The 55,548-nt window shown below is 71.3% G+C and carries 56 protein-coding genes, 1 pseudogene and 1 other annotated feature (1 of these 58 only partly in view); of the genes and pseudogenes, 18 read left to right on the top strand and 39 right to left on the bottom strand.

Annotated elements, in window-relative coordinates; all coding sequences use genetic code 11:
- The 5 genes from CLV63_RS29685 to CLV63_RS29660 form a co-directional block, all read right to left on the bottom strand.
- A protein-coding gene (locus tag CLV63_RS29685; protein WP_083934888.1) for a DUF2637 domain-containing protein crosses the window boundary here: on the bottom strand, window positions 1–727 show its 5' portion. Its footprint begins 47 nt before the window's first position; 727 of the gene's 774 nt are visible here — the first part of the coding sequence; its start codon is at window positions 725–727; its stop codon lies beyond the left edge, outside the window.
- A 690-nt stretch (window positions 728–1,417) separates the two neighbouring features.
- A complete protein-coding gene (locus tag CLV63_RS29675) occupies window positions 1,418–4,285 on the bottom strand; it encodes a toll/interleukin-1 receptor domain-containing protein (RefSeq protein WP_170134374.1) in 2,868 nt (955 codons plus the stop codon).
- Window positions 4,286–4,301: 16 nt separating this feature from the next.
- Window positions 4,302–5,189, bottom strand: a complete 888-nt coding sequence (locus CLV63_RS29670; RefSeq protein WP_170134373.1) for a DUF4231 domain-containing protein — start codon at window positions 5,187–5,189, stop codon at window positions 4,302–4,304.
- A gap of 774 nt (window positions 5,190–5,963) precedes the next feature.
- Window positions 5,964–6,413, bottom strand: coding sequence for an IS3 family transposase (locus CLV63_RS29665; RefSeq protein ID WP_170134372.1), 450 nt, complete (start codon window positions 6,411–6,413; stop codon window positions 5,964–5,966).
- An 87-nt stretch (window positions 6,414–6,500) separates the two neighbouring features.
- A complete protein-coding gene (locus CLV63_RS29660) occupies window positions 6,501–7,289 on the bottom strand; it encodes an SDR family NAD(P)-dependent oxidoreductase (RefSeq protein ID WP_106586552.1) in 789 nt (262 codons plus the stop codon).
- A 137-nt stretch (window positions 7,290–7,426) separates the two neighbouring features.
- On the opposite strand from CLV63_RS29660, the gene CLV63_RS29655 reads away from it, so the two are divergent.
- On the top strand, window positions 7,427–7,996 hold the full coding sequence (locus CLV63_RS29655; protein ID WP_106586551.1) for a TetR/AcrR family transcriptional regulator: 570 nt from the start codon (window positions 7,427–7,429) through the stop codon (window positions 7,994–7,996).
- Between the two features lie 92 nt (window positions 7,997–8,088).
- On the opposite strand, the gene CLV63_RS29650 is transcribed toward CLV63_RS29655, so the two are convergent.
- Window positions 8,089–8,445 carry an arsenate reductase ArsC gene (locus tag CLV63_RS29650; protein ID WP_245929188.1) on the bottom strand — a complete coding sequence of 119 codons (357 nt, stop codon included), beginning with the start codon at window positions 8,443–8,445 and terminating at the stop codon, window positions 8,089–8,091.
- Between the two features lie 387 nt (window positions 8,446–8,832).
- Here CLV63_RS29650 and arsB point away from each other — a divergent pair, with 387 nt between their 5' ends.
- Window positions 8,833–9,915 (top strand): ACR3 family arsenite efflux transporter, encoded by a 1,083-nt coding sequence (arsB, locus tag CLV63_RS29645; protein ID WP_106586550.1) that lies wholly within the window; start codon window positions 8,833–8,835, stop codon window positions 9,913–9,915.
- Between the two features lie 145 nt (window positions 9,916–10,060).
- Here arsB and CLV63_RS29640 read toward each other — a convergent pair whose 3' ends face one another.
- From CLV63_RS29640 to CLV63_RS29615, 6 genes are all read right to left on the bottom strand, one after another.
- Window positions 10,061–11,431, bottom strand: a complete 1,371-nt coding sequence (locus CLV63_RS29640) for a flavin monoamine oxidase family protein (RefSeq protein ID WP_245929182.1) — start codon at window positions 11,429–11,431, stop codon at window positions 10,061–10,063.
- A 180-nt stretch (window positions 11,432–11,611) separates the two neighbouring features.
- A complete protein-coding gene (locus CLV63_RS29635; RefSeq protein WP_106586549.1) occupies window positions 11,612–11,806 on the bottom strand; it encodes a ferredoxin in 195 nt (64 codons plus the stop codon).
- Window positions 11,807–11,816: 10 nt separating this feature from the next.
- Window positions 11,817–13,043: a cytochrome P450 gene (locus CLV63_RS29630; protein ID WP_106586548.1), complete on the bottom strand. Its 1,227-nt coding sequence runs from the start codon at window positions 13,041–13,043 to the stop codon at window positions 11,817–11,819.
- Between the two features lie 109 nt (window positions 13,044–13,152).
- Window positions 13,153–14,049: an RNA polymerase sigma-70 factor gene (locus CLV63_RS29625; protein WP_106586547.1), complete on the bottom strand. Its 897-nt coding sequence runs from the start codon at window positions 14,047–14,049 to the stop codon at window positions 13,153–13,155.
- A gap of 209 nt (window positions 14,050–14,258) precedes the next feature.
- A complete protein-coding gene (locus tag CLV63_RS29620) occupies window positions 14,259–15,137 on the bottom strand; it encodes an SDR family NAD(P)-dependent oxidoreductase (RefSeq protein ID WP_106586546.1) in 879 nt (292 codons plus the stop codon).
- 266 nt (window positions 15,138–15,403) lie between these two features.
- Window positions 15,404–16,084, bottom strand: a complete 681-nt coding sequence (locus CLV63_RS29615; protein ID WP_106586545.1) for a TetR/AcrR family transcriptional regulator C-terminal domain-containing protein — start codon at window positions 16,082–16,084, stop codon at window positions 15,404–15,406.
- A 56-nt stretch (window positions 16,085–16,140) separates the two neighbouring features.
- On the opposite strand from CLV63_RS29615, the gene CLV63_RS29610 reads away from it, so the two are divergent.
- Window positions 16,141–17,682, top strand: a complete 1,542-nt coding sequence (locus CLV63_RS29610) for an FAD-dependent monooxygenase (RefSeq protein ID WP_245929181.1) — start codon at window positions 16,141–16,143, stop codon at window positions 17,680–17,682.
- A 79-nt stretch (window positions 17,683–17,761) separates the two neighbouring features.
- Here the strand turns inward: CLV63_RS29610 and CLV63_RS29605 are convergent, their stop codons facing one another.
- The 6 genes from CLV63_RS29605 to CLV63_RS29580 form a co-directional block, all read right to left on the bottom strand.
- Window positions 17,762–18,652: an alpha/beta hydrolase gene (locus CLV63_RS29605; RefSeq protein WP_146165700.1), complete on the bottom strand. Its 891-nt coding sequence runs from the start codon at window positions 18,650–18,652 to the stop codon at window positions 17,762–17,764.
- A gap of 54 nt (window positions 18,653–18,706) precedes the next feature.
- A complete protein-coding gene (locus tag CLV63_RS29600) occupies window positions 18,707–19,423 on the bottom strand; it encodes a glycosyltransferase (RefSeq protein WP_106586542.1) in 717 nt (238 codons plus the stop codon).
- Window positions 19,420–20,022, bottom strand: coding sequence for a class I SAM-dependent methyltransferase (locus CLV63_RS29595; protein ID WP_106586541.1), 603 nt, complete (start codon window positions 20,020–20,022; stop codon window positions 19,420–19,422). Before CLV63_RS29595 ends, CLV63_RS29600 begins: the two co-directional genes overlap by 4 nt.
- Entirely contained in the window at window positions 20,019–20,777 is a 759-nt protein-coding gene (locus CLV63_RS29590; RefSeq protein ID WP_106586540.1) for a PIG-L deacetylase family protein, read from the bottom strand. Before CLV63_RS29590 ends, CLV63_RS29595 begins: the two co-directional genes overlap by 4 nt.
- Window positions 20,761–21,822 carry an acyl-CoA dehydrogenase gene (locus CLV63_RS29585; RefSeq protein WP_342751445.1) on the bottom strand — a complete coding sequence of 354 codons (1,062 nt, stop codon included), beginning with the start codon at window positions 21,820–21,822 and terminating at the stop codon, window positions 20,761–20,763. Before CLV63_RS29585 ends, CLV63_RS29590 begins: the two co-directional genes overlap by 17 nt.
- Window positions 21,823–22,537: 715 nt before the next feature.
- Window positions 22,538–23,473 (bottom strand): AraC family transcriptional regulator, encoded by a 936-nt coding sequence (locus CLV63_RS29580; protein ID WP_106586539.1) that lies wholly within the window; start codon window positions 23,471–23,473, stop codon window positions 22,538–22,540.
- A gap of 74 nt (window positions 23,474–23,547) precedes the next feature.
- On the opposite strand from CLV63_RS29580, the gene CLV63_RS29575 reads away from it, so the two are divergent.
- On the top strand, window positions 23,548–24,339 hold the full coding sequence (locus CLV63_RS29575; protein ID WP_211301540.1) for an NAD(P)H-binding protein: 792 nt from the start codon (window positions 23,548–23,550) through the stop codon (window positions 24,337–24,339).
- 186 nt (window positions 24,340–24,525) lie between these two features.
- On the opposite strand, the gene CLV63_RS29570 is transcribed toward CLV63_RS29575, so the two are convergent.
- A complete protein-coding gene (locus CLV63_RS29570) occupies window positions 24,526–25,137 on the bottom strand; it encodes a TetR/AcrR family transcriptional regulator (protein ID WP_106586538.1) in 612 nt (203 codons plus the stop codon).
- 61 nt (window positions 25,138–25,198) lie between these two features.
- On the opposite strand from CLV63_RS29570, the gene CLV63_RS29565 reads away from it, so the two are divergent.
- On the top strand, window positions 25,199–26,044 hold the full coding sequence (locus CLV63_RS29565) for an alpha/beta fold hydrolase (protein ID WP_106586537.1): 846 nt from the start codon (window positions 25,199–25,201) through the stop codon (window positions 26,042–26,044).
- A gap of 43 nt (window positions 26,045–26,087) precedes the next feature.
- Here CLV63_RS29565 and CLV63_RS29560 read toward each other — a convergent pair whose 3' ends face one another.
- From CLV63_RS29560 to CLV63_RS34185, 10 genes are all read right to left on the bottom strand, one after another.
- Window positions 26,088–27,344, bottom strand: a complete 1,257-nt coding sequence (locus tag CLV63_RS29560; RefSeq protein WP_106586536.1) for a DUF4440 domain-containing protein — start codon at window positions 27,342–27,344, stop codon at window positions 26,088–26,090.
- A gap of 23 nt (window positions 27,345–27,367) precedes the next feature.
- Window positions 27,368–27,895, bottom strand: coding sequence for a dihydrofolate reductase family protein (locus CLV63_RS29555; protein WP_211301539.1), 528 nt, complete (start codon window positions 27,893–27,895; stop codon window positions 27,368–27,370).
- 310 nt (window positions 27,896–28,205) lie between these two features.
- Complete coding sequence (locus tag CLV63_RS29550) at window positions 28,206–28,784, bottom strand: TetR/AcrR family transcriptional regulator (RefSeq protein WP_170134371.1); 579 nt, start codon at window positions 28,782–28,784, stop codon at window positions 28,206–28,208.
- Window positions 28,781–29,215, bottom strand: a complete 435-nt coding sequence (locus tag CLV63_RS29545) for an SRPBCC family protein (RefSeq protein ID WP_106586534.1) — start codon at window positions 29,213–29,215, stop codon at window positions 28,781–28,783. Before CLV63_RS29545 ends, CLV63_RS29550 begins: the two co-directional genes overlap by 4 nt.
- A 116-nt stretch (window positions 29,216–29,331) precedes the next feature.
- Window positions 29,332–29,979 carry a VOC family protein gene (locus CLV63_RS29540; protein WP_106586533.1) on the bottom strand — a complete coding sequence of 216 codons (648 nt, stop codon included), beginning with the start codon at window positions 29,977–29,979 and terminating at the stop codon, window positions 29,332–29,334.
- A 45-nt stretch (window positions 29,980–30,024) separates the two neighbouring features.
- The gene (locus CLV63_RS29535; RefSeq protein ID WP_106586532.1) at window positions 30,025–31,674 is read right to left on the bottom strand and encodes a glycoside hydrolase family 13 protein; all 1,650 of its coding nucleotides are present in this window, start codon (window positions 31,672–31,674) and stop codon (window positions 30,025–30,027) included.
- A 161-nt stretch (window positions 31,675–31,835) separates the two neighbouring features.
- The gene (locus CLV63_RS29530) at window positions 31,836–32,375 is read right to left on the bottom strand and encodes a DUF2165 domain-containing protein (RefSeq protein ID WP_106586531.1); all 540 of its coding nucleotides are present in this window, start codon (window positions 32,373–32,375) and stop codon (window positions 31,836–31,838) included.
- Window positions 32,376–32,657: 282 nt separating this feature from the next.
- On the bottom strand, window positions 32,658–33,074 hold the full coding sequence (locus CLV63_RS29525; protein WP_106586530.1) for a DUF6069 family protein: 417 nt from the start codon (window positions 33,072–33,074) through the stop codon (window positions 32,658–32,660).
- Window positions 33,071–33,691 carry a TetR/AcrR family transcriptional regulator gene (locus tag CLV63_RS29520; protein WP_106586563.1) on the bottom strand — a complete coding sequence of 207 codons (621 nt, stop codon included), beginning with the start codon at window positions 33,689–33,691 and terminating at the stop codon, window positions 33,071–33,073. Before CLV63_RS29520 ends, CLV63_RS29525 begins: the two co-directional genes overlap by 4 nt.
- Before the next feature lie 25 nt (window positions 33,692–33,716).
- Window positions 33,717–33,911: a hypothetical protein gene (locus CLV63_RS34185; RefSeq protein ID WP_211301538.1), complete on the bottom strand. Its 195-nt coding sequence runs from the start codon at window positions 33,909–33,911 to the stop codon at window positions 33,717–33,719.
- 115 nt (window positions 33,912–34,026) lie between these two features.
- Between CLV63_RS34185 and CLV63_RS29510 the strand changes: the two genes are divergently transcribed.
- Window positions 34,027–34,482, top strand: a complete 456-nt coding sequence (locus CLV63_RS29510; protein ID WP_211301537.1) for a flavodoxin — start codon at window positions 34,027–34,029, stop codon at window positions 34,480–34,482.
- 153 nt (window positions 34,483–34,635) lie between these two features.
- Here the strand turns inward: CLV63_RS29510 and CLV63_RS29505 are convergent, their stop codons facing one another.
- The 4 genes from CLV63_RS29505 to CLV63_RS29490 form a co-directional block, all read right to left on the bottom strand.
- On the bottom strand, window positions 34,636–35,907 hold the full coding sequence (locus CLV63_RS29505) for a serine hydrolase domain-containing protein (RefSeq protein WP_106586528.1): 1,272 nt from the start codon (window positions 35,905–35,907) through the stop codon (window positions 34,636–34,638).
- A gap of 162 nt (window positions 35,908–36,069) precedes the next feature.
- Window positions 36,070–36,396 (bottom strand): DUF1048 domain-containing protein, encoded by a 327-nt coding sequence (locus CLV63_RS29500; protein ID WP_106586527.1) that lies wholly within the window; start codon window positions 36,394–36,396, stop codon window positions 36,070–36,072.
- Between the two features lies 1 nt (window position 36,397).
- Window positions 36,398–36,754, bottom strand: a complete 357-nt coding sequence (locus CLV63_RS29495; RefSeq protein WP_106586526.1) for a DUF1048 domain-containing protein — start codon at window positions 36,752–36,754, stop codon at window positions 36,398–36,400.
- Window positions 36,751–37,077, bottom strand: a complete 327-nt coding sequence (locus CLV63_RS29490) for a PadR family transcriptional regulator (protein ID WP_106586562.1) — start codon at window positions 37,075–37,077, stop codon at window positions 36,751–36,753. The genes CLV63_RS29495 and CLV63_RS29490 overlap by 4 nt, the downstream gene beginning before the upstream one ends.
- 172 nt (window positions 37,078–37,249) lie before the next feature.
- Here CLV63_RS29490 and CLV63_RS29485 point away from each other — a divergent pair, with 172 nt between their 5' ends.
- Both CLV63_RS29485 and CLV63_RS29480 read left to right on the top strand, forming a co-directional pair.
- Window positions 37,250–40,231 (top strand): AfsR/SARP family transcriptional regulator, encoded by a 2,982-nt coding sequence (locus CLV63_RS29485; protein ID WP_170134370.1) that lies wholly within the window; start codon window positions 37,250–37,252, stop codon window positions 40,229–40,231.
- A gap of 221 nt (window positions 40,232–40,452) precedes the next feature.
- Window positions 40,453–41,070 carry a hypothetical protein gene (locus CLV63_RS29480; RefSeq protein WP_211301536.1) on the top strand — a complete coding sequence of 206 codons (618 nt, stop codon included), beginning with the start codon at window positions 40,453–40,455 and terminating at the stop codon, window positions 41,068–41,070.
- Between the two features lie 154 nt (window positions 41,071–41,224).
- Here the strand turns inward: CLV63_RS29480 and CLV63_RS29470 are convergent, their stop codons facing one another.
- Both CLV63_RS29470 and tnpA read right to left on the bottom strand, forming a co-directional pair.
- On the bottom strand, window positions 41,225–42,313 hold the full coding sequence (locus CLV63_RS29470; protein ID WP_106586523.1) for a tetratricopeptide repeat protein: 1,089 nt from the start codon (window positions 42,311–42,313) through the stop codon (window positions 41,225–41,227).
- Between the two features lie 172 nt (window positions 42,314–42,485).
- Complete coding sequence (tnpA, locus tag CLV63_RS29465; protein ID WP_106586522.1) at window positions 42,486–42,914, bottom strand: IS200/IS605 family transposase; 429 nt, start codon at window positions 42,912–42,914, stop codon at window positions 42,486–42,488.
- A 23-nt stretch (window positions 42,915–42,937) separates the two neighbouring features.
- On the opposite strand from tnpA, the gene CLV63_RS29460 reads away from it, so the two are divergent.
- The 3 genes from CLV63_RS29460 to CLV63_RS29450 all read left to right on the top strand — a co-directional run bounded on the left by CLV63_RS29460 (window position 42,938) and on the right by CLV63_RS29450 (window position 45,304).
- Window positions 42,938–44,179 carry an RNA-guided endonuclease InsQ/TnpB family protein gene (locus CLV63_RS29460; protein WP_245929180.1) on the top strand — a complete coding sequence of 414 codons (1,242 nt, stop codon included), beginning with the start codon at window positions 42,938–42,940 and terminating at the stop codon, window positions 44,177–44,179.
- A gap of 229 nt (window positions 44,180–44,408) precedes the next feature.
- The gene (locus CLV63_RS29455; protein ID WP_106586521.1) at window positions 44,409–44,783 is read left to right on the top strand and encodes a hypothetical protein; all 375 of its coding nucleotides are present in this window, start codon (window positions 44,409–44,411) and stop codon (window positions 44,781–44,783) included.
- A 161-nt stretch (window positions 44,784–44,944) separates the two neighbouring features.
- Entirely contained in the window at window positions 44,945–45,304 is a 360-nt protein-coding gene (locus CLV63_RS29450) for an MmcQ/YjbR family DNA-binding protein (RefSeq protein ID WP_106586520.1), read from the top strand.
- Between the two features lie 36 nt (window positions 45,305–45,340).
- Here the strand turns inward: CLV63_RS29450 and CLV63_RS29445 are convergent, their stop codons facing one another.
- The gene (locus CLV63_RS29445) at window positions 45,341–46,807 is read right to left on the bottom strand and encodes an MFS transporter (protein WP_106586519.1); all 1,467 of its coding nucleotides are present in this window, start codon (window positions 46,805–46,807) and stop codon (window positions 45,341–45,343) included.
- Between the two features lie 115 nt (window positions 46,808–46,922).
- On the bottom strand, window positions 46,923–48,056 hold the full coding sequence (locus tag CLV63_RS29440; RefSeq protein ID WP_106586518.1) for an FAD-dependent monooxygenase: 1,134 nt from the start codon (window positions 48,054–48,056) through the stop codon (window positions 46,923–46,925).
- Between the two features lie 212 nt (window positions 48,057–48,268).
- Between CLV63_RS29440 and CLV63_RS29435 the strand changes: the two genes are divergently transcribed.
- From CLV63_RS29435 to CLV63_RS29425, 4 genes are all read left to right on the top strand, one after another.
- The gene (locus CLV63_RS29435; protein WP_245929179.1) at window positions 48,269–48,886 is read left to right on the top strand and encodes a TetR/AcrR family transcriptional regulator; all 618 of its coding nucleotides are present in this window, start codon (window positions 48,269–48,271) and stop codon (window positions 48,884–48,886) included.
- A gap of 181 nt (window positions 48,887–49,067) precedes the next feature.
- The gene (locus CLV63_RS33845) at window positions 49,068–49,208 is read left to right on the top strand and encodes a hypothetical protein (RefSeq protein ID WP_170134369.1); all 141 of its coding nucleotides are present in this window, start codon (window positions 49,068–49,070) and stop codon (window positions 49,206–49,208) included.
- 360 nt (window positions 49,209–49,568) lie between these two features.
- Window positions 49,569–49,808, top strand: coding sequence for a hypothetical protein (locus tag CLV63_RS29430; protein ID WP_106586516.1), 240 nt, complete (start codon window positions 49,569–49,571; stop codon window positions 49,806–49,808).
- Window positions 49,809–50,761: 953 nt separating this feature from the next.
- The gene (locus CLV63_RS29425; protein ID WP_245929178.1) at window positions 50,762–51,664 is read left to right on the top strand and encodes a CPBP family intramembrane glutamic endopeptidase; all 903 of its coding nucleotides are present in this window, start codon (window positions 50,762–50,764) and stop codon (window positions 51,662–51,664) included.
- Between the two features lie 25 nt (window positions 51,665–51,689).
- Here CLV63_RS29425 and CLV63_RS29420 read toward each other — a convergent pair whose 3' ends face one another.
- Window positions 51,690–52,301 (bottom strand): CGNR zinc finger domain-containing protein, encoded by a 612-nt coding sequence (locus CLV63_RS29420; protein ID WP_106586514.1) that lies wholly within the window; start codon window positions 52,299–52,301, stop codon window positions 51,690–51,692.
- Between the two features lie 55 nt (window positions 52,302–52,356).
- Between CLV63_RS29420 and CLV63_RS29415 the strand changes: the two genes are divergently transcribed.
- Together CLV63_RS29415 and CLV63_RS29410 are read left to right on the top strand one after the other, a co-directional pair.
- Complete coding sequence (locus CLV63_RS29415) at window positions 52,357–53,646, top strand: MFS transporter (RefSeq protein ID WP_106586513.1); 1,290 nt, start codon at window positions 52,357–52,359, stop codon at window positions 53,644–53,646.
- Window positions 53,647–53,966: 320 nt separating this feature from the next.
- On the top strand, window positions 53,967–54,389 hold the full coding sequence (locus tag CLV63_RS29410; RefSeq protein ID WP_245929176.1) for a YybH family protein: 423 nt from the start codon (window positions 53,967–53,969) through the stop codon (window positions 54,387–54,389).
- A gap of 107 nt (window positions 54,390–54,496) precedes the next feature.
- On the opposite strand, the pseudogene CLV63_RS29405 reads toward CLV63_RS29410, so the two are convergent.
- Window positions 54,497–54,952, bottom strand: a pseudogene (locus CLV63_RS29405) (transposase); the annotation flags it as partial.
- Between the two features lie 194 nt (window positions 54,953–55,146).
- Here CLV63_RS29405 and CLV63_RS29400 point away from each other — a divergent pair.
- Window positions 55,147–55,548: transposase (locus tag CLV63_RS29400; protein ID WP_170134368.1), on the top strand; the 402-nt coding region annotated here is incomplete at its 3' end.
- Window positions 55,425–55,536 (top strand) — a sequence feature (AL1L pseudoknot). It overlaps the preceding gene by 112 nt.

Raw genomic sequence — 55,548 nt, 5'->3', positions numbered from 1 at the left:
GCTCGGATTCGCCTCTTCGGTCTCCGAGGCTCAGCAGAGCGTCATCGAACCGCCCCTGGCGTCCCCACTGGCTGACCAGCCTCCCCCACCTCGGCCTTCGACCGAAAGCGGACGCGATCTGCTCGCCCGTGGGCAACGAGCCGTGCTCGCCCTGATGTTCCAGAGCCCACTGCCAGGCACGCACCTGGAGTTCAGCGGGCATAGCGCGAGTCGATGAAGTTCCGTTCGCTGCGTCCGTGTGCTGCTCGCGGACGACGTACAGCCCCGGATCGTCCGCCTGTTCGCCCTCGGGGAGAGGAGCCGGATGTTCGTGTGTACGCTCTGCGTCAGCAGTGCGTACGCTCCTGGCCGCCGTGCGGAACTCGCGCATGAGCAGTTCGTACGCACCGATCAGCGCGAAGCTCGGCCATGCGTGGATGATCCGCGACCACATCGTGGGGTCGGCCACGGCAACGTTCGCCGCCAACGACGCGGCCGACCCGATGATCAGCAGGGTCCAGGGCAGGAGACCGCCCTTGCGGCCGTGGCGGGCATCGCTCAGCAGCGTCATGGACGCGCCGACGATCATGCCGTCCACCGACAGCGGGAACAGAGCGGCACGCCACTCCGGCTCGCCGTGGCGCAAGGCGAGTTCGTACATGTGCGAGTACGACACCACCGCCGCGATACCCGCGAGCATCAGCACGGCGGCGATGGTGATCCACCGCGACCAACGGGGCTCCGTCATCACCGCTCACCGCCCTGTCCGTTGACACGGACACCCCGCCCGTACTCGGGCAGTTCAACGGTCTGCTCGATGACCAGCCGCGCGTTCCCATCTGCCGTGTGCCCCGCAGGGGGCACCTTCCCGGGATCAGCAGAAGTCCCATCCCGACCAGCGGTGACGCATTCGCGGCCGCTGGTTTTTCATGCCATCCCACGCCGACGAAGACCACGTTCCACGACCTTCTGTGGACGGGCTGTGGACGCGGGTCGTCCAGGAACTCCATAGCCCATCTCTCCGCGCGTCTTGCCGAACATCCGCCGCCCGCAGGCGTGGCGGCGGACATAGGAGCGCCGCGTGAAAGCAACCTGCGTCAACGGATTCCCGACCCGCCGGTGCCGACGGCGACCGCGGTGCACGGCGCCCACCCGGCCGACAGGGTCTGGACTCACCTGGACGGCACCGCGCAATGTCGCTCGGCCGATCTCGCCGAAGCGGGATCAATGCAACTGTTCCTGCCCAGATGGGAAGACGTCGGAAGTGGTTAGCGGATGCCTGACCGGGGTACTAGCCATCCCAATCGTCCTCGTCCTCGTCCTCGGGATAGCAGTATTCACGGCTGGACTCGACGGCTCCTGGGCCATTCCATTGCAGGAGAAAGGTCTAGGTACTGTCACAGCCTCGGGCGGACTTGGGGCCCAAAAGTACCTTGGGTCAGCGCGCGGGGCAGCCGTGACCGCCGCCTCCGTCTGGCAGGTAGGTGGACTGCTCTGCCTTGGAGAGGTCGCGGCCCACAGCGCGGCAGATTTTACTGATGGCCTGCTTCGGCGTGGGCAGTGCGAGCCGCCACAGGGAGATGCTGCCCGCGTCGGTGCCCACGGCGAGTGTGCGGTCGTCGGGGCTGATGGCGAGGGAGGCCGGGGTCCCAGACGGCGGGTTCAGGGTCGCGCGGGTGCGGCCGGTGGCAATGTCCCACAGGCGCACCGTGCCGTCAGCGCTGCCGGTGATCAGAGTGCGGCCGTCCTCTGTGAACGCGGCGGCGGTAACCCGGCTCGTGTGCCCGGTGAGAGCGGCCTGCTTCCTGCCTTCGGAGACGTCCAGGAGGTGCACGGTGCCGTCGGTACTGGAGTTGTGAACATAGTGACCGCCGGTCCCTATGCTGGTGGCAAGGGTACCGCCATCATTGGAGAAGGCCACCGGATCACCGTGGCCCTTCGGAAGGGTCTTGCGCTTCGCTCCCGTCCCCGTGTCCCAGAGACCAATGCCGTCGTCTTCGCTGACTGCGATCGTCCCGCCGTCGGGGGCGAACAGGAGCGCATGGACCAATTCGGTCTTAGGGGCGAAGAGCGACCTGCCGGAGCCCGTGTCCCACATGCGCCACCGATCGGATGCGGAGTCCGTGGTGGCCAACATGCGCCCGTCCTGGCTGAGAGCGACTTCCCCGCTGCCCAGGATGTCGGCGGACAACTGCCCGAACGGCTTACCGGAGCCGACGTGCAGGATCCGCACCCTCGAACGGCCGCCCACCGCCAAGGGGCGACCGGCCTGGTCGAACGCCGCGATATAGGCCAGCTCGCCGGGGAACAGGGTCCGCTGGGGCTTCCCCGACTCGACATTCCACAGGCGACTCCCGAACGCGTCACTGACGGTGAGCAGTCTCCTGCCGTCGGCGCTGTACACCATTGCACCCACGTTCCCGGCGGAACTGCTGAGCGCGGTTCGGGGACGCATGCTGCCCAGGTCATAGACGCGCACGTTCCTTAAGGTGTTGACGATCAGCGTGTCGTCGTCCCCGGCGAAGGCCGCAACCGACCCCGCCGCCTGCTCCTGGTCCGCCAGGTTTCCCAGAACCCTGCCGGTCGCCGTGTCGTAGACCACCACCGTCCCGTCGTCGTTGGCGGCCGCGAGGGCGCCGCCGTCCGGGCTGAAGGACAGCGACCGGATCCGGGTGGTCATGCGGCCGGCGATGGTTCTGACGGGTTCGCCTTCAAGTGTGTTCCAGATCTGGACGGCACCGTCGGACCGACCCACGGCCAGGGTCTTGCTGTCAGGGCTGAACTGCATGGCGGTGGCCGGCGGTGCGCCTTTGCCGCTGAGACGCTCACGGTCGCGGCCCTTGGGCAGCGTCCATAGGCCGAGTTCGCCGTTCTCATGACTCATGGCCACGCTGCGGTGGTCGCGGCTGATGGCCGTTGCCGCGCTCAGCCGAGGAAATCCCGCGAAACGGGACCGTACGTCGCCCGTTGCAACGTCCCAAACGGTCACCTCGCCGTTGAAGCCCCCTCCGACGAGTGTGCCGCCGTCGTCGGAGAACTCCAGGCGCTCGACACCCTCCTTGGGCGCGCTCATACTGCGAATCAGGTTCCCGGTGGCTACGTCCCATAGGTTCACACCCGGGTCGGAGTCGTCGGTTTCGTACCCCGTTGCCAGGATGCGGTCCTCGCGGTCGAAGGCCATCGCCCGCGCAATAGAGTACGGCCCTGTCTTGGCCGTACTCAATGTGTGGCCGGTGTCGGTGAGCTGCAAACTGACCCCACCGTCGGTAGCGATGGCCGCGATACGGCCGTCACCACTGACGATCATCGGAAGCGGATTTGCCGCTCGGCCGGAATTCGCGTACAGATAGGTCGCTCCGGGCAGGCGGCGTTCGAGGGGCAGGGCCGCCGACCTGTACAGGCTCTCGACGGCCTCCGGTGTCCTGCTGGTCTGGTACGCGTTGACCGCCAACAGAGAGGCGAGGTCGGGTGAGGTGTTGGTCAGCGACGCCGACTGGGCCGCAAGCTGCCGCGAGAGGGAACCCTCCGCCTCGGCTACCGCGACCCCTCTCTGCCAAACGGCTACCGCTGTGGCGATCATCATCAGCACGGTCAGCACCGAGAGCACACCCACCGTCAAGGAGAGGGCCCTACGCCGCCCTCGCTCGTCCTCGCGATAGAGCCGGTCCTTGTCCTGGCCGAATAACGGGGCCGCCAGCGAGCTGATCGCGCTGGCGAACCTGCGATTGCGCAGTGTGAGATCCGAGGACTCCGCCACCCAATCCAGGTCCACCCACTTGGGTTCGTTCGCGAAGTAGCCGCTCATCGACCGGGGGAGGGCCGTGGTGTGCTCCCAGTCGAAGTCGTGTCCTGCCTCGTCCCAGCGGATATCGCCCCGCATCAGGGCGATGAGGAAGGAGTCCGGATCCCGGTTCGCACACCAATGGTCGACCTCGCGCTGGACGTTCTCCGACTCCGCCGCCTCCGGCGACGCCATCAGGATGAAGTAGCCCGAGCCGCGCAGCGCGTCCTCGATGCTCTGCCATACGTCCTCGCCGGCCCCAAGGCTGGTCTCGTCCAGGAAGACCCGCAGTCGCTGACGCCGTCGGAACCAGGGCAGTGTCAGCCGGTGCAGGCCGTGCTGCACCGCACGGCCGCGCCGCAGCGGCGCGTACTTCTCGTCCTCGTCGTCCAGGGCATGGCTGTAGGAGATGAAGGCGTCGTAGCGGTACGTGTGGGGGTTTTTCGCTATTGGTGTGGAGCCCGGATCGGTACCCGAGGGCACCTCGTCTTCCGATGTCTCCCCCGCCGGCTCGCCGTCAGCCATAAGCCCCCCCGACATCTCAGGACGCCCCATGTGAGGCCCGCCAAAGGGTGTGCTCCCGCGAGACGGCCTCCTCGGCATCGGACACGAACATCGCCCATTCCTCCTCCCTGGTCTGTTGCCCCATCCGGGCGCGGATCGCGGCCAGCTCGTGGCTGGCGACCGCATACGCGGTGGCGAGGCTCTGGTGCTGTTTGGCCTGCATCCACGCTGCCCCCGCTGCCGCCAGCGCAGCGGCGAACCCCAGCAGGTCCACGTCGACCATCCCGGCCGCGCGCAGAATCCCGGCGGTCAGCCCGGCGAGTTCCACAGCAGCCAGGCACACCGACCAGAGTGTCGAGCGCCGGGCGTTCCACCGCGACTTGACGGCGTACCAGGATCGCTGGTCATCGATGCGCTCGCGCAAGTACAACTCGCGGCGCTCCGCAAGGGGGAGTTCGCGGACCTGGCGCATCGCAGCGCTGACCTGATCGGGCGCGCCTTGGGCGGGGACCAGCCATATCGGCTCCACGTCGTGCTCGATCTCGGTGAACCGCTGAAGAAGCAGCTCTGTAGCGCGGTCGGAGTCCATGTCCTTGATGGCCAGCGGCGCTCCGCCGACCATGTAGCGCCACGTGAGCGTCTTCGCCGACTCGGCGACGGCCCGACCGGCATACCACATGCGGTCCGGGCGTTCCTTGAGCCGGTAGATCTCGCTGATCAAGGCCGCCGCAAAGGCGACGGCCGCCAGGCTGGCGACCAGGTTCGCACGTTCCCCTTGGAGGCTGAGCATCCCGAACCCGGCAGCGGCGACAAGGGAGCCGAGTTGGATCCGGGTCACCCACAGGTATCTTCGCTGTCCCTTGAGGGAATTGGAATCAGCGGCGCGCATCAGTGCCGGAAAGTCGTCGTATTGGATCTCCGCCAAGGATGCTCCCTTGCTCGACGTGGCATTCATGTAAGCACGCCGATCCGCCCCGTGTTCGGCGTTTCAGTGGGTTTCATGCCGGGGGCCGACTCTGGGACGAGGCGACGGGAGAGGGCCGAGACAGGCCGTGTGCTGGCCGTTTCGCTGGATGCACACGCTGTTTCGGCGGAGGCCCGTGGGCTGAGTGGCCGATCCTGGCCTAAATCCGCGCGCCAGCCATGCCCGTGACCCCTGAAGAACTGGACCGATCGGTGAGACGGTTCCCGTGACAAACCGGTGAGACGCGCGAGGCGGTGCAGATCACAGCATGCTTCTATGTCAAATAGAATGAGAAGCTACACGGATAGCCCACGACAGCGGCGATGGTGCACGGTAAAATGTTCGGTGGCCGCTTCGAAATTCCTTTCTTGGTCGCTAGGGATGTGAACGGCCCGAGGGTCGGCCGGGATTAGCCTGGTCGACCTTCCTTGTATGCGTCTGCCGCCGATGGCGAACAAGAACCCTTAGATCAGATTTGGTTACGTCAAGCATCTGAAGTGTCAGCGTTCGCGCTCCTACTGACCCATTTGGCAGGTAAATTTCAGCCTCGCTCTGAGTTGATGACCTTGCCAGTCACCATGGCTCGGGCCCTGAAGCATACGTATTGGCACATCGTGCTGGCTGACGAGACCCAAAGTTGAAATCCGAACTCCTCGTGAATGTCGATGGTGCTCACCTGCAAAAGCTCACGGTCCTGTTCGAGGAGCCCACCATGCACCTCCAACTCGATCCCGGCTACGAGCCTGAGCGATCGGGCAAGAAACCCGCCTCAACGCCAGATCCAAACCCCATCAAGCCGGTGCGCCGGTGTGTGCCGGTGAGTCCTTCGCGGCGCATCAGGCGGGTGATGCTGTTGCGCCCGGCGCGCAGGCCGTCGAGTGCGCGCAGGTCGGCCTGGATGCGGGGGGCGCCGTAGGTGCCTCGGGAACGCGCGTGGTGGGCGCGGATCCGGGCCGCCAGGTCGGTGTCGGCGCGCTCGCGGGGGCCGGGGCCGTCGTGTGCGCGGCGGGTGTGCTTGTAGTAGCCCTGCCGCGACACACCGAGCAGCAGGGCGAGGCGGGAGACGGGGTGGTGTGCCTTCTCTTCGTCGAGCAGCTCAGGAGCCGCCTGCCGCGGCGGCGCCCCTTGCAGAGCGCGGAACCGACCCCGCTCGGCGGATCCATCGATCTGTACGGCTACGGTCACGCGGCCGTGGCCCAAGGCCGAGACCGCGCTCGCCGAGGCGATCGATGATGGTCGTGCGTACCGCAGCGCTTCAGGTGGCGGCGTCACTCAGGCGGGCACCTTGAGAGCCCCGGCGTGCACCGCCCAGTTGGAGCCGACGGCGCTCGGCATGGTCGGCGAAGACAGCAGCACTATCGCCCGAGCGATCTCCGAGGGGTCGATCAGCCTGCCGGTGACCAGACCGGCCTGCTGGGGAAAGGTCTCCAGGACGGAGTCCTCATCGACGCCCAGAACCGCCGCCAGGTGGGTCACGGCACCACCTGGGCCCACCAACAGATCGGTCCGGGTCGCCGAGGGTGTGACCACGTTGATCCGTACACCCATGGGTGCAACGTTCTCGGCGAGCCCCCGGGAGAACGCATTGAGAGCCGCTTTGGCGCTCGAATAGGGCAAGGGCGCCATATGCGGCCGGAGGGCGGACTCGGAGCTGACATTGATCACAGCGCCGTGCGCCTCGATGAGAGCCGGCAGTGCAGCGCGAGTCGCGCGGACGGTGGCGTGCAGGTTCAATGCGAAGATCTCGTTCCAGTCCTCCTCTGCCTTGAAGGGGTCGGCACGCGCCTCTTCGGAGACGGAGCCCCCGCCCGCGTTGTTGACGAGGATGTCCAGGCGGGGATCGGTATCGAGGGCGGTCTCGATCATGCGTTGGGGAGCGTCTGGACGGGAAAGGTCGGCGGGAATGAAGTCGGCGCCGGTTGATTCGAGATCCGGGGAGCTGCGGCGTGACACGGCCGTGACGGACACGCCCTCGGCGACGAGTGCCTTGACCGTGGCAAGGCCGATGCCTCTGCTCGCGCCCGTCACCAGTGCACGCTTGCCGGAGAGTTGCATGTCCATATGTGTTTCTCCTGTCGGTCAGATGATGAGGGGCGCTGATCGGGGACTCCCCTCGCGCGAACCTAAGTGGTGAGGTTACTCCACTTAAGAAACCGTAACATGCGGAGAGATCTCTCCGGTTCTTGGGAGGAGGAACGATGAACCAGTCAAAGCCGCCGTCCCGGCCACTGCGAGCCGATGCCGAGCGGAACAGGAAGCTGATCCTGGAGGCCGCCTATGAGGCGTTCGGGGACGAAGGGGTCGACGTCTCCCTGGCCGAGATCGCCCGGCGGGCGGGCGTTGGCTTCGCGACGGTGCAACGCCGATTCCCCACAAAGGACGCCCTCGTCACGGAAGTCGTGCGAACCCGACTCGCGCACATCGGTCCGGATCCCGCACAGGCGAGCGCCCTCGACGCCTGGCAGGAACTCACCGCGCCGATTCGGGACTGCTGCGAGTACCAAGTGAAAGACCCCGGTCTAGCCGGTTCCATCGCGCAGATCCTGTCCGCCGCATCCGAGCCGTCGGTCTGCGAACCGATTCTCGACGCTCTCGATCCGTTGGTGGTTCGCGCACAGGCCGACGGTGCCCTGCGAGATGACGTCTCTGTCGATGATGTGCTGCTGATCCTCAAGGCGAATGCCGGGGTCATCGCCAATTCCCCGGGGAAGGAGGCGGAAGCGTCGCGACGATTCGTCGAACTGGCGCTGCGTAGCCTGCGACCGTGAGGTTGCCGCTCCACATCAACGAAGGCCGTGTTTCACGGACTTCGTCCCAGGCCTCGATGGCGCAGACGATCGCCCGAACCTGTTCCAGGGGCTCAGCGGGCCGGGGTGACTCCGAATTCGGCGATGAGGGCCTCGATGCGGCGGCGGATCTCGTCGCGGATGGGGCGCACGGCCTCGACCCCCTGCCCGGCGGGGTCGTCGAGGTCCCAGTCGAGGTAGCGCTTGCCGGGGAAGAACGGGCAGGCGTCGCCGCAGCCCATGGTGATCACGACATCGCTCGCCTCGACCGCCTCGGCCGTGAGGATCTTGGGCTGCGCACCGGTGATGTCGATACCGACCTCGCGCATCGCCTCCACCGCGGCCGGATTGACCGACCCGGCAGGCGCCGACCCGGCCGAGCGCACCTCCACCGCATCCGCCGCCAGGTGGCTCAACCATCCGGCGGCCATCTGGGAGCGTCCGGCGTTGTGCACGCAGACGAAGAGCACACTGGGTTTGTCCGACACGGTGGATGACCTCTTCTTCTCATCGTGGTGGGGGCGGCGCCGTTCGCAGCGGCCGGACGTCCACACGGTGCCGATCGAGAGGGGTATACCCGGTCCGGTCGACGGGATCTCCTCGACCACACCCATGAATTCGGACGAACCCATATGTGCAGCTTGGGTGATGGACGACGCCCTTCGGCGTGAACGACGGCCCTGCTCCCGATGAACGGGCCCGGAGTCCGGAGCGGCGCCCTACACGCACTCCCCTCTTTCATCAGCTATCGTTGATATCAGCTTATATCAATGCGATGCTCGCAGGCCCCGTACGCCCGCGTGGTGAAAGGACAGTGGATGGCGCAGGAAGCCCCCGCGGACACGCAGGCACCCAGAGGTGCCCCGCGGCTGTCGACGCTGGACCGGTTCCTGCCGGTGTGGATCGGCCTGGCGATGGTCGCCGGGCTCGGCCTCGGCCGGCTCGTCCCCGGCCTCCAGGGCGTCCTCGACGCCGTCCAGCTGGACGGCGTCTCGCTGCCGATCGCGCTGGGCCTGCTGCTGATGATGTACCCGGTCCTGGCCAAGGTGCGCTACGACCGCCTCGACACCGTCACCCGCGACTCCCGCCTGCTGATCTCCTCGCTGGTGCTGAACTGGCTGGTGGGCCCGGCGGTGATGTTCGCCCTGGCCTGGATCTTCCTGGCCGACCTGCCGGAGTACCGGACGGGACTGATCATCGTGGGTCTGGCCCGCTGCATCGCGATGGTCATCATCTGGAACGACCTGGCCTGCGGCGACCGCGAGGCCGCCGCCGTCCTGGTCGCGCTCAACTCGGTGTTCCAGGTCCTCGCGTTCGGGCTCCTGGGCTGGTTCTACCTGGAGCTGCTGCCCGGATGGCTGGGCCTGCCCCAAGACGGAATCGACATCTCGGCCTGGGAGATCGCCAAGAGCGTGCTGATCTTCCTGGGCGTCCCGCTGCTGGCCGGCTACCTCACCCGCACCTTCGGGGAGAAGGCCAAGGGCCGCACCTGGTACGAGGAGCGGTTCCTGCCCCGGATCGGTCCGGTCGCGCTGTACGGGCTGCTGTTCACCATCGTGATCCTGTTCGCCCTCCAGGGCGACGCAATCGCCTCCCGGCCGCTCGACGTCGCCCGCATCGCACTCCCGCTGCTGGTGTACTTCGCGGTGATCTGGGGCGTGTCCATGCTGCTCGGGCGTGCCATCCGGCTGTCCTACGAGCGCTCCACCACGTTGGCCTTCACCGCTGCCGGCAACAACTTCGAACTGGCCATCGCGGTTGCCATCGGCGTGTTCGGGGTGGCCTCGGGCCAGGCCCTGGCGGGCGTGGTCGGCCCGCTCATCGAGGTCCCGGTCCTGGTCGGCCTGGTGTACGTGTCGCTGTGGGCGCGCCGCTTCTTCCCCGCACGTCTCGGGCGATAGGCACCGAGGCACCTGCCGGGTGGCGGGGTCGGCGGCGCGCCGGAACTCCGGGCCGAGGCGACCGGACACGGGAACAGAGGCCGATACGCCCTTGCGGCGCAGGGCACTGCCCTCGCCGCCCGGGTAGCGGCCCTCGCTCGTCGGGTCAGGGCTTTCCTGTCCGTGCGCCGCGCGCCTCCAGCACCTCTGCTGCGGCGCGCGATCCGCTGGCCACCGCGCCGCCCAGGGTTCCGTTCGCGGGGAAGGACGCGGTCTCGGTCGCCGCCCAGTGGATCCGCCCCACCGGGCGGCGCAGCAGCGGCCCGTACTCGGTCAGGAAACCGGGCGGGGTCGGGGACTGGTAGGCCCTGCTGTACGGATCGGGGCCGACGGGCGCCTGGAGGAACGCCACCGGCTCGGCCGCGAGCGGACCGAACGTCTGCCTGAGGTTGTCGAGCAGGTGGCCGCGGTGGCGGGCGGGGTCGTCGATGACGCTCTGGTCGGCCCCCATCGGGTCGGCGTCGCCGAAGGTGTGGGTGTGGGCGACCAGCCGGCCGAACGAGGCGTCGGCGGGGCTGTCGTCGAAGGTCCAGGCGGGGATGCCGTCGTCGAAGACGGCCTCGCCGGACAGGCCGAAGTTGCGCCAGAACGGACGCCAGTACACGATGTCGCTCCGGACGACCTCAGCCTGCGGCCACTGCTGCTGCATCCGCTTCCGGCTCGGCGGCAGGTCGGGGGCGAACGCGATGCGCTGAACATCGGCGGGGGTGAGCGCCACGACGACGCGGTCGGCCGTGAGCGACCCCCAGGGGCCCGAGAGGCGCGCTCCCCCGGCCTCCTGCTCGATCCGGGCCACGTCGTGGCCGGTGCGCACGGCCGCGCCACCGGCGACCAGCCGGCCGACCAGCGCGGCGGGGTCCAGGTGGAACGGCGTCCGGTAGTCGTCGGGCTCCGGGCCGATGTGGGCGAGGAGCCACAGCATGCTGATGCGGTCGGCGGGCAGGCCCGCGTCGAAGGTCAGCTGCTCTTCGACGAGGTCGAGGACGTCGTCGTCGGCGGAGTGGGCGCGCAGCCAGGTGCGCACGGTCTGTGCGTCGAACTCCTCGGCGTTGGCGGAGCGCCACGGCTCGACCGGGTCCAGGCCGCAGGCCAGCCGGACGAGCCGGCCCAGCACCCATTCGTTGCGCATCCGGGTCCACCACGAGGCGCCGAGCGGGACGTTCACCTCGCTCAAGGCGATCTCCCCGTCCGTGTCGACGCGGAGGGCGTCGAGCGCCCGGTCGGCCTCGACGGCCTCCGCGGGGACGTCGAGTTCCGCGGCGAGGTCGAGCACGGCGCGGTCGGTGCGCCGGACGAACATCCTCCCGGGGGAGGCGCCGTTCGCTCCCGGCATGCGCGGCAGGGCGGCCCGGCCCCCTGCGGCAGGGGAGCCCTCCAGGACGAGGACCGACTCGACGCCCCTCGAACGCAGGCATCGCGCCGCTGCCAGCCCGGACAGGCCGGCCCCCACGATCGCGACCTCCACGTGCTCCATCATCACCCTCTCCATCGATCGGCACTTGGCGGTTACAACGCACAAATGTGCGCAGAGGTGCCGCCCGCGATGATCGGGCGAGATCAGGAGCCGGCGGTGCCGACGCGGACGGCACCGTTCGAGGTCCGCCCCTCGAACGGTGCCGTTTCCGCCGACGGCCGCGCCGCGACGGCCCTGGTGCGCCTACTCCCGGGAGACGGACAGCGCTCGGGACGGGCACAGGGTGACGGCGTAGCGTGCCTGGGCGGCGCTCTCGTCGCCGGGGTCTGCGGTCAGCAGGACCACGATGCCGTCGTCGTCGTGGTCGAACACGGCCGGCGCGGTGAGGACGCACTGGCCGGCGCCGATGCAGCGCCCGGTGTCGGCCTTGATCCGCATGATGTCCTCCTCACCAGGTGACCGGGAGTTCGTCGGCGCCGTAGACGACGGCGTCCGTCTTGAACGGCAGCTCCCCGACCGGGACGGCGAGCCGCAGTGTGGGGATGCGGCGGAACAGCGTGTCGAACACGATCTCCAGTTCCATCCGGGCGAGGTTCTGGCCGAGGCACTGGTGCGGGCCGAATCCGAAGGCGAGGTGGTGTCGGGCCTTGCGCTCGACGTCCAGGTCGGCCGGATTCGTGAAGACGGAGGGGTCCCAGTTGGCCGACAGGCCGGAGACGACGACGCCTTCACCGGCCTTGATGTCCACCCCGCTGATCCGCGCGTCCTCGGTGGCCACCCGGGTGGTGACCGCGTCGGCGACGGCGAAGTAGCGCAGCAGCTCCTCCACCGCCATGGGCGTCTTGCCCGGGTCGGCCGTGATCAGGGCCAGCTGCTCCGGGCGGTCGAGCAGCCCGATCACGCCGAGCGAGATCATGTTCGCCGTGGTCTCGTGTCCGGCGGACAGCAGCAGGAGGGCCAAGCTCACCAGGCCCTCGTGGTCGACGGCGCCCTCGCTGCGCTGCCGGGCGATCTGCCGGCCGAACAGGTCGTCGCCGGGTTCGGACTCCTTGCGGGTGATCAGGTCGTCGATGAAGGAGCGGAGGTCGGCCAGCGCCCGCTGGCGGTCCTGCGCCGACGAGCTCCGGCGCACCGCGACGGCGGTGCGGTCCTGGAAGAAGCCGTGGTCGGTGTATGGCGCGCCGAGCAGTTCGCAGATCACCAGTGAGGGCACCGGCAGGGACAGCGCTTGCACGAGGTCGACCGGCCGGTGCTCGGTGGCGAGCATGTCGTCGATGAACCGGTCGACGATGTCCTGGATCCGCGGGCGCAGGGCGGCCAGCCGTCTCACGGTGAACTCGCCGATCACCGGGCGCCGGGCCGCGGCGTGTTCCGCGCCGTCCATGCCGACCATCAAGGGCGGTTGGCTGCGGAACTGCCGCAGGGTCGCCGCGTTGAGGTTGAAGAGGGGGAAGCCGTCGTTGCGCCGATCGGAGGAGAAGCGCCGGTCGGCGAGGACGGCACGGCCTTCCCGGTGCGCGGACACCCACCACGCCTGGGTGCCGCCCGGCAGGGTGATCCTGGTGATCGGCGCCTGCTCGCGCAGCCGCTCGTACTCGGCGGGCGGGGCGAAGGGGCAGCCCCGCTCGACCGGCAGTTCCAGGTCGGCGGATGCGCCGACAGCGTTCTTCGTCATGGGTGACCTCCCGGTCGCCGGGCCTGGTCGGGCCCGTTCAGGACTCCTCGGGGTACGGCCGGCCGCGGTTCCCGGCCGGCCGCCGCCATGCCGTGTCCGCCGCCGGTGTTCAGCGCAGGGTGAGCGGGGTCTCGGATTCCACGCGGGACAGCTTCGCCGGATTGCAGACGTAGTAGATGCCGGTGATGCGCGCGTCCTCGACCCGGACGGTGAGGATGCCGTCGACCTTGCCGTCCAGGCGTACGACGAGCGCCGGGCCGCCATTTGCAGCGGTGGGGACCGCGGTGATCGCGGCTTCGCTCCGGCCGAGGCCGTGGACGAGCATGCGGACCAGCCGGTCGGCGCCGGTGACCGGCCGCAGCGCGGCCTGCTTGAAGCCGCCGCCGTCGGCGATGAGGACGACCTCCGGGGCGAGCACGTCGAGCAGGCCCTGGAGGTCCCCGGTTTCGAGCGCGCGCCGCAGCGATTCGAGTGCCGCACGGGCCTGGCCCGGGGGGACCACTTCTCGGGGACGGCGGGCATCGACGTGCCGGCGGGCGCGGTGCGCGATCTGCCGGACGGCGGCGGGGCTCTTACCGACGGCGGCGGCGATCTCGTCGTAGCCGACGTCGAAGACCTCGCGCAGCACGAAGACGGCGCGCTCGGTCGGCGCCAGCGTTTCGAGGACGAGCATCAGCGCCATCGACACGCTCTCGGCGAGTTCGGTGTGCTCGGCGACGTCCGGCGCGGTGAGCAGCGGCTCGGGCAGCCAGGAGCCGACGTACGCCTCCTTGCGGCGCTTCATTGTGCGCAGCCGGTTGAGCGACTGCCGGGTCGTGATGCGTACGAGGTAGGCGCGCTGGTCGCGCACCTGCTCCATGTCGACGGCGACCCACCGCAGCCAGGTCTCCTGGAGGACGTCCTCGGCGTCGGCCGCGGACCCGAGCATCTCGTAGGCGACGGTGAAGAGCAGGTTGCGGTGGGCGACGAAGGTCTCGGTCGCCGCTTCGACGGTGTGGTCGCTCATTCCTCGTTCCTCACTCCTTCGCGTCCGGGTCCGGTCGCCGGCGGTGGTCGCGCGCCTGCCCCGGCGGCGTCCGGAATCCTGCTGTCCCGAATGCTGTCCGACCGGCGCCGGCCGTACAGCGCGCCCGTACGCGACCGCGAACCGGGAGCGCCCGTTCGGTGCCGGGCGCCGGCGTCCGGCCGGGGCGTGGCCGAGCAGGACCAGGCGCCTCAGGTCTCGACGGGTTCCGGCCGGGACGCGTCGGCCTCGCGGCCGGGCGCGCCGCTCGCCTCCGCAGAGAGGTCCTGCCAATCGGCCCAGGTCTGGAGCCGGTCCGCGTAGGCCTGCCGGACCAATTGGTGGCCCATGGCGCCGAAGAACACCCGCAGGGGCGGGGCGTCGGAGTCGACGATCTTGAGGAGTGCCAGGGCCGCGGCTGCCGGGTCACCGGCCGCCTGCGTCTTCGCGAACCCGGCGATACGTCGGCGCAGGCCGTCGTAGGCCGGATCGAGCTCGGCCATGTGCCCGTTGGCGAGCGGATCCGGGTTCCTGCCGGACCGGGTGGCGAAGCCGCCGGGCTCGACCACGGTCACCTTGACCCCGAATCCGGCGACCTCCTGGGCGAGGGTCTCGTTCAGGGCCTCCAGCGCCCACTTGGACGCCTGGTACGCGCCGCCGAGCGGCATGGCGACGACCCCGGCGACCGAGGACATCTGGATGATGTGCCCTGCGCCCTGCTCGCGCAGGCCGGGCAGCGCGGCCTGGACGACCCACACCGCGCCGAAGACGTTGGTCTCCAGCTGGTCGCGGAGCTCCTGCTCGGTCAGCTCCTCGATCGCGCCGATCTGGGCGTAGCCGGCGTTGTTCACGACGACGTCGATCCGACCGAAGTGCTCCTCGGCCCGCCGCACACTCGCGAAGACGGCGGTCTTGTCGGTCACGTCCAGGGCGAGCGGGAGCACCGCGTCGCCGTACGCGACGGCCAACGCGTCGAGGCTCTCAGTGCTCCGGGCGGTCGCGGCCACCTTGTCGCCGCGGGCCAGTGCGGCCTCGACGAAACTGCGGCCCAGACCGCGGGACGAACCGGTGACGAACCAGACCTTGCTCATGGTGTCCTTCCGATCTCTCCAGGGTGGATTCCCTATCGCCGTTGCCGGCTGCACAGGAGACACCGCGGGACCGATCACCGTGACACCATGTGACCCAGGTCACCTAACGGGCCGGGCTGGGCGCACCCCTGGAGTCCTCCGCCCCCCTCCGGCCCCTTGGACCGACTCGCGCGCACAAGGGCACGGCGGCCACGACGCGCATCGCCCGGTTCCGGCTGTCAGCCCCGTGGCGGCCGCGCCACCGCCCGCCCGTACGTGACCGGCCCTTAGGGCGCATCCACGGGCGGCTCTCCCCCCGCCCCGTCTCGGGGGGAGGAGCCGGCCGTGTGCTCGATCCCGGCGATGATCAGCCGCAGCCCGCTCTCGAACCGGGTGTCGAAATCGGTGAACATCACCCGCCCCGCGGCTTTGGCCAGTGGCAGGTCGGCGTCCTTGAAGCGGGCGTCCCGCCGTTCGGGGTCGTAGCGCTCGTCGCGCCGACCGGGCCGGGGGTGGACCGCCTGCTCCTCGATCGCGAAGCCCACTGTGTAGCTGTAGACCGCGTGGAAGCCCTGCATGGCATCGGAGAGCGCCAGCCCCGCCTCGGTCAGCCGGCGGAGGTTCGCCTCCTGCGACGCGTAGATGGAGCCGTCGGTCAGGTGGGTGCCGCTGAACACCTTGGCGCCGTCGCGGTGGGCCAGCATCATCCGGCGAAGGCCGCGCGCCGACCCGGTCAGGGTCTCCTGCCAGGACGCCACCGCCGAAGGCTCCTCCGCGGCGAGCAGGTCGCGGAGCATGGTCGTGGCCATCTCGTCCAGCAGCTCGGCCTTGCTCTTGAAGTGCCAGTACAGCGCGGGGGCCTGCACATCGAGTTCGCGGGCGATGCCGCGCAGCGTCAGTCCGTCCAAGCCATGCGCGTCCAGCTGCCGCAAGGCGGTGCGCACCACGCGCTCCCGGTCCAGGCGCATCCCCACCTCCGACTTGACAGCTTAACAGCATTAATCGCACACTTAACAACGTTAAATTGAACGATGTTAAGGAAGTGTTCGGCATGATCCTCGTCGTCGGAGCCGGGCCGACCGGCCTGACCCTCGCCATCGAACTCGCGCGCCGCGCCATCGACGTCCGCATCATCGACAGTGGGGGCCGCCGCGGCTCCCGCGGCAAAGGGCTCCAGCCGCGCACACTGGAGGTCTTCAACGACCTCGGTGTCATCGACGACGTGCTCGCCTCGGGCGCGCCCTACCCGCCGATGCGCGTCTACTCCGGCGACGGCACGGTGGCCTGGGAGGGGCACCTCGCCAGGCGCCACGAACCCGGCCCGGACGTCCCCTACCCGAACGTGTGGCTGGTGCCGCAGTGGCGCACCGAGGAGATCCTGCGCTCCCGCCTCGCCCGCCTGGGCGTGCACGTGGAGTCGGGAACCGAGTTACTGGGCTTCACGGCCGACCCCCACGGCGTGACCGCCCGCCTCAGCACCGGCGAGGCGCGGGCCGACTACATGGTGGGCTGCGACGGCGGGCACAGCCTGGTCCGCCGCGAACTCGGCATCGCGTTCGCCGGAGAGACGCACGAGAGCGAACGCATGCTGCTGGCCGACGTCCGCGCCGAAGGGCTCGACCGCGCCCACTGGCACGCCTGGGGCGACGGTCCGGACGACATGCTCGCCCTGTGCCCGCTCCCCGGAACCGACCGGTTCCAACTCGTCGCGGCACTGTCCCCCGGGGCCGGAAACCCGCGGCCCGCACTCCCGACCCTCCAGGACCTCGCCGGCCGACGCGCCACCGGAGTCCGGCTGCTCGACGCGGGCTGGATCTCCCTGTACCGGGTCAACATCCGGATGGCCCACCGCTTCCGCGTCGGCAGGGTCCTGCTGGCAGGGGACGCCGCACACGTGCACTCGCCCGCCGGCGGCCAAGGACTCAACACCGGGGTCCAGGACGCCTACAACCTCGGCTGGAAGCTCGCCGCGGCCGACCGCCACCCCCGCCTGGTCGATACCTACGAGGCCGAACGCCTGCCGGTTGCCGCACACGTCCTCGGCCTCAGCACCGCCTACCTGCGCCGGAGCGGTGGCGCCCGGCCGATCGCCCAACGGGCCTCCGATACCCGCCAGCTCGACCTGACCTACCTCGGCGGTCCCCTGGCCCCGGACGACAGCGCCGACCCGGGCGCGCCCGAGGGACCCGGAGGCGCGGCCGGTCAGGACGGGGAACACGCTCCCCCCGCCGACGGCGCCGCCGCGCCCCTGCGCCCGGGCGACCGCGCACCCGACGCGCCGGTGGTCGTCGCCGGGAACGGGGTGCGCCTGTTCGACGTGTTCCGGGGCCCCCACTTCACCCTCCTCGCCTTCGGACCCGACGCCGCCCGCGCCGCCGCGGACATCGACCGCCGTTACGGACCGGAGCTGCGCACCGCCGCGCTGGACGAGGACGGGCAGGCCCGACGGGCGTACGGGGTCAGCGGCGACCGGCTCGTCCTCGTGCGCCCCGACGGCCACATCGCCGCCACCGCCCCGTCCGGAACCCCCGCTCCCATCACGCGCTTCCTCGAAGCGGCCGCCTGACCCCGGACCTCGTCGACGGAGCGGCGGTGGCGGCCGCCGCCATGGCGGGGCGGCGCGCGACGAAGCCGCGCGCCAGTGGTCATTCGAGGCGGGCGATGATGTGCGCCCGGGCCCTGCGCCCCTCCGGGAGGGGGTACAGGGGGTAGACGTGGATCTGGCCCGCGGCCTCATGGAACTCCACCGGCACCCCGGCCTCCTCGGCGCGGTCGCGGAAGCGGTGGGCGTCGGGGTTGAGGATGTCGCGGGTGCCGATGAAGACGGTGGCGGGCGGGAGACCGGCCAGGTCGCCGTTGATCGGGCTGGCCAGCGGGTCGGCGGGGTCGAGTCCGCCCGCCCACAGCCGCCCGGCCAGGCGCAGCCCGGCCCGCGACAACTCCGGGTCGAGCGGCTCCACGGCGGGTATGTCCGGGTGGTCCATGGTGACGTCGAGCCACGGCGAGATCAGGACCAGCCGGGCCGGCCGGTACCCGCTCTCGTCGCGCAGGCGCTGCGCGACCGCGACCGCGAGCCCGCCGCCCGCCGAGTCGCCCATGAGGACGGTCGACCCGGCGTCGCGGTCCACCGACTCGCGCACCAGCGCCGCGACCTCCGGCACCACCCGCGCCGCGGTCCCCTCGGGCACCAGCGGGTAGACGGGCACCGCCACGCGGGCCCGCAGCGTGTGCACGAGCGTCTCGGCGAGCCGCCAGTGCATGCCTGACACCTGGTCGATGTAGGCGCCCCCGTGCAGGAACACCACGTTCACCGCGGGCGGCCCCGAGCGCGGCCGCACCTCGTAGCACGGCCACCCGTGTCGGAAGTCGATGCGGACCGCGCAGGTGCGGTCCAGCCGGCGCGGGGGCCCGTGCGGGTCGGGGCGGACCCGGGCCCGCTCGACCTTGCGGCGTACGACCACCGGGTCGCGGTACTCGATCCTGCGGCCGACCACGCTCGCCGCCGCCCGCCATGCCCGGCTCCGGATGCTCGTCACCCTGTCCTCCCGTCCGCGCGGCCTGTCCGCGAGGCGCCGCCGCCCCGTCACGGCTCACTGCCCCGAATCGGGGCCGCTCCACTTCCCCGCCAATCGGGTGAGCAGGTCGCCGAAGCCGCCGCGGGCCCGCGAGTCGGGCCGTGCCGAGGTGCGCACCGAAAGGTCGGACGGGCGGCGGATGCGATGCCCGCCGGCGTGCAGGGCCGCGACCAGGCTGTGGTCCTCGGAGCACGCGAGGCTGCGGAACCCGCCGGACGCCAGGTAGGCCGACGCCCGCACGCCGAGGTTGGCGCCGTGGACGTGCGGATGCTCGCCCGGCCCGGACCGGTAGTGCCGCGCGAACACCGCTGCCAGGCCCGGCGGGCGCTGCGACCAGTCCGCCACGGTGACCGTGCCCGCCACCGCGTCCCATCCCGCGTCGGCCCAGCGCACCTGCTCGGGCAGCCACCGGAGCGGGACGATGCTGTCGGCGTCGGTCGTGGCCAGCCACGCCTCCGCGGCCGGGCAGCCGCCCAGCAGTGCGAGTGCGCGGCGCATCCCCTCGGCGCGCGCCGGTCCGACGCTGCGGTGGCCGACCTCCACCACGTGGGCGCCCATGGCGCGGGCGATGGCGGCGGTGGCGTCGCCGCACGCGTCGGCGACCACCACGATGCGCCGGCGGTCCGGCGCGATGCGGCAGGCCGCAAGGGAGGCGGCCACGGCGCCGAGGCAGGACGGGAGGAGTTCGGCCTCGTTGTGAGCGGGGATCACCACGGCGGCCGCGCGGATCACACGAGCCCTTCGCGCTCGGCGACCGAGACCGCGCCGCCGACCGTGTGGACGTCGAGGAGGAAGTCCGCCTCGCTGTGCCGGACCGTACGCGCCAGCCCGGGGCAGGCGTCCAGCGCGGCATGGACACTCGCGCCGGAGCGGGCGTGCCCGCCGACCGGGTGCTGCCAGTGCACCGCGATCAGCGTCCCGGCGGCGCGCAACGAGGCGACCGACTTGGCGAGGACCGCCGCCAGGTCGGCGTCGTCGAAGTAGTACAGCAGTTCCGAGAGCACGATCAGGTCGAAGTCGCCCTCGGGCCATTGCCGCGGGATCCGCGCCTGCTCCACCCGCACGTGGGCGAGGTCGGCCAGGTCGCGTTCCGCCTGGGCCGCCACGGTCGGGACCCCCTCCCACGCCAGCAGGGAGTCGCAGCGTCCGGCCAGTGCCCGGGTCAGCGCGCCGATCGAGCACCCGGGCTCGAAGGCGCGGCCGTAGCGCTCGCGCGGCAGCGAGGCCGTTGTGAGGTCCCGTTTCCGGTGCTCGTACCAGCGCGTGGTGAAGCCCCACGGGTCGGCGGACGCCGCGTACATCGCGTCGAAGTAGGCGTCCTCGGTGCTCACCGGAAGACCGTCTCGGCGTCGCGGGTGAAGTGGGCGAGCATCTCCGGGGTGAGGATCGCGGCGTCGTCGGGGTGCTCGCTCAGCGGAGCGATCTGGGTGGTGAAGCAGTCGATGGCCGCGGCCTTGCGGCGCCGCACGTGCGGGGGCAGCGCGATCCGGTGCGCCGTGTCCCAGGGCACCTCGGGCTGGTCCGGCCGCGCCCAGTGCCACATCCACACCGGGTAGCGGGCGAGCGGTGTGCCGGCCGCCGCGCTCGCCGTCTTCGCCGCCCGGCCGGTCGCGTCGTGGTCGGGATGCAGGTCCGCCTCCCAGGGGGCGAGGCACAGGTCGAATCCGGCGCAGAGGTCGTTCAGCCGGGTGGCGACCTCGGCCTCGGCCGCCGCGACCCCGCCGTCGGGCAGGCCGAGCCGGACGACCTCGGTGTCGTGCGCGCCGAGGCGGCGCAGTGCGGCGCGGCGCTCCTCGTGGCGGCGGCGGACGAGTGCGCCCCGGGCGAGGGTCGGGCTGTTCGGGTGCGAGGCGTCGCCGTCGGTCACGGCGACGATGCGCAGCCGGGCGCCGCTCTCGGCCAGCAGGGCGAGACCGCCGCCGAAGCCCAGTACCTCGTCGTCGGGGTGCGGTGCCACGACGACGGCGCTGCGGATCCCGGAGAGGTCGAAGGCGGGTCGTCGCGCCAGCGGCGGCCAGGCGAGCCACGTGCTCTCCGGGGTGCCTTCGGCGTCGATGGGGTGCGGGGGTTCATCGGTCCTCGGCAACGGTGTCGTCCTCTCGATGCGCCGTGTGCGCGCCCAGACCGGCGAGGTCGCGGGCACCGTGGTGCTGGCGGATGTAGACGGCCAGGTCCTCGGCCGCGCGCGCGTAGCGGGGGTCGCCCGCCAGTGGGCCGGCGCCCAGGGCCTCGCCCGCGTGTCGGAGCACGTCGGCGCACGCCTCGGCGAGCACCGCCCGCGTGCGCATCGCGCGCACGGCGGCGCCTCCCCCCGTGTCGCGGGGGTCGGCGTCGACCTCCTCGGCGGCCGCGCGGAGCACCGCGTCGGCGGCGTGCAGGTCGCGGTCGACGGCGCCGTAGTGCGCCTGGGCGTGCGGGTCGGCGCCGCCGCGGACCCTGGCGGCCAGCGGTCGCGCGACGGCGAGCGCCCCGCCGTACCAGCACGCCGCGACACCGATACCGCCGTGGTGGAAGCCGGGCCGGTCGGTGTAGGCGCCGGGCGGTCCCACCGGTTCGGCGGCGACGTCCGCGAAGGCGAGGGTCAGCGTGGCGCTGGCGGCCATCCCGGCGGCGGCCCAGGTGCCCGGTCGTGCCGCGGCGGCGTCGGCCCGTACCGCGAAGAGGCGCCGGTCGCCGCCATCGACCACGGCGCTGACGAGGCCGTGCGTGCAGACGTCCGCACCAGAGCAGAACCGTTTGACGCCGCTGAGCCGCCAGTGTCCGCGGTCGAAGCGCGCGTGCAGGTCCGGGCCCGGCGGGTGCGCCGCCCACACCCCCCATGCGGACCCGTGCTGCGGGGGCGCGGCTCCCAACTCGGCCATGATGGCGAGCGCGTCGGCATGGCCCTCGGCCAGGCGCGCCAGCGACAGGTCGCGGTGCGCGAGGTCGCGCAGTGCCGACCAGCGGCGCCACGTGTCGCCCCGGCCGGGCAGCGGGAGGTCGAGCCGTCCGGCGGCGGCCTCGTCGAGGAAGAGCGCGACGATGTGGCGCCGGTGCTCATCGGCGGCCGTCCCGCCGGGATCGGCCGGGGGCCGCGGCAGGGGCGGGGCCGTGACGTCCCCGCCCGAAGCCTGCTCATCGTCTCTGATCACCTCGCCCCACTGCCCCTGCCACCAGCTGGGCAAACCGCGCGCCGATCGCACCCGGGCCGCCCCGAGCCGCCCGGGGAGTCCCGGTCGAACCCGCACTGGTGCCGCCGCCATCGCCGACCGGGACGTGCGCCGTCGCGTTCCGCCGCAGGCCCGTCGGCCCGGCGGGCGGCCGGGCGCGGCGTCGAACGCTGCGCGGTCACCCCGGCGAGCCGGCCGCCCGCCGGGCGTGCGGCCCGCGCGCGTCGAAGGAGGAGAACCACCGCTCCCATGCCGTGTGCACCTGGTGTTGGCCGCTGCGATGAAAGTCCGCGGGCGGTGAGGAGCGCCCAGGGTCGCGGGTGCCACGCTCCGCGCCGGAGGAGCGAACCGCCGCTCGCCTCGTTGCGGACGGCTCCTCCGGGGGGACCGTCCGATCCGCGCGGCGTGCCCCGCCGCCATACGATGCGTCCGCCATGAGCCGACGTTCCTTTGCTGCTCGCGGGCCTTCCCGCCGCCCATGCACGGCCGCGGCCAGGCCCTTGCCTCTTACAGTGATCATTCTGTCACTGTGTGCAACTGACCTCGGATGCGAGATCCAAACGGTCCGCGTCCCCGCGTGCGCCGCGCCCCGCTGCGCCATGCGTGCGGGGTCCGAGCCGTGCGCCTTTCGTCCCCACAGCGCCGATCACCGCGTCCGGCCCGCGTCCGCCGGTCTCCGCGCGGATCGCGGCGGCGGTCACGCGGCGGAGTGGCGGGCGCGGAAGTGCGCCGGGGAGACGCCGTATGCGCGTTTGAAGGCGGCGCTCAGGGCGAACGGGTTGGCGTACCCGACTCGGGCGGCCACGGCCGCGAGCGTGCGGTCGGTCCCGGCGATCAGGTCGGCGGCGAGGGCCATCCGCCAGCCGGTGAGGTAGGTCAGCGGCGGCTCGCCCACCCGGTCGTTGAAGCGTCGGGCGAACACGGCCCGGGACACGCCCGCGCGCCTGGCGAGCGATGCGACCGTCCACGGCTCCTCGGGGCGCTCATGGATGAGCCGCAGGGCGGGGCCGACCACGGCATCGTCCTCGGCCGCCAGCCACCCGCGGTCGTCGGCACCGGCCAGCGCCTCCCGCAGGCACGAGACGAGGAGCAGGTCCAGCAGGCGGTCGAGGACGGCCTCCTGGCCCGGCCGGTCGTTGACCACCTCGGCTGAGAGCAGGTCGACCAGCGGGGACTCGACGCCGCGCAGCACCACGCTGCGCGGCAACCGGGCCAGCAGCCGGGCGCCGACCGAGGTCTCGCGGTTGTAGGTACCGATGAGAATGACGGTCGCGTGCCGGGTGTCGGCCGGGACGTTGCCCCAGGTGCGCACGCCGAGATCCATGGTCCCTTGCACGATGTGCCCTTGGGGGTCGACGCACACCTGGCCCGGCAGGATCCGCACCTCCGTCGGGGTCTGCGGCGAGTCGGCGAAGACATAGGGCTCGGGGCCGCGCACCAGCACCACGTCGCCGGCATCGAGCGGGTGCGCCGCCGCGCCGTCGGCGTACACGGCCGACCCGCGCGCCATCACCGCGACCGACAGCGGCGCTTCGTCCTCGATGCCGACCGACCAGCCGCCGGCGAAGACCGCCTTCAACAAGAACGCCCGCTCGGCGCGCGGGCCGTCGAGCAGGGCACCGAGACCATCCATGTTCGAGACGATCGCATATGCCGTCGCGCTGATCAAGTATTCTCTGTCTCGCCCGCTCCGCCCACGATGGATGCATGCCAACACTCATCATCGGCGGCACCGGCAAGACCGGCAGCCGCGTCGCACACCGCCTCGACGCCCTCGGGCACGCCAACCGCCCCGTCTCGCGCAGCACCGACCCGCGCTTCGACTGGACCGACCCCGGCAGCTGGCCCGCAGCTCTCGCCGGCTGCGACGCCGCCTACGTCACCTACCAGCCGGACCTCGCCATCCCCGGTGCCGACGAGGCGATCGGCCGCTTCGCCGCTGCGGCGGTCGCGGCCGGCTGCCGCCGGCTGGTCCTGCTCTCCGGCCGCGGCGAAGAGGGCGCGCAGCGGGCCGAGCAGGCCCTGATCGCCTCCGGGGCCGAATGGACGATCATCCGATCGGCGTTCTTCGCGCAGAACTTCACCGAGAGCATCTGGGCGCCCGAGGTCGCCGCGGGCAGGCTCACCATGCTGCGCCACGGTGCCCCCGAGCCGTTCGTCGACGCCGACGACATCGCCGACGTCGCCGTGGCCGCCCTCACCGCACCAGGCCACGTGGGACGGGTCCACAACGTGACCGGCCCGCGGCTGCTCACCTTCGGCGACGTCGCCGACGCGATCGGCGCGGCCGCCGGGCGTCCGGTGACCTACGTCGAACTCGGCACCGACGACTTCATCGGCCACCTGGTCGATGCCGGGGTCCCCCGCGAGGACGCCGCGGGCATGGCCCACCTCTTCTCGGAGGTCCTCGACGGCCGCAACGCGCACGTGACCACCGATGTCGCGGACGTGCTGGGACGTGAGCCGCGTGACCTGGCCGACGTCATCGCCCGCACCTGACCCGGCGGCGAACCGGGCGCCGGGGACCGGGGCCGTCGGCGAACCGGGCCGCCCCGCTCCCCCGCATGCCGCGCACCCCACCGGCCCCGGATCCGTCTTCGCCTTCGGCCGTCGGCGGCGGCCGGCCGGAGGGTGCCGGGAGGACCCGGGCACGCCCCGCCGCATCAGGCCGGGTGCCGTCGGTCCTCACGCCTCGCGCACGGTGAGCCCGCGCACCAGCGTGTCGACGATCCGGACGATCTCCGCACGTGCGGTGGTCTGGTCATCGGCGGCGTGCAGGTACATCGCCGCTTCGTCCGCGATGGCGAGCAGCAGGTGTGCCAGCGGCCGGATCGGCAGTGAGCGCAGTTCGCCGTCTGCCGCGGCCCGGGTGAGCACGGCCTCGATCAGGCCGAGGATGTGGGGCTGGCAGATGGCGCGCCAGCGCACCCAGCCGAGCACGGAGGGCCCGTCGATGAGGACGATCCGCTGCACCTCCGGGTCCTCGCAGGCATCGAGCCATGCCTCCACCGCCCGCGTCATCACCGCGACGAGGTCGCCGCCGTCCCCGGCCGGCGCCGCTGCGGCGAGACGCCGGGCGACGTCGGCCTCGACGGCGGCGAGGACCTCAGCGAACAGTTCGGTCTTGTCGCCGAACTGGTGATACAGGGCGCCTCGGCTGATGCCGGCCGCACGGACCAGTGTCTCGGTGCCGACACCCGCGTATCCGTGCTCGGCGAAGAGCTTCCGCCCCGCCTCGATCAGGGCGGCACGGGTCGCCGCGGTCCGCTCCTCTTGTGTGCGCCGGGAAACTTTCATACAATCTGCCCGTAAGTTTCATACATATTGTATGTTACTTCATCGACGAAGGAGCCATCCCATGTCGACCGTCGATCTCCCCAGCGGGACCATCCACTACCGCGCCGTCGGACCCGAGGAGTCCGCCCAACCGCCCGTGGTGTTCGTCCACGCGTTCCTCATGGGCGGCGCGGTCTGGTCGCGCGTCGCCGACCTCCTCGCCGAGCGCGGCATACGGTCCTTCGCGCCGGACTGGCCGCTGGGCGCGCACCCCGCGCCCCTGCACCCCGACGCGGACCAGACCCCGCGGGGCGTCGCCCGTCAGATCCTGACGTTCCTGGAGGCACTCGACCTGGACGATGTCACCCTCGTCGGCAGCGACACCGGCGGAGCGCTCGTCCAATACGTCCTCGACACCGATGCGAGCCGGGTCGGGCGCGTGGTCCTGACGAACTGCGACGCGTTCGACACCTTCCCGCCCTTCCCGTTCAGCGTCTTCTTCGCACTGCTCAAAGGGCCGCGAAGGATGAAGATCAACCTGCTCCCGATGCGCAGCCGCGCGTTCCGGCACTCCCCGCTGGGGTTCGGAATGCTCGCGAACGACCTGGACGCCGACCTCACCCGGTCCTGGATCGAACCCGCCCTCACCCGGCCGGGCATCCGCGACGACGCCGTACGCCTCCTCCGCGCCATCGACCCGCAGGACCTCCTCGACGTGTCCACCCGGCTCAAGGACTACCCCGGGCCGGTCCGCATCGTCTGGGGCGGCGCCGATCGTGCGTTCACCCCCGACCTCGGCCGACGGCTCCAGCGGGCCTTCGGCCACGCCGAACTCATCGAAGTGCCCGGCGCGCGCACACTCGTCCAGCTCGACGCGCCGGACCTCCTCGCCGAGCAGATCGCAGACTTCGAGACCACGCCGCGGTAACCGCGACCGCACAGCGGCGCGCCGTCCGCCGGCGGCGGGAGGTTCACGGCTCGCGCGGGACGCTCGCGCCCTGCGCCTGGACGACCCGCCACCCGCCGTCCTGGAACAGCCACGTGCGCGTGTAGTACATCTCCGCTTCGAACGGCTCGCCGCCCGCGAAGCCGGCCATCCTGAGCCGCGCGCGCGTGACCCCCGTCGAACCGAACTGGCGAGCGGTGCTCTGGAGCCGCTCCGACCGCGTCAGCCGAAGCTGTCCGGAGGAATGCGACTCCAGATCCTGTGCCTTGCCGAACTCGGCACCATCGGGGGCGACGTAGACGACGTCGGGATGCAGCAGGGAATCCAGCGCGGCGACATCGCCCGCCAGTTGGGCACGCTGCAACTCGGTCTCGGCCGCGGCCAGCGAACCGTCCGCGGGAGCGGGTTCGCCCATCGCCTTGTAGTCGACCACGTCGCGCAGCTTCCGGGCGAACGCCGCGGGGTCGTTGTCAGGCGCCCACTCGTTGGCGGCGAAGCCGCCGTGGTCACCGGGGAAGACGACGGGTTCGGTGCCGAGCAGCCCGGCGAGCGCCTCGCCACCGCGGCGCGCCATGGTGCCCGCGCCTTCGGCGCCGATGGCGGGCACGATCCGCACTCCCGACGCCTTCAGCGCAGCGGCGTCCGGGGTATAGGGCGGCATGGCCATGTTGTACGCGAGCAGGGCGTCGTCGCGTGCGCCGTCGTCCTCGGCGGGCAGGCCGAACTGCGCCGGATCAGGGTCGGGCTGCTCCAGGTAGTCCGCCGGAAACGGGCCGGAGTGTGTCACCATCCGGATGAACTTCGCCATCGCGGGGCCGAATCCCCGGCGCTGATAGGTGCCGACGATGTCGGCGTTGATCTTCAGGACCGTCTCGGCGTCCGCAAGCAGCGCTCCCAGGGGCGGTTCGTGCGCAACGAGCGTGCGGAGGTCATCGGGGTGGTCCACCGCCCATGGCAGCGCGACCATCGCCCCGCCGCTCGATCCGAAGGCGTCGACCGGTCCGAGACCGACGGCCTCGACCACGCGGTGGAGGTCATCGCCGTGGAGTTCGGCGGTCACCCCGGCACCGTCCTTGAGGTGGCTGCGTTCCGTCATTCGCGGGTCGTAGGTGATGACGACGCGGTCGTCGAAGTGCGGCGCCACCTGCTCGAATCCGGATGCCCCCATCGGCGACCCGAAGATGAAGAGCGGCGGGTGGCCGCCCGGCCGGTCCGGCTCACGAATGTCGTAGGTGAGCACCGCCCCGGGCACGTCCAGGGTGTGCGTCGTGGTCGTGGGCATTCGCAGGTCCTTCCGGTCGGTGATCAGCCGCCTCGGCTGTACGTGAGGAGCAGGCTGCCGTTCGGGGTGTCCTCGGCCGCCACCAGGTCGAGCCTGGGGTGGCGGCCCGCGGAGTCGAACAGCCGCCGCCCGCTCCCGGCGATCGCCGCTGAGACGACCAACCGCAACTCATCGAACAGGCCGGCGGACAGAAGGGACTGAACAAGTGTGATGCTGCCGTGAACTCCGATATCGCCGCCGTCCGCGCGCTTGAGCTCCGCAATGTACTCGGCTGCCGGGCGATCGACAACGACGGTGTTCGCCCACTCCTGGGTCAAGGGGCGGGAGGAGAAGACGTGCTTGGGTGTCCGGTTGATGAAGCTCGCGAACGGTTCGACATCGGATGTCGGCCAATAGCCCGCCCAATAGTCAAAGGTGCCGCGGCCGAGCAGCACATCGTCCTGGCGCTCGATGATCGTCTCGAGATTGTCGAAGATGGGACGGCCGCCATCGTGCATCCAGTCGCTCGGCTCCTCGGCGACGCCGTCCAGGGACAGCAGCTCATAGAGCACTACTCTGCGCATGTTCGACACCGGATTCCCTCGACAAGACAGCGCCGTGGCCGCCGTTCGCTCACCATAGGAGTCGGTCGGACCGGCCGGCATCCGTCGAGGAGCGTGGGAGCGCCTACGCCGAAGAACGTATGCCTTTCCGCGCAATCGGTCCGAGGGCCCGGGTTGCTCCCGTGACCAGTGCGCCGCGCGAACTGTTCCTGGCGTTGCGGGCTTTCACCGCATCGACGCCGGTCACGTGGATGTCCGGTCGGTTTCCGCCCGGCGGGCGCCGCGCGGGCCCGGCGTCGTCGGAGGAGCAGGGCGCGGATCAGGTGCCGTGGTCGCGGCGGTGCGCGATCCGGTGCCGGACCATGGCGGTGAACTCCGCGACGGCGGCGTCGGCGGCGTCGAGGTCGTCGTCGAGGAGCACGTCGAACAGCAGGCCGCGGCCGACTCCGAGGGTCAGGCGCGCGAGCCGGGAACTGTGCTCGGCATCGGTCACGGTCGCGTAGGTCTGCGCGAAGACAGCGGCGTAGCGGGTCACCAGCACCTCGGGGAGCCGTACCGCGTAGGGCGCCCCGTACATCGCGTGCGTCGAGAGCTCGAAGTACAGCGGACCGAACTTCCGGGCGGTCGCACGCACGCGCGCCCAATGGCGGCCCAACGCGTCGAACGGGTCGCGCTCCTCGGCCGACATCGCCTCCAGAGCGGCGATCTCCCGCGCCACGACCTCCGTGATGACCGCCGCGAGCAGGTCCCCGCGGTCGCCGAAGTGGTAGTGCAGCATCCGCTGGCTCGTGCCGATCGCCGCCGCCAGCGTCCGCAGGCTGGTGTCGCGCACCCCGTGGTCGGCGTAGTAGTCGATGGCCTCGGTCAGCAGCCCATCACGGGAGTTCTTGGCGTTCACGCGCTCTGGGCGAGGCGGGCGAACGTCGCGGCCTCGGACTCCACCATGCGACGCGCCTTTCCGGCGATCAGGAGTCGGACGAGGCCGGCCAGTGGGCCGGTCCATTCGATACTCAGCCTCAGGCGCGAGCCGGCGCCTTCGGCCTCGATGATGTGCCTGCACGTGGTCACCACTCCGGGCGAGCGGGCTACCCAGGTGAACGAGCGTCCCGGTGACCATTCGGTGACCTCGTACACCGCGGCGGGCAGCCCGGGTTGGCGGACGGCGAAGCGCGCCCCGACACCGATCGGCACTTCCGCGGCGCCGAGCCGGCGCACCGAGTCGACGCTCGGCAGCATCGCGCCCCACGCGGGGAGGTCGCCGACCAGGGACCACAGGCGATCGGCTGAGGCATCGGGTACGTCGGATGCGGCGACGATCGTGTCCACCATGGCCGCATCATACGCCGATTGTATCGATTGATACACCCCCTGCCATGGCACCGCCCGGCGGCGTGCCGTCCGCCGGGGTGTGCACGGCTCGCGGCACCGCCTCCGGGCCCGGGGGCTCAGCGCAGGACCACCCCGCCCTTGGGGCCCTCCAGCACGGCCTCCAGCAGCGGGGCGGGCCCTTCGGTGAGCGCCAGGTCCACGCCGAGCGCGGACAGGGCCGGGGCGAGCGAGGCCGGATCGGGGTGTTCGGCCCGCAGGGACACCAGTTCCAGGGTGGGCAGGTCGCCCAGTCCGGGTTGAGGGGTGTCGCCCCAGTCGATGAGGAAGGGCACCGGCGCCGGGTAGGACGCGGGTTCCCGCTTGGCCAGGTGCCAGTGCAGCACCTGCCCGTCCGGAGTGGTGCGGGACCAGGCTTCGGCGTCCCCGGGGTCGTGGCCCACCGCGCGGGCCCGCTCCACGGCGGCGGTCAGGGCGCCCTCCACCCGGACAGCGAAGGTGGCCAGGGAGGGGCGGTCCAGGTCGGCCAGGCCGAACACACCGACCGGCCCGGGGTCGGCGCGTTCGCGGTCGGGGCCGACGATCTCCAGGTACCGGGGGCCGCGCGCACCGGCCACGGTGAGGGCGACCAGCGCGTTGGCCGAACCCACCGGGTGCCGGCCGCCGCGCACCGGTGTGACGCCGGTGCTCTCCGCGAACGCCGGTACGGCCGCCTCCAGGTCCGGGACGGCATAGACCAGGTGGTCGAGGGTGCGTGGGAAGCTCATCGTTCTCCTTGGGTTCTCGGGCCGTCCAGGCGAAGGCCGACCGCGTCAGGCGGCTGCCGCGGCGCGCAGCCACACCGCGGTGTCGGGCGGGACTCTGATCGACCCGTCGTCCTCAGCGGCAACCGGAGCGCTGGAGAGCAGCGGTTCACCGGCGAGCGGGGGCCGAATCGGCATGGCGCCGAAGTTCACCACGCAGGCGAAGCCGGGAGAGCGGGCGAAAGTGAGCACGTCGGCGGCTGGATCGCTCAGCCAGTCGATGCCGCCGGTGCCCGCGCCGAGCGCGGGCAGCTCGCGCCGCAGCCGCAGTGCAGTGGTGTAGAGCTCGAGCGTCGATCCCGGGGTCGACGCCTGAACCTCGCGGCTGAGCCGGCGCCACCCCTCGGGGACCGGCAGCCACGGCTTCGTGCCGACAGGGCCGAACCCGAACGGGGCCGTGGGCCCCTCCCAGGGCAGCGGCACACGGCAGCCGTCACGCCCGCGGTCGGTGCGGCCGGACCGCTCCCAGGCCGGGTCCTCCAGCACCTCCTCCGGCAGGTCGAGGACTTCGGGAAGCCCGAGCTCCTCACCCTGGTACAGGTAGACCGCTCCCGGCAGCGCCAGGGTCAGCAGCGCAGCGGCGCGCGCTCGGCGCAGGCCCGGCTCGCCCCCACCGAAGCGGGTGACCTGCCGCACCACGTCGTGGTTCGACAGCGCCCACGTGGTCGGCGCGTCGACTGATGCGTTGGCCTGAAGCGAGGCGTCGATGATTCGGCGCAGGACCGGAGCCTGCCAAGGCGCCCCGAGGTAGTCGAAGTTGAACGCCTGGTGCAGTTCGTCGGGGCGCAGGTAGAGCGCGGCCCGCGCGGGGGTGGCGGCCTTCGCCTCGGCCACGGCCACGCGTTCGCCGGGGTAGGAGTCCAGGATCCTGCGCCACTGGCGGTAGATCTCGTGGACCCCGTCCTGGTCGAAGTAGGGGCGGCGCATCTCGCGGTTGTCCGGCCGACTCAGCTCGTAGCCCTTCGGCATGTCGGGCAGGCCCTCGGGCTTGACGAGGCCGTGGGCGACGTCGATGCGGAACCCGTCGACGCCCCGATCCAGCCAGAATCGCAGCACGTCCTCGAACTCGGCCCGCACCTCCGGGTTGTCCCAGTTCAGGTCCGGCTGCGCCGGATCGAACAGGTGCAGGTACCACTCCTCGGGGGTGCCGTCCGGGCGCCGCAGCCGGGTCCAGGCCCGGCCGCCGAAGATGGACGGCCAGTCGTTCGGCGGCTCCGCCCCGTCGGGCCCGCGGCCGTCGCGGAAGATGTACCGCTTGCGGGCGGCGGAGCCGGGGCCGGCCTCCAGCGCTTCGGCGAACCAGCGGTGCTCGGACGAGGTGTGGTTGGGCACGATGTCGACGATCACCCGCAGGCCCAGGCCGTGCGCGGTGGCGAGCATGCGGTCGAAATCGGCCAGGGTGCCGAAGCGGGGGTCGACGGCGCGGTAGTCGGCGACGTCGTATCCGCCGTCGGCCATCGGTGAGTCGTAGAACGGTGTCAGCCACACGGCGTCGATCCCGAGTGCGGCCAGCCATGGCAGGCGCTCGCGCACGCCTGCCAGGTCGCCAGTTCCGTCGCCGTCGGCGTCGGCGAAGCTGCGCACGTAGATCTGGTAGATCGCGGCAGCACGCCACCAGCCTGTTGCGCCCCCGCTGGAACCGGTCGGTATGCGCCGCATGTCGCCCAATGTCGTGTTCCCTCAATTCGCCGAGCGCAGACGCACCGGTCGCTGGTTTCGATGGAGTGGGAATGCGCGCGGCCGTTGCGCACACGGCCGCGCGGAGGTCCCGCCGAATTCGCTGTACGAGCCGCGGTTCGGGCTCGGACGTCCTGAACGCCTTATCCGGGACGTTGTTCCGCATGGGGCCCGGGGCGTGCGGCGGGCGGGCCGGGGAGATGGACGAGGATGAGGCCCACCCCGGCGACCAGGAAGTTCTGCATGGCGGCCTGGAGTCCGTTCCAGTCCTCCGACTGCCACATCTGGAACCACTCGCCGCCGATGACGATGAACCCGCCGCCGAAGAGCAGAACGGCCATGGTCCAACCGAGACTGGACCAGCGGCGCGCGCTGTCGGCGGTACTCCGCCCGGCGAGTACCGCCAGCCAGCTGCCGGCGGCGACTACGAGCACGACCGCTGTCGCCGCCTCCCACACGATCACGCACAGGTAGGCGGCGAGGACGAGCGCCGGATCGGTGATCGCCCGCCAGGTCACGTCGGGATCGCCGAAGGTGGTGTCCATGGCCAGCACGTGCCGGACGAACGCGTGGTTGGTACCGAAGTCGGTGACGTTGCCGAAGACGACCAGCGCGAAGTAGAGCGCCGTGACCGCCGTCAGCGCGGTCAGCACCGCGTTCAGTCCGCCGAACCGTGCCAGCATCCCGAGTCCTCGTCCTTTTCGATCCCGGTCCGCCCGGTGCGCGACCGCATACCGGCGGGCACCGTGCCCCCGGCGGCGCCGCCGGGCCCAGGATGCGCCGCGCACGTGGGGTCCCGGTGGCGCCGCCCAGTACAGCACCGCCGGTTCCCGGTCACCGCACCAGGTACCGGTATCGGCGCCGCCGCGGCACGGCGCGAGGATCTCGTCGTACCTGCTTGCGGCGCGCCGGCCGACGGGTCGGCTCCGAACAGCCTTGGCCGGGCCGCCGCCGTCCGGTGCTGTTCACGGTGTACTCGGTACCGGTGTCACCGCCGCAGCGGTGTCCTTCGTGCGCATGCCCGGGATCAGTACCGCCGCCACCGCCAGGTGCATCAGGGACAGGGCGACCCGGGTGCCGCCGTCCATGCCGTCGCCGGTCAACGGCAGGAAGGACACGGCCAGTACGGCGACGGCCGCCCCGATCCAGACGGCGCGGGCGCGCCGCGCCCAGAACCGCTCCAGGGCGGCCAGCAGCCCCCAGCCCGCGAGGGCCGCCAACAGCGCGACCATCGCCACCGGCACCGCGCCGATGTCGAGCGTCTGCTCGCCGTCGATGATCCGCAGCCGGTGCCCCAGCAGCGGGTCGGCGACCAGCCACACCAGGACGGGCGCCAGGACCGCCAGGCCCGAAGCCCTCAATCGCCCTCTGCGCACGCTCATTCGGCACCGCCCGCGATCGCGCCGTGCAGGAAGATCTGCACCAGCTCCTGCGTGGTCGGCCCCTGCTCGTCCTCCATGTGCGACCAGGTGAAGAGCAGCCCGAAGAAGAGGGCGGCGGTCTGCTCCGGCGGAAGGTGCAAGGCGGCCTGGTCGGGCTCCAGCAGCTCCGCGAGGGCCGTGCGGATGCGGGTCGCCGACTCCTCGCGGCCCGCGCCGCGCACCGTGCCGGGGTGCTTGCCGCCGCGGTGCCCGGAGGCGTGCAGCGAGCCGGCGATCGCGCCCATGCGGGACAGGTGCGCCTGCAACGCCTGGGCCGCCTCGACGAGCCGGTCGGGCAGCGGCTGGGATATGTCGATCGCGCCGAGCTCGCGAACCGCGTGCTCCGGGGAGAGGGCCTCCGCCAGGCAGGCGTGCAGCAGTTCGTCCTTGTCGGCGAAGACCCGGAAGATCGTGCCTTCGCCGATACCCGCGGCGCGGGCGATCTTCGCGGTGGTCACGGCGGAGCCGTACTCGGCGATCAGCGGGATCGCGGTCTGGATGATCATCGCGCGCCGCTCCTCGGGCAGCATGCCGGGGGCACGGCGGCGGGTGGTCTGGTTCTCCTTGGGATCCGTCATGACCGCAAGCATACGGAGTGAGCCCTCACTCCGTCAATGAGTGAGGACTCACTCCGAACATTCGGCGGTCGGCATGGGTCCACTGCCCGTATCCGCTGACGACCTCGACGAGGTCGCCGTCGCGCTGCGGCGGGAAGTGCGCGGCGGGGTCGCGCAGCCACTCCATGATCGCGAGGCGCTTCTCGCTGCCCAGCGCCTTCAGCACGTCGACATCAAGCATTTAGGCAGTTTGCTAACTCCCTAATCACAAGGTCAAACCCAGGCCGGGGTCTGCCGGACGTACCCGGCGCACGGCGTCCGGCGGCGCGGCCGACTCCGCCGAGCAGATACCCGGGGTGTCCCGGACACCGGGCTCAGGCCTCGGGGATTTCGCATCCGAACGCATCCAGGGTGACCGCCCCTACGAGATCACACCCGCCGACCCGTATCCGCGGGCGTACGAGCCGACCGTCGATCGCAGCTCCCGAGAGCAGGAGGACGACGCCCGCCCGGCGATCGCGAACCCGCCGCCGGACGTCAGCGGTTACGGCACCGTGCTCCTCGGCAGCCCGGTCCGGGGGAGCCGGGCCCCGATGATCATGTCCACCTTCATCGACGCCGTCGACCTCACCGGTGCGACGGTCCTGCCGTTCGTCACCTACGCCGTCAGCGGCATGAGCGGCGTCGACGAGGACTACCGGCGATCCCTCCCCGGCACCGAGGTCCGCGACGGGCTCGCCGTGCAAGGCGAGACCGTCGCGGACGCGGCATCGGACCTCGATGAATGGCTCACCGCCAACGGTCCGGTGTGAGGAGAGGGGCCCGGCGCGCCTGCCGTGGTGTCGGCAGCGAGGTGATCGAGAGATTCGGACGCCGTTCCGCGGCAGGCGTCGCGGGCTTCGCCGGGTCGGGCCGGAGTGCCTTCAGCGGCGCGCGCAGACCCGGACCCGTGCCCGTGAGCCGTCTCAGCCGAGGCAGGACCGGACGGCCGCGGCCAGGTTCGACGCCCGCGGGTCGTCGGACCGGAAATTCCACAGGTTCGTGACGTAGCAGAAGCCGACACCGGAATCGGGGTCGCCGAGGGCGATCGATCCGCCGGAGCCCGGGTGGCCGAACGACCCCGGCCCGACCATCGGCATCGGGGTGCACGCCCGCCAGAACCCCAGCGACATGTAGAAGGAGCGGTCGGCGGGGACGTCCAGGCCGGGAGGCAGGCCGTGCATCCGCGTCGTGTCGGTCTGGACGGCTGTCGCCCTCTCGACCGTCGCCGGATCGAGCAGCCGCACCCCGTCGACGTCGCTGACCGTGGCGGCGTACATCCGCGCCAGCGAGTGCGCGTCCGCGATCATGTTCGCGGCCGGGAACTCCGCCGCGCGCCAGGCGCGCGTCACCGTGTAGTCCCCGGACGCGTTGTCCAGGGCGCCGCCGAGACCGCCGGCGAGCATCTGGATCGAGCCCGGGGTCCACATGGACTCGACCCACGCGGTGACCGTCTCCGAATCGAGCCCCGTGGACGCGACCAGCCCGGCGAGCAGCTCCTCCACGCTGAACGCATCGGCGTAGTGGACCTGGGCCACCCGTTCCTCGTGTTCCTCGGGCAGCCCGATCCAGGCGCTCAGGCCGAGAGGGGCGGCCACCTCCTCGGCGAAGAACGTGCCGAGCGACTTGCCGGTGATCCGGCGCACGACCTCCCCGACCAGGAACCCGTAGGTGACGGCGTGGTAGGCGTGCTCGGTGCCCGGCTGCCACATGGGCTTCTGCGCCTCGATCGCACGGATGACCGGGTGCCACGCGCACGCCTGCTCGAACGTCAGCGGCCCGTCGACGACCGGGAGACCGGCCTGGTGCGAAAGCAGCCAGCGCACGGTGATCTGTTCCTTGCCGTTGGCGCCGAACTCCGGCCAGTACCGGATTACCGGGGCGTCCAGATCCAGCTCGCCGCGCTGCGCCAGCATGTGGGCGCAGATCGCGGTGGCGCCCTTCGTCGTGGACGCTACCTGGACGATGGTGCTCTCGCGCCACGGCCGGTTCGTCTCGCGATCGGCGAGCCCGCCCCACAGGTTGGCGACGGGGCGGCCGCCCACGTAGACGCTGCACGCCGCGCCGACCTCGCCGGGGGACTCGAAGTTCGCGCGGAACGCGTCGGCGACCTTGCCCCAGCCTTCCGCCACACCGTTTTCGAGGTCGTGTCCGCCACCGCTCACGGAGGAGTTTCCGCGGCCCTGATTTACCGTCATTTCAGATATCCTTTTCTCGTTTCGATTTTTCGCACGGGTGCCGGCACCGAGGGAATCGGTCGGCCGTGCCCGCTCGGGGCGGCCCATCGCCGCGAGGGCGTCGCAGGGGCCGATGCCCTCCTTCGGATCATCCGCCGGAGGGCCCCGTCGGCACCGGGGGTGTTACTTCTCGGCCGTGCCGGGTTTTCCGCTGATGGAATCCTGATAGAGGTCCGCGTAGGTGGTCGAGTCCTTGATCAGCTCGTCGGCGAACGCGGCGACATCGGTGCCGATGAGTTCCAGGACCCCCTTTCCGGACGCGGCGCCTTCCTCGAAGAAATCGACGATCCCCGGGAGCAGGGGGCCGTCGGGCAGGTCGATCGGACCCACCTTGAAGAGGTATCTCTGCATTTCCTTGTAGACGATCTGGTAGTCCGGCGGGAGGGCCTTGACCCGCGCCATGTGCGCGCGCCACTGCTTCTTTCCCTCGATGATGTCCTGAATGCCCACGTCAGCCTCCCAGCCGGCCCAATTTGCGCGCGACGTTCCTGTTCAACTGCTCCCGCCACCGGTCGCGATAGCTCCGGGACCGCTCCCCGCCGGCCAGTGCCGCGCAGAATCCCGCGATGTCGTCGCCCAGCACCTCGTGAATGCCGAGCCCGTCGGACGCCGTCTCTTCGAGCAGCCCCAGAGCATTGTCGACGATCGGCGACAGGTTGCGACCGGTGAAATCCGAGTAGTGCGAGAGTTGCCCCTTGATCTCTTCCCAGGCCGCCCGGTATTCGGCCGGCAATGCCGCGGCCCGGACCTCGAACTCCTTCCATTCCCTTGTGAGGTCGTTACCCGTTACGGTGTCCCAGAAGTTCATTTCCCGCCCTCCTTGAGCTTGGCGATCCGTTCCGTCACGTACTCCCATTTCACCCAGAATGCTGCGAGTTCGTCGCGCCCCGCGTCATTGAGCGCATAGAACTTGCGCGGCGGCCCCTGCCCGGACGGCCGTTTCGTCACCTGGACGAATCCGTTCTTCTCCAGCCGCAGCAGGATGGTGTAAACGGTCCCCTCGACGACGTCGGCGAATCCGAGTTCGTTCAGCCGACGCGTAATGGCGTACCCATAGGTCTCCTCGCTGCCGATGATTTCGAGCACGCAGCCTTCGAGCGTGCCTTTCAGCATCTCCGTCAGGTCGTCCATCGTGGTCCTCTTCAGCCATCGAGTACCTTGTAGTACCGAGTACCACTACACAGTAGCACTTACTAGTGAGTCCTTGGCAAGCGGAATCCGGGGCGGGATCTCCGCCGGGCCGGTGCCGGGCCGCCGCCGGGCCGGTGACCGTTACAGTTGCGCCGTAGGCGGGAGGGCGGCTGTGGACTTCGGGGTGCTGGGCCCGCTGACCGTGCGGCGGAATGGCGTGGCGCTGGACCTCGGCACGCCCAAAGGGCGGCTGCTGCTGGCGGTGCTGCTGAGCCGCCGGGGACGACCGGTCGACGATGACGCGCTGGCCGAGGCGATCTGGGGCGCGGCACGGCCGAAGAGCGCCGCGAAGAACGTGCAGACCTACGTCCACCGGCTCCGGCGGCTGCTGGGCGATCCGGGGCGCATCACCAGAGAGGGCTCCGGTTATCTGCTGCGCGCCGACCGCGGCGAGCTGGACGCGGCGCGCTTCGAGGATCTGGCGGACACGGCCCGAACGGCGCTGGCGGCCGACGACCCCGACCGGTCGCGCGCCCTCTTCGGCGAAGCCCTGGGACTCTGGCGGGGGCCCGCGTTCGCCGGAATCGCCGACTCCCCCGCGCTGACGGCCGAGGCCACCCGCCTCGACGAACTGCGGCTCGGTGTCCTCGAAGAGCGGATCGACGTCGACCTCCGGCTCGCCCGGCACGGCGGGCTTCTCGGCGAGCTGACCGCGCTGACGATGGAGCACCCGTTCCGCGAGCGGATGTGGGCCCAGCTCATGCTCGCGCTGTACCGCTGCGGCCGGCGGGCGGACGCGCTGCTGGCCTACCTCCAGGTCCGCGACGTCCTGGCCGAGGAGGCCGGGCTGGAGCCCGGGCAGCAGCTGCGGGACCTGCACCAGGCCATCCTCGGCGAGGACCCCGCGCTGGACCCCGAGGTCACGACCGAGGCGCGGGGGCACCGGGCCACCGCCAACGCCCGGATGCTGCCCCCGGCGCTCGGCGACTTCACCGGGCAGCAGATGGAGCTGGCGGAGATCGAGGCCGTGCTCCGCAAGGACCGCGCCGCCGATGAACCGTCCGCCGTGGTGACGATCTCGGGCCCGGGCGGGATCGGCAAGACCGCGCTCGGGGTGCAGGCCGCGCACCGCCTCAGGGCCGCCTACTCCGACGGGCAGCTGTTCGCGGCGCTGGCCGGCGCCCGCGCCCAGCCGGTCGACCCGGCCACCGTGCTCGGCCGCTTCCTCCGTGCGCTGGGGGTGCCGGCCACCGCGGTGCCGGACGACCCGGCGGAGCGCACCGACCTCTACCGGGGCATGCTCGCGGAGCGCCGGATCCTGGTGGTGCTCGACGACGCGCTCGACGAGGAGCAGCTGGCTCTCCTGATGCCGGCGAGCGGGACGTGCGGGGTGATCGTCACCGGCCGCGTGCGGCTGGGCGGTCTCGGCGGCGCGCACCGGGTCGAGCTCCGCGAGATGTCCGAAGCCGACAGCCTGGACATGCTGCGCACCACCGTGGACGGCCGGTTGGCCGCGGCACCCCGGGCGGAGCTGGCCGACCTGGTGCGGCTGTGCGCGCGGCTGCCGCTCGCGCTGCGGATCGCAGGCTCGCTCCTGGTGTCGCGGCCGCATTGGCGCCTCGCGGACCTCGTGTCGCGGTTGGCGGACGAGCAGCACCGGCTGGACGCGCTCCGCTACCGCGATCTCGAGGTGCGGGCCAGCTTCGGACTGAGCTACAAGGGGCTCCGGCCCGACGCGCGGCGGCTGTTCCGGCTCCTCGGGCTCCTGGACGCGCCCGACTTCCCGCTCTGGGCGGCGGCCGCAGCGCTCGACACCGACCTGTGCGCCGCCCAGGAACTCCTCGACGCGCTGGTCGACGTCCACCTGCTCGACGTCACCGGAACGCCGAACGGGCAGGCGCGCTACGGATTCCACGACCTGATCCGCGCGTACGCGCGGGAGCGCGCGGAGGCGGAGGACCCGGCGGAGGCCCGGCACGCGGCCGTCGCCCGCGTCCTCGGCGCCCTCCTGGCCCTCACCGACATCGCCGACCTCGACCACATGGGGCAGAACATCTTCCAGCGGGACGCGCCCCGGTGGCGGCCGGAGCGGGTGCAGGCGAGCCTGCCGCCCGCCGCCTCGTCGATGGCCGTGCTGGATTCGGAGCGGATCCCGCTGGTGGCGGGCGTGCGGCAGGCCGCGGAACTGGGCTGGGACCAGCTCTGCTGGGAGCTTGCAGCGGGCGGGCAGGCGCTGTTCGAGACCGAGCGGTACTTCGACGACTGGCAGGAGTGCTACGAGACGGCGATGGCCGTGGCCACGGCCGCCGGGAACGTGGGGGGCCGGGCCAGGCTGCTCATCTCGATGGCCGGACTGCGCTACGCCCAGCGCCGGTACGGCCCCGCCGAGGCGTCCAACACCGAGGCCATGCGCCTGTTCGAGCGGATCGGGGACGCGCGGGGCTACCTGGAGGCGCTGACCAACGCGCCGTTCCTCCTCGTGCCCAACGGGCGGTTGAGCGAGGCGATCGCGGCGGGACGCGAGGCCCGCGAACGGCTCGTCGCCGGCGGGCAGACCGCGGCGGCGCTGCACGCGTACTCCCAGGTCGGCCTCTCCCACCTCCAGGCGGGACGGCCAGAGGCCGCGGTGGAGGTCCTCACGGAGATCGTCGCCGGGGCGCGGGACCTGAAGATCCGGACCCTGATCGCGCGGGACACCTACTGGCTCGGGCAGGCGCAGCTCGCGCTCGGCCGCCATGCGGCGGCGGAGGAGGCGTTCACCGAACTGGCCGCGTACGCCGGGGACATCGGAGCTTCGGGCGAGTTCTACACGGCCCACGCCTGGGGCTGCCTGCACCTGGCCCGCGGCGAGCACGCCGATGCGCGCCGGCGCCTCCTCGAAGGCGTCGAGGTCGCGCGCGCCCTGCACGACCCGATGTTCGAGACCCGTGTCCTCGTCGACCTGCTCGACCCGCGCCTGTACGACGCCCATGCCCTGCACGCGGCGATCCGCCAGGGGGAGCACGCGGTCGAGGTGGCCCGCGGCATCGACTACCCGTACCTGCTCGCCGGTGTGCTCGACCGGCTCGCCCGGCTGAAGGCGGCGGCGGGCGACGACGCAGCGGCGGACCGCCTGGCCGGCGAGGCCGCCATCCTGCGGGCCGCGATCCGCTGACCCGGCCCTTCCGCCGCGTGTTCCCGGCGTGTACCGGCCGTATTCCGGGCGGTGCCACAGTGCTCGTCGGCACCGCAGTGCTCGCCCGCGCCGCAATTCCGCCGGCGTGCCGCTGCGGCGTGCCCGGCCGCGTCGCCGGCCCATTCCCGAATCCATTCAAGAGCCGTCGTATCGGACGGTTCTGGTCTTCCAGCGAGGTAGTAGTGCACAAGGGACGCATCGTGTTCGCGGCTGCTCTGGCCACCATCGGGCTCGGGCTCTCCGCCTGCGGCGGCGATGACTCGGCACCGCCGGCGCAGGACTCGCCGGAGACGTCGGACTCCGCCGCGCCGGGCGGCGAGAGCGCGCCCGCCGACACCGGCGACGACAGCGGCGGCTCGGCCGCGGGCGACGCCACCGCGCCGGGCACGGAACTCAAGGTCGGCGACAAGGCCGTCCTGCCGTTCGAGTACACGAGCGACAAGAAGGGCACCATCGCCGTGACCGTCACGGCGGTCGAGAAGGGCACCGAGGCCGACATGGCCCCCTTCGGCGAGAAGGCGAAGGGGATGACGCCCTACTTCATCAAGATGACGGTGGAGAACGTCGGCGGCACCGACCTGGCGCACGCGTCGCTGAAGCTGAACGGCGTGCTGGCGGGCGGTACCGGCACGGGCGTCGTGCTGATGGGCGACATCCCGGGCAAGTGCGACAACGAAGCCGCGCCCGCCGAGTTCACCACCAAGGGCGCGACCTACGAGACCTGCTCGCTCAGTGCCTCGACGGGGTCGCCCGTCACGGGCGCGGAGTTCGACGAGGGCGACGCGTACAGTGACGGCCCGGTCGTCTGGACCGGCTGACGGGCCCGCGCCGCGGCGGACGCCGGGCGGTCCGGCGGCCGAGCTCCGCAGGACCGGACGCCGGGCCGGACGCCGGGCCGGATGCCAGGCCGGACGCCGGGCCGGATGCAGGAGGCGGGCACCGCGGGTCCCCCGTCCGGTCCGGTCGGCCGCCTCAGCCGAGCCGCGCCAGGCGGGCGCCGACCTCGTCGGCCTCGGCGGTGCGCTGCTGGGCGCGGTAGAGCGCGGCCGCCTTGTGCCAGCTCCGCTGCGCGTCGGCGGACCGGCCGGCCGCGGCGCAGGCTGCCCCGAGCCCGGCCAGCGCGTCGGCCTGGAGGGCGGCGTGGCCCAGCTCCCGGGTGAGGTCCAGGGCGCGGTGGTAGTAGTCGGCGGCGGCCTCGTAGTCCTGCCGGGCGTGGGCGATCGACCCGAGGCTGTCCAGCGTCTCGGCTTCGCCCGAGCGCCCCGCCTGCCCGCGGTGCAGGGCGAGCGCGGCCTCGCAGTGCTCGCGGGCCTGCGCCAGGAGGCCGCGTTGGAGGGCGAGCACACCGAGCTGGTTGCGGGCGCTCGCCTCCCAGCCGGCCGCGCCCAGCTCGCGGTAGAGCGCGAGCGCCTGCTCGCCGTGCCGCGCCCCCGTCTCCGGGGCACCGTCCTCGGCGTGGGCGCGGACCAGCACCAGGTGGATGTGGGCGCCGGTCATGCGGTCGCCCGAGCGCCGCGCCAGGGCCAGCGCCTCGGTGAGGTGGTGCCGGCCCTCCGCGTACTCCCGCGCCTGCATGTGGATCTGGCCGAGGTTGCGGTGCGCGAGCGTCTGCGCGGCGAGGTCGCCGGAGCGCGTTGCGGCGACCAGCCCGATCCGCCACGCCGCGCGGTGGTCGCCGACGCGGCCCTGCCGCCAGTGGAAGGTGTCGAGCACGCGCGCCAGCTGCCAGGCCCGGGTGTCCCAGCCGCGGTCGGCGGCCATGCGCTGGGCCGCCATCAGGCAGCGGTGTTCGCGTTCCAGCCATGCCGCGGCCGCACCCTCATCGGCCGGAGTGTCCGGCCGGCAGCCGTCCGGGGGTCCCTCGGGGTCGACGTGCGCGCGCTGCGGGTCGAGGCGGCGGTCGGCGAGGTTGGCGGTGTGCAGGTAGTAGTCGACCAGCCGCAGCCGCGCACCGTCCAGGTCCGCCTCGTCCGGCCCGCCGAGCGCGCGATCTGCTGCGAAGGCCCGGACCAGGTCGTGCTGGCCGAACCGGCCGGGAACGGGCTGCCCGACCAGGTGCATGGACTCCAGTTCGCGCAGTGCGGCGTTCGCCGGGCCGCGCGCGTTCCACCGCGCCGGCCGAACGCCGGTTCAACGTGATCTAGCCAGGAATCCCGGCCCTTTAGGGCTCGGGAGGAATGGCTTCTCTCGATAGGGGTGACCCGCACCGAACCACGGGTCTGCACTGTCCACCTCAGCCAGGGCGCTTCTGGTCCTCGATGTACTCCTTCACCACGACGAGCGGTGCGCCGCCTGCGGACGCGGCGAAGTACGAGGGGGACCAGAAGTGCTCGCCCCACAGGTACCGCTTGATGTGGTCGGCGTACTCCTTGCGCAGGTAGTGGGCGGAGACGCCCTTGAGCGAGCCGACGAGCGCGGACAGCTTGACCTGCGGCGGGTAGTGGATGAGCAGGTGGACGTGATCACGCTCGCCGTTGAACTCGCACAGCTCCACGTTCGCCTTGGCGCACACCTGCCTCATGATCTCTTCGCACCTGGTCAGGATCTCGTCGGTGAAGACTCCGCGCCGGTACCTCGGGACGAAGACCAGATGCGCGTGCAGCGTGTGGACGACGCTGCGACCACGGCGGATATCAGGGTCTGGTTCCCATCGAGGCGACATGGACACGATGTTATTGTGCTCACATGAAGATCGTCGTGCAGGTTCGCCTCATGCCGACGCCCGAGGTGGCGTCGGCTCTTGAGTGCACCCTGCACACGGCGAACGACGCGGCGAACTGGCTCTCGGGCCAGGCGCACGAGCGGGGCGAGACCTCCCGCAAGGCATTGCAGGGCTTCGCCTACCTAGACCTGAAAGAACGGGGCCTGTCGGCTCAGCCCGCGCTGCACGTCCTTCGGAAGGTCGCCGACGCGTACTCGACGCTGAAGGCGAACATCCGGGCCGGAAACCTCGGCAAGCCGGGGTCGAAGCGGCGTCGCAAGGCCGAAGCGAAACCCATCACGTTCCGGGGCGACGCTGCCCAGCCCTATGACGATCGCTGCCTCTCCTGGCAGGTGGACGAGCAAACGGTGAGCATCTGGACCACGTCCGGGCGCATACGCGGGGTGCGGTTCGCCTGCTCCGAGCAGGCCCGCAAGCTCCTCGCAGAGCACCGCAAGGGCGAAAGCGACCTCGCCCACCGCGACGGTATGTGGTTTCTCATCGCCACCTGCGAGGTTCCCGAAGCCGAGCGGTATGAGCCGGACGGCTTTATCGGCGTGGACCTCGGCATCGCGAACATCGCCACCACGTCCACCGGCTACCGGGCCGCGGGACGGGGCCTGGACCGGCACCGCAAGCGGCAGCTCGGCCTGCGAGCCAAGCTCCAGAAGAAGCGCACCGAGAGCGCGAAGCGGCTCCTGAAGGCCCGCGCCCGCAAAGAGGCGCGGCATGCCGCGAACGTCAACCACATCATCTCGAAGAAGATCGTGACCGAGGCTGAACGCACCTCGAAGGGTGTCGCCCTGGAAGACCTGGGCGGCATCCGGCAGAGGGTACGGCTGAGGAAGCCCCAACGGGTCACGCTCCACTCATGGGCGTTCGCCCAGCTCGGCCAGTTCCTTGAGTACAAGGCCCGCCGCGCTGGCGTCCCGCTCGTGTACGTCGATCCGGCGTACACGAGCCAGCAATGCGCCGAGTGCCACCACATCGAGAAGGCCAACCGGGTCGACCAGGCCCATTTTATCTGCCGGGGGTGCGGGGTCGTTGCCCACGCCGACCGGAATGCTTCTCACGTGATCGCCTACCGAGGCGAGACCGTGTGGATTGCGGGGCGTGAGTCACGCGTCCCTGCCCCTCATAACGGGGTGTCTGGACGGAGGAGCCAATCCAGCAGCCAGTTGGGCGTTACCTCCAGGCCCGGCCCTTTAGGGCTCGGGTCAAGTTGACCGTTCCTGCAACGCCCGCTCCCTAATCTCCGGTAGCGACACGGAACGACGTCGGAACGCGATGCGGGGTCCGCGCAGCGGCGCCCCGTGTCCGGCTCCGCGGAGCGGGACCCCATGCCGAATGGGGGCCATGCGGCCGTGCGCCGCCCGCAGGGGCGGCGCCCCCGCTCCGCGCCGACCGTTTCGACACGTGTCGGCAATGGCCGAATCGACCGATCGGGGATTTTGGATGAAGTTCACCGCACGCAGGGCCGCCCTACGCATCGCGCTGGTCGCCGTCGCGGCCGCCGGAGCCGTGGCACTCGGAGCACCCGCGTACGCGAGCGCCGACGCTCCGTCGCCCGCTTCCAGCAGCACGGTCATGGACGAGACCATGTGCCGCTACAACGCGAACGCCGGGACCCCGATCTACAACGACGACGGCTCCGGGAACCGCAGGGGCTACACCCAGATCGGCAGCATCGGCGCGGGCTCGCAGGTGTGGGCCTTCCGGGACAGGACCTACGCCGACGACACCGGCCTCCGCTGGCGCAAGGTGGAAGGCGGCGGATGGGCGATGGCGCACATCCTGGACTACGTGCCCGACCAGATCTGCGCCACCTGAGCCCGTTCCAGTACACCGGCCGACCGTCCCCGGCCGGGCCGGACCCCCTGACCACTGCGGTCGGGGGGTCCGGCCCTTTTCGCGGGGTGGGCGGCGGTGCGCCCCCGGCCGTCCCGGGGCCCACGCGCCACCGCAGCCCCGATGTGTGGTTATCTCACCTCATGGGAGTTGAGATCACGCGGTTCCTGCGACTGGTGGAGGCGCTGCCCGGTACCGAGCACGCGGAGTCGGCCCGGTACACCGCGTTCACCGTGCACGGCAGGACGTTCGGCTACCTGTGGTCGCGAACCAGGACCGTGGGCCTGAAGCAGACACTGGCCGAGCAGCGCGCCCTCGTGGCCGAGCGGCCGGAGGTGTTCGAGGTGCAGTTCACCGCGGGCGGGTTCGGCTGGGTGGTCGTGCAGCTGGACGGGATCGAGCTCGATGAACTCAGCGAACTCGTCCTGGAGGCGTGGCGGCTGACGGCGCCCGAAGACCTCCTCGCCGACACCCCCACGCCGACCCGCCTCGTCGAGTCCTGAGCGCGCCCCGCCACCGGGCCGGGTCATCGGGCCGGGTCATCGGGCGACCGCCGGCGCACCCGGACGCCGCGGCGCCCCCGGCGCGGCCGACCGGCTGCGTACCAGCATGACCGCGGGCACCGCGGCGAGGGTGAAGAGCACCCCCGCGATCGCGACGTAGCCGTACACGCCGGCCACCGTGCTCACCGGCGCGCCGTCGACGGAGGTCCCGGCGATCTGGGTCGCCTTCAGCACCTCGCCCCCGACGAAGGTGAAGACCACCGAGCCGAGGGCCATCACGACCGACACCAGACCGGCGGTCGTGCCCTGCCGCTCGGGCGCCTCGACGCCGGTCGCCACGTTGTAGGCGGAGGCGCCGATCGCACCGGCGGCGATTCCGATCATGGCGCCGCAGGCGACCGCAAGCGGGAGCACCGACACGCCCGCCAGCATCGCGAAGGTCGCCACCGCGCCGACGGCGATGCCGCCGAGGAGGGGCACCGCGGGTCCGAACCGGCCCGCGATCCACCCGGCACACGTGCCGCCGATGACGATGCCGAGGTTGGGCGCAGCGAGCAGCACCGCGACCGCCTCTCCGTCGCCCAGCCCGTAGCCGAGCCCCAGACCGGGGGGCACCTGGGCGATGATGCCCGTCAGTTGCAGCATGCTCCGGAAGGAGCCCGCCGCCAGCACCAGGGCCAGCAGTGTCAGCAGGATCGGACGTGTGAGGGCCCGGATGTCGATGATGGGCTCCTCGACCCGCAGCGCGAGGAACGCCCACCCGGCCAGCGCGGCGGCACCGGCCGCCAGCAGCGCGATCATGCCCCCGGACAGCCACCCCAGCTCGCCGCCGAGGCTGATGTAGGCGAGCACCGAGCCGAGGCCGCCGCCGATCAGGAGCGCCCCGACCAGGTCGATCCGGCCGGTGCCGCGGATCGGCGACTCCGGGATGACGGCGCGCACGCTGAGCGCTGCCGCCGCGGCGAGCAGCGCCGCCGCGACGAACACGCTCCGGAAGCCGAACAGGTCGATGAGCGGCTGCATCAGGAACGGCTCGATGACCCCGACGACCGCCGAGCCGGACGTCACGATCCCGATCACGGCCATCGCCACCCCCGGGGTCCAGATCTGGCGGGCGAGGGCCACCGTGATGAAGATCGCGGCGAAGGCCGCGCCCTGGAGGAGGCGCCCCACCAGGAAGATCCAGACGTTGGGGGCGACGAGGCAGACCAGCGCCCCCGCGCAGGCGAGGAGCAGCGTGCCGATGAGCACCCGGCGCTTGCCGAAGATGTCGGAGCACTTCGCGAGCAGCGGCGACCACAGCGCCCCCGCCAGCATCGCGCTCGCGTTCAGCCACGCGGCCTGGTCGGTGTCGAAATGCTCCAGCAACTGGGGCAGGACCATCATCGGCGAGCCGATGGCGACGTCGGCCAGGACGTTGGCGAGGGTGAGGACGGCCGCCCAGAGGACGAGCCGCTTGCTCCAGCGGTGCTCTCGGACACCGGGCGCGGACTGTTCCAGCATGTCTTTCACTGTGCGTTCTCTCCAGTGATTCGGCGGCGAGGACCCGGCGGCCGGCGCGCCCCGTGGGCGGCGCGGCCGGCGCGGGCTGCCGGATGACGGTCGCGGTGCGCCGGGTTCAGGACGCGTCGGCGGCGGACGCTTGCAGCGCCTTGTTGCGGGCGGCGATGTCCGCCCAGGTGGCAGGCAGCATGCGGGCGCGGCCGCCGTCGACGCGGCCCTGGGCGAAGGTGACATAGGGGCGCTGCCGGGCCTCGTACCGCGCGAACGCGGCGGTGTGGTCGCCGCCGCACCGTTCGAGTTCCTCGGCGAGGAAGCGGGCACCGGTGAGCGCGAGCGAGGTGCCCCGGCCGGACAGGAAGGCCGGGCAGTACCCGGCGTCCCCGACGAGGGCGACGCGGCCGCGGTGCCAGGACGGCAGGTGGATCTGGCTCGCGGAGGTGAAGTAGAAACCGGGGTCGGCGCGGGCCGCGTCGAGCAGCTCCGGGATCCGCCACGACCGGTGGCCCGCGAAGGCGTCGATGAGGATCTTCTTCTGGGCGTCCAGGTCGCGGTGATCGTAGGCGATCGGCTCCGAGCGGAACTGGAAGACCGCGACGGACGTGCCGTTGTAGCGGAAGACGCCCGCCATGCGGCGGGGGACGTTGTAGATCGAGTTGGTGCCCTCGGAACCCGCCTCGCCGGGGTGCTCGGCGAGGGCGAAGTAGACGCCGAGGTGGCGGAGGTAGTCCTCGTCCGGGCCGAACACCAGCCTGCGCACACCCGAGTGCTGGCCGTCGGCGCCGATCACCAGGTCGTACCGCCCGGTGCGGCCCGACGCGAAGCGCACGTCGACGACGCCGGTGTCGGTGCTGTCGGTGTCCGTGTCGGTCAGCGTCTCGATCGAGTCGCCGAAGCGGATCGCCGCGGTGTCCGGGAGGGCGCCGGCGAGGATGCGCAGGAGGTCCTCTCGGAGGAGCTCGATGTCGTCGTCGGAGTCGCTGACCTCCGCCATCGGGATCCCGGCCACCGGCTCGCCCTCGCTGTCGACGAACCGGGTGAGCTCGGACATCCGGACCCGTTGCTCCTTGACCTGCGCGAGCAGTCCCATCCCGTCGACGGCCTCGATCGCCGCACCCCGGATGTCGATGGGTGTGCCTTTCAGCCGGAGATGGCGGGCGTACTCGACAACGGTGACGTCGTGGCCGCGGGTGCCGAGTTCGAGCGCGCAGGCGAGCCCGGCGATACCGGCTCCGGAGACAAGGATCTTCACGTTGTGGCTCCAGGTTTCGCTGAGGTGGGCGGTCCGCCGCCCGCGGGTCGGTCAGGCGGACCCACAGAGCAGTGCGGCGGACGGGCGGCCCGCCGTTGCGGCGATCCGATTACTAAAGCAACAACTTGTTGCTTTTAAGTAGACTACCGAGCACCGGCTTGCACCGCAACGCCGCACCTGGCGACAATCGGCACCCGAGCAGAGAACAGGAGGTGAGCGCGGCGATGGTCGACGGGACCACTGACCGGCCGCCCGCACGGCGCCCCGGTGGCCGCAACGCGCGGGTGCGCGCGCAGATCCTCGCGGCGACCGCCGAGCTCGTGGCGCGCGACGGCATCGGGGGCTTCCGCTACGAGGAGGTCGCCGAGTACGCCGGCGTGCACAAGACCAGCGTCTACCGCAACTGGCCCGACCGCGAGGAGCTGGTGGTCGAGGCCCTGCTGCGCTACGCCGAAGGGCTCGCCTCGGTCGCCGACACCGGCGACATCCACCGGGACCTGTCGGACTTCCTGCTGGCCCTCGCCGGCGGCCTGGAGACTCCGTTCGGCCGGACGCTCGAACAGGCCATCCAGCCCGCGCGCCAGCACACCACCGTCCAGGCGCTGACCAGGATCCTCGACCAGCGCGTGGCGGCCATGCGGGGGCGGGTCGACACCGCGGTCGAACGGGGTGAGCTCCCGCCGGTCGACAGCTCCTTCCTCGGCGAGATGATCTCCGGCCCCGTGCACCTCATCGTCAACCGCGGCATGCGCCCGTTCACCCGCACCGACGCCGAGCGCATCGTCGGCGTGGTCCTCGCCGGCATCCGGGCCACGGCCCCGCCCACCTGACCGACCGCCCCGGTCCCACCGTGCGGACCGGAGGACGCGGCGCCCGCCCTCCCCTGCCCGCAGCGGACCGTGCGCGGCCGCGGCCCGGGAGATCCTGGCGCGGGCGCCGCGGCTCGTTCCCCTCTACAGCCACCGCTTCCTGCCCGCCGACCGCGGCACGTGGGGACATCCGGTCCTGTCGATGTGGGGAGACGACATCATCGTCTACGGCAACGACCTTGCCGACTACATCGACCGCGACTTCGGCCCGTTCGACGAGGAATCCGATTGGGAACCGGCGCCGCAGGTACCGATCCCATTCTGGGAGAATTTTCTGCTCTGAACAGCGAATGCCGTCGGCCGGACGCGGTCGGCCGCCGCCCGACACTGACGGCCCCGCCGCAGCGTCCGCCGTGTCGCCGATGCGGCGCCACCGAGCGGAAGAGTTGCTGATCGTGTTTTCGCAGACTACGTCGGCGATGTGAACTACGGGGCGGATGGGGCTTGTTTGCCCCGATGTGATTCGGGGAGGCGCGGGGTGTGACCGCAGGGTCACACGGGGCTCAGCGCCCCGGCGCAGCAACGGGGGCCCGGTCGGGAACCGGGAGTGGTGCGACGCAGCGGGGCTCGCTGCGCCGCGCCTTCAGGGGATCGGTCGGGCCGCCGGCGTTGCGACCGCACGCCGTCGACCGGAGAAGGATTCATGACCATTCGTCGTACACGCATCATCGCCGGACTCGCCACCGGTGCCGCCGCGGCCGCACTGTCGCTGATGGCGGCGGGACCGGCCCTCGCAGCGGACTGGGTCGTCGCGGGCGGCGGGTACAAGACGGAGGCCGCCTGCATCGAGGACGGCAAGGACTACATCGACGACGACTACCACGACTACACCGAGTTCAAGTGTGAGAAGGACACCAAGGACTGGACGATGTACGTGCGCTAGTCGCGGTCCCTCCGCAGCCGCATGACCATCGCCGCCCCGGCCGCGCGCCGGGGCGGCGGCGCGTCCGGCGCGAACACCCGTTCGACCCCACCGACCGTCCCCTATCGACTGCGCCGAATTCAGCAGCGTGAACGATGGGAACACTGTTCGTCTTCCGTATTTTCTCTCCTTCGGTTCAATCCGGCGCCAAATACCTGGTTCGCTGTATTCCGCAACCCCGTTCGCTTCCGTGGCTAGGGCACCCGGGAAGTCATCGAGGTCGCGTACTGGTCGTTACTCGCCGCCGCCTGGCCCCTCACGCAAGAGACCTTTCCACTTGATAGGCCTACTTTCCACATGCGCTTCACCTGGACTACAACGAAACTACACAGGACTAATGAGGAGCACGTGGGCAGACGCCGCAAGCCGATTGACCCATCGAACCCTCTGCGCGCCTTCGCACTCGATCTCGCCGAGCTTCGAGACTCAGCTGGAGCAGCAGGAGGCGTCCAGAAGACATGCACGGCGGCAGGAATCAACCGCAGCACTTTCTACGCGTGGCTGAGTGGCAAGCAACTTCCGGGCCGGGACGCCATAGATCGACGCACCCGTCGAGCAACATTTGATGACCGACCAGAAAAGCTCGACCACACAACTGGGGAGTGCGGTCGTCATGACGTCTGTCATAGCCGAACCGTGCGGGGAGCGGAGGAAACCCGTGACCCGTGACACTCTGTCATGGACCGACTCCGGATTAGTTTCGGAGCATGCACTCCGACGACGACCCTTCGGCCCCGGCCTCGCGATCGACCGACACGGCCGGCGCGGCCGACGCGTTCCACCCGGCAGCGGTGCGGGCGGCTCCGTCCGCCCCGCCCGATCCGATCGGGGCGGCTGAGCCAGCTGATCCGGCCGGGGCAGGGCAACGCCGACGCGGGCCGCGGCCGGTCCCGCCGGGCGTGGAGTACCACCGTGTGCTCGCCGGTGACAAGCGCCGCATCGGGCGCGGCATCCTCGCGATCGCGCTCGTGGTGGCGGGGCTGCTCGGCTTCAACATCATCATCGCCCAAGCCGCCGCGGTCATCGACACGCAGTTGGGGAACACCAACCCGACGCTGGGCGGCACCGACTACACGCCGATCTACCACGCCGCGAACCTGGTCTCGATCGCCCTGATCACCCCGTGGAGCATGGGCTTGCAGCGATGGCTCTACGGCGTGCGGGGCCCTTCACTGCACTCCGTGGTATCGCGCTTCCGGTTCGACGTGTTCGGCCGGGCCTTCCTGTTCATCGGCCCCGTGTGGCTGCTCATCTCGATCGGCGGCCTGAACTTCATGCCGGTGGAGCCGACCCAGTGGTCGCCCGCCGGCCTGATCGCCATCGTCGCCACCACCCTCCTGCTGACCCCCCTCCAGGCGGCCGGCGAGGAGTACGGCTTCCGCGGGCTCGTCTTCCGGGTCACCGGGAGCTGGAACCGCGGCCCGCGCACGGCGCTGGTCGTCGGTGTCCTGGTCTCCAGCCTGGTGTTCACGGTCGTCCACTTCGCGCCCGACCCGTGGTTCAACGTCTGGTGCGGCGCGCTCGCGGTCAGCATGGCCGTCATCACCTGGCGCACCGGCGGCGTCGAGACGGCGGTCGTCGTCCACGCCCTGAACAACACGATCACCTTCCTCCTCCTGACCGTGCTGCACGCCGACCAGAACGCCGCGATGGAGCGGTCGGTGGGTTCCGGGACGCCCTTCCTGCTCCTGCCCAGCGCCACCGTCGTCGCGATCGCGGCAGTGGTGTGGCTGCGCACGCGCCGGACAGGACCGGCCCTGACCCCCGCGGCCCCGAGTCCGGTCCCGCCCCACCGCCCGGAACACGGAACCCCGTGAATACCCGCCCGCCGGCCGGGGACCCTCAGCCGTCGTCCCGCACCAGGCGGGAACGGCGGTGGGTGGCGACGCGCTCCCGTGTGGCGCAGCGGCCCGAGCAGTAGCGGCGCGGCGCCCCGCTGCCGCCTTCGACGTAGACGTTGGTGCAGCGCCGCGCGGCGCACACCCCGCCGGGGGGCCGCTGGCGGTCCCAGATGAGGACGGCCAGCGCCATGCAGGACGAGGCGAGGAACCACTCGGCCCACGGTGCTTCGTCGCCGCTGTCGAGATGGATGTGCCACGGCGTGTCCCCTCCGTGCGCGGAGAGGCGCACCGGTCCGGTCCCCTCGGCCAGGAGCCGGTTCAGGCAGGTCACCGCCTCGGCGAGATCGGGGGCGGCGAACACACCGCGCAACGCCTCCGCGGCGATGCGCAGCTCGGCCACATCGGCGGGCGACACGTCCACCGGCCCCGTCTCACCGTGGTCGCGCAGGACATCGGCGACGTCGGCGGGCGCCGGTGGTGAGCCGCCGGTCAGGACGTTGACGAGTGCGGCTGTCCGCTGAGCGTTGTCCTGGACGGAGTGGCGGGTGTGCCCGCCTCGCTTTGCGCCCTCGCCCTTCCGGGGGTCGTCCGTGCGCCGGTTCTTGGAGGACACGGGGCCAGCGTAGCGCCGGTGGCGGTACCGGCCGACGCCATGTAACGTAAAATAAATGACAATGCGTTACAGGCTGCCGCTCTACCTGACCGGGGCCGCCGCAGCGCGCATCGGCGACGAAATGTCGGGGCCCGCGCTGCTCCTGGCGGGCCTAGCGGTCACCGGCTCGGCCGCCACAGGGTCGCTCCTGCTGTCGGGGATCATGATCTCGGCGGCGATCGGCGGCCCCGTCCTCGGCGCCCTGCTGGACCGAACGGCGGTGCCGGGGCGCCTGCTCACCGGGGCGCTGGCCGGCTACGCGGCAGTCCTCATCGTGGTCCTGCTGGGCCTGGGACGACTGCCGCTGCCCGCCGTCGTCGCGGTCGCCGTGCTCGGCGGGCTGCTCGGCCCGGCGCTGGCCGGCGGATGGACCTCGCAGCTCGCCCGGTTGGTCGGACCGGACCGGCTGCCGCGCGCCACCGCCCTCGACGCGATGACCTACAACCTCGGCAGCCTCGCGGGCCCGGCCTTGGCCGGCGCGGTCGCCCTGGTCGCCGGGGCCACGGCCGGCGTCATCACGGCCGCCGCGCTGATCCTCCTCGCGCTGCCGGCCGCCTGGACGCTGCCCACGGTCCCCGAGCGCCGCGGCCCCGCTCCGCGCACCTCCGTCGCCGCCGACCTCGCCGCCGGTTTCCTCGCGATCGTGCGCGCCCGGTTCCTCGCCCGCGCCACGGTCACCTCCGTCATCTCCTACGTCGGTGTCGGCATCCTCGTCACGTGCACCCCGCTGCTCGGCGAGAAAGCGCTGGGCTCCACCGACTCCGGCGCCTTCCTCCTGGCCACGCTCGCGGCCGCCTCCCTGGCCGCGAACGCCCTCGTGGCCAAGCGCTTCGACATGCTGCGTCCCGATACCACGGTGCTGGTCAGCACACTGGTACTCGCGGGCGCGCTCCTGCTCGCCGCGGCGGCCTCCCCCATCCCCCTCTTCACGGCGATGGTGCTCGCCGGAATCGGAGCGGGGCCGCAGCTGACCGCGCTGTTCGCGGTACGCCACCGCGAGGCGCCGGAGCGGCTGCGCGGTCAGATCTTCACCACGGGGGCCAGCCTGAAGATCACCGGCTTCGCCATCGGAGCGGGCATCGGCGGCCCGCTCGCCACCTGGTCCCTCTCGGGCTCCCTCATCGTGGCCGCCGGCTTCGAAGTCCTCGCCTCGGCGGCCTTCCTGGCCTACACGGCCGCTGGCAGCGGTCGGCGCCCACGACCCGCCGACACCGCGCTCCCCCAGGGACGGGAAACGGCGGTAGCACCGCACGGCGGCGCCGACCAATCCGCGCAGGAGCGGGGCGATCACCTCGGGGGGCGCTAGAACCGGCGGCACTGTGCCGCGTGCGGGTGATCCTTAGTCAGAAGCAGCACCAACGGCGGGCAGGCTTCCGGGCCCAGGCGGGGGGAACCCCAAACGTTGCCCGGGTTGGTGACACGCCGGTCAGCGTGCGTGGCCGGTGATTGGTTTGCACTGCCCTTCACCCGACCTCGACCGGGTCTGGGCCTCGACGAACGCCGCAGGCGTCGCGTCAGATTACGGACATGGCGTATCACATACCGGGGTGCTGTGTCGTCGTACAGGCGAGAAGCCAAGGTTGAGGTTCGAATGGAGGATGGGGAGCGATGCCAAGCCAACGCGAGGTGGACGACGTCACGATCAGGCAGCAGGTCGACAAGATCGTCGAAGGAATCCGAACCAAGGATCTCGAGAGCCTGAAACAGCTTTACGCAACGGACGTCGTGTCCTTCGACATCGAACCGCCGCTACAGCATGTGGGACTGGCGGCGAAGTCGAAGAACTGGGCGGCCGCGTTCACGTTCTTCCAGAATGCACGCTATGAAGTTCGCGACCTGACACTCACCGTGGGCGATGACGTGGCTTTCGGGCACTGCTTCGCTCGGCTCAGCGGAACGCTGAAGAACGGGACGGTCACGAACGGTATGTGGGTCCGGGTCACCTATTGCTTCCGCAAGATCGACGGCAACTGGTTGATCACGCACGACCAGGTCTCCGTACCGTTCGACCTGGCGAGCGGCAACGGAGTGACCGACCTCGAACCATGACTAGCACCAAGGCCGTGAAGTCAAGGATGGGGTGCGGGGCGCAAGCCAGCTGAAACAGGCAACGGAGTTCCTGCTAGTGCTGTGACCACATTGGTTGGCCGAGTTGGTCAGGCAGCGTGGGTGGCGCGTTGTCCCCAGCGGTGGTGGCGTTCGCTGCGTACTCGTGCCCGCTCACGACGTTGCGCGGCGAGGACGTCGGGATGGCGGGCGTTGGCGTTGCGCCACCGCAAATAGGCCTTCAGGGCGCGGGTGGCGACGGTGTGGTTCGGATGGTTCGATCCGGCGACCGCGAATGTTTTCAACGGTCCGAAGTGTGCTTCGATCGGGTTGGCCCAGGAGCAGTAGGTCGGGGTGAAACACAGCTCGACCTTGCTGCGTGCCGCCCATGCCCGGATCGTGGCGCCTATGTGGGCGGAGAGGTTGTCCAAGACGATGTAGATCGGCGCGCCGTCCGGGCGTGACGCGCGGATCGACTTCAACGCCGCCAACGTGTTGACAGCGGATTTGCGTGCTCGGACCACACCCCAGAGGGTGTCGTCTCCCATCGAGTAGCAGCCGTGGAATCGCCGCCGCCGGTGCCCGGCCGGACCAGGTCGACAAGATCACGATTTAAGTCGTTCGCCACCGGCCCGAATACCTGCCCGTCATCTCCGCCGACCGGACTGCGGTGTTCGGCGCGCACAGGCCCGCCGACACGCTCGTGGGTGTTTCGTGCCGGGTGTGATGGAGGCTCTCAAACCTGGGAAGGATGAGAGACATGCCAGCACCGAGGAAATACCCCGCTGAGCTGCGTGAACGCGCCACCCGCATGGCCGTGGAAGCCCGCCGGGACCCGGCCAGCCGCCCCGGGGCGATCGCCCGTACCGGCGACCAGCTGGGCATCAACCGCGAAACGCTGCGCACCTGGGTGAACCAGGCCGAGGTCGATGCCGGAGACCGCCCCGGCACCACCACCGACCAGGCCAAGCGCCTGGCCGAGCTCGAACGCGAGGTGCGCGAACTGCGGCGCGCCAACGCGATCCTGAAGTCCGCATCGGCTTTCTTCGCGGCGGAGCCCGACCGCCCACACCAGATAGTCGCGTTCATCGATATCCACCAGCAGGAGTTCGGGGTCGAGCCGATCTGCCACGCGTTGCAGGTCGCCCCCTCCACCTACTAC

The organism is Murinocardiopsis flavida (assembly GCF_003014485.1).
GTDB lineage: Bacteria > Actinomycetota > Actinomycetes > Streptosporangiales > Streptosporangiaceae > Murinocardiopsis > Murinocardiopsis flavida.
The sequence above is the reverse complement of the archived record's forward strand: the minus strand, read 5'-3'. Positions and strand labels throughout refer to the sequence as shown.

Excerpts from the sequence above, each read along its gene's own strand:
- CLV63_RS29545 (WP_106586534.1), bottom strand. The coding sequence starts at position 29,215 with ATGGTGGACACGATCGTCGCCGCATCCGACGTACCCGATGCCTCAGCC.
- CLV63_RS29560 (WP_106586536.1), bottom strand. The coding sequence starts at position 27,344 with ATGCCCACGACCACGACGCACACCCTGGACGTGCCCGGGGCGGTGCTC.
- CLV63_RS29660 (WP_106586552.1), bottom strand. The coding sequence starts at position 7,289 with ATGGACATGCAACTCTCCGGCAAGCGTGCACTGGTGACGGGCGCGAGC.
- CLV63_RS29640 (WP_245929182.1), bottom strand. The coding sequence starts at position 11,431 with ATGATGGAGCACGTGGAGGTCGCGATCGTGGGGGCCGGCCTGTCCGGG.
- CLV63_RS29675 (WP_170134374.1), bottom strand. The coding sequence starts at position 4,285 with ATGGCTGACGGCGAGCCGGCGGGGGAGACATCGGAAGACGAGGTGCCC.
- CLV63_RS29520 (WP_106586563.1), bottom strand. The coding sequence starts at position 33,691 with ATGACGGATCCCAAGGAGAACCAGACCACCCGCCGCCGTGCCCCCGGC.
- CLV63_RS29655 (WP_106586551.1), top strand. The coding sequence starts at position 7,427 with ATGAACCAGTCAAAGCCGCCGTCCCGGCCACTGCGAGCCGATGCCGAG.
- CLV63_RS29525 (WP_106586530.1), bottom strand. The coding sequence starts at position 33,074 with ATGAGCGTGCGCAGAGGGCGATTGAGGGCTTCGGGCCTGGCGGTCCTG.
- CLV63_RS29625 (WP_106586547.1), bottom strand. The coding sequence starts at position 14,049 with ATGAGCGACCACACCGTCGAAGCGGCGACCGAGACCTTCGTCGCCCAC.
- CLV63_RS29490 (WP_106586562.1), bottom strand. The coding sequence starts at position 37,077 with ATGGACGACCTGACGGAGATGCTGAAAGGCACGCTCGAAGGCTGCGTG.
- CLV63_RS29455 (WP_106586521.1), top strand. The coding sequence starts at position 44,409 with ATGAAGTTCACCGCACGCAGGGCCGCCCTACGCATCGCGCTGGTCGCC.
- CLV63_RS29430 (WP_106586516.1), top strand. The coding sequence starts at position 49,569 with ATGACCATTCGTCGTACACGCATCATCGCCGGACTCGCCACCGGTGCC.
- arsB (WP_106586550.1), top strand. The coding sequence starts at position 8,833 with ATGGCGCAGGAAGCCCCCGCGGACACGCAGGCACCCAGAGGTGCCCCG.
- CLV63_RS29415 (WP_106586513.1), top strand. The coding sequence starts at position 52,357 with ATGACAATGCGTTACAGGCTGCCGCTCTACCTGACCGGGGCCGCCGCA.
- CLV63_RS29580 (WP_106586539.1), bottom strand. The coding sequence starts at position 23,473 with ATGGATGGTCTCGGTGCCCTGCTCGACGGCCCGCGCGCCGAGCGGGCG.
- CLV63_RS34185 (WP_211301538.1), bottom strand. The coding sequence starts at position 33,911 with ATGCTTGATGTCGACGTGCTGAAGGCGCTGGGCAGCGAGAAGCGCCTC.
- CLV63_RS29615 (WP_106586545.1), bottom strand. The coding sequence starts at position 16,084 with ATGCGCCTGGACCGGGAGCGCGTGGTGCGCACCGCCTTGCGGCAGCTG.
- CLV63_RS29565 (WP_106586537.1), top strand. The coding sequence starts at position 25,199 with ATGTCGACCGTCGATCTCCCCAGCGGGACCATCCACTACCGCGCCGTC.
- CLV63_RS29445 (WP_106586519.1), bottom strand. The coding sequence starts at position 46,807 with ATGCTGGAACAGTCCGCGCCCGGTGTCCGAGAGCACCGCTGGAGCAAG.
- CLV63_RS29575 (WP_211301540.1), top strand. The coding sequence starts at position 23,548 with ATGCCAACACTCATCATCGGCGGCACCGGCAAGACCGGCAGCCGCGTC.
- CLV63_RS29470 (WP_106586523.1), bottom strand. The coding sequence starts at position 42,313 with ATGCACCTGGTCGGGCAGCCCGTTCCCGGCCGGTTCGGCCAGCACGAC.
- CLV63_RS29450 (WP_106586520.1), top strand. The coding sequence starts at position 44,945 with ATGGGAGTTGAGATCACGCGGTTCCTGCGACTGGTGGAGGCGCTGCCC.
- CLV63_RS29635 (WP_106586549.1), bottom strand. The coding sequence starts at position 11,806 with ATGCGGATCAAGGCCGACACCGGGCGCTGCATCGGCGCCGGCCAGTGC.
- CLV63_RS29630 (WP_106586548.1), bottom strand. The coding sequence starts at position 13,043 with ATGACGAAGAACGCTGTCGGCGCATCCGCCGACCTGGAACTGCCGGTC.
- CLV63_RS29535 (WP_106586532.1), bottom strand. The coding sequence starts at position 31,674 with ATGCGGCGCATACCGACCGGTTCCAGCGGGGGCGCAACAGGCTGGTGG.
- CLV63_RS29620 (WP_106586546.1), bottom strand. The coding sequence starts at position 15,137 with ATGAGCAAGGTCTGGTTCGTCACCGGTTCGTCCCGCGGTCTGGGCCGC.
- CLV63_RS29495 (WP_106586526.1), bottom strand. The coding sequence starts at position 36,754 with ATGAACTTCTGGGACACCGTAACGGGTAACGACCTCACAAGGGAATGG.
- CLV63_RS33845 (WP_170134369.1), top strand. The coding sequence starts at position 49,068 with ATGTGGGGAGACGACATCATCGTCTACGGCAACGACCTTGCCGACTAC.
- CLV63_RS29570 (WP_106586538.1), bottom strand. The coding sequence starts at position 25,137 with ATGAAAGTTTCCCGGCGCACACAAGAGGAGCGGACCGCGGCGACCCGT.
- CLV63_RS29505 (WP_106586528.1), bottom strand. The coding sequence starts at position 35,907 with ATGACGGTAAATCAGGGCCGCGGAAACTCCTCCGTGAGCGGTGGCGGA.
- CLV63_RS29530 (WP_106586531.1), bottom strand. The coding sequence starts at position 32,375 with ATGCTGGCACGGTTCGGCGGACTGAACGCGGTGCTGACCGCGCTGACG.
- CLV63_RS29540 (WP_106586533.1), bottom strand. The coding sequence starts at position 29,979 with ATGAGCTTCCCACGCACCCTCGACCACCTGGTCTATGCCGTCCCGGAC.
- tnpA (WP_106586522.1), bottom strand. The coding sequence starts at position 42,914 with ATGTCGCCTCGATGGGAACCAGACCCTGATATCCGCCGTGGTCGCAGC.
- CLV63_RS29650 (WP_245929188.1), bottom strand. The coding sequence starts at position 8,445 with ATGGCCGCCGGATGGTTGAGCCACCTGGCGGCGGATGCGGTGGAGGTG.
- CLV63_RS29460 (WP_245929180.1), top strand. The coding sequence starts at position 42,938 with ATGAAGATCGTCGTGCAGGTTCGCCTCATGCCGACGCCCGAGGTGGCG.